Below are 43,798 nucleotides of genomic sequence, written 5' to 3'. Positions count from 1 at the left end.
ATGAGATTTCCCAGTATGTAAGACCCCTTGTAGACGACGAGGTAGATAGGTTCGAGGTGGAAGCGCGGCAACGTGTGGAGCTGACGAATACTAATCGGTCGAGGGCTTAACCTATACAATTTAACTCGCACTTTACGCAAGTTTCGTATCTAGTTTTCAGGGTGCAAGTCAGCCTGAGGAGTTTGATTGATGTTTCCTGGCAGAAACATCCTGTTTGGTGATGATGGCGGAGGGGATCCACGCGTTCCCATCTCGAACACGACCGTTAAGCCCTCCAGCGTCGATGGTACTTGAACCGAAGGGTTCTGGGAGAGTAGATCGTTGCCAAGCACTGTTCCCTGATAGCTCAGTTGGTAGAGCACTCGACTGTTAATCGAGTTGTCACAGGTTCGAGTCCTGTTCGGGGAGTCTTTGCTTCCATAGCTCAGTCGGTAGAGTGCATCCATGGTAAGGATGAGGTCACCGGTTCGATTCCGGTTGGAAGCTTCATGAATTAAGGCCCGTTGGTCAAGGGGTTAAGACACCTCCCTTTCACGGAGGTAACAGGGGTTCGAATCCCCTACGGGTCATAAGATTTCACTTTGCTAAGGAATTTGCGAAGTGGATTCCGATATCCCACGGAGGCTTAGCTCAGCTGGGAGAGCATCTGCCTTACAAGCAGAGGGTCGGCGGTTCGATCCCGTCAGCCTCCACCATGAACAACCTAATATGCCGTTGTAGCTCAATTGGTAGAGCAACTGACTTGTAATCAGTAGGTTGGGGGTTCAAGTCCTCTCGACGGCATGTGAGTATTGGGGATTAGCCAAGCGGTAAGGCAACGGACTTTGACTCCGTCATGCCTAGGTTCGAATCCTAGATCCCCAGTATTACACCCCACAAAGTGAAGATAAGCTCTGAAGCGAATTCCGATTACTTTGCGGGGACCCCATAATTATAGCTTGAGCCATTAGCTCAGTTGGTAGAGCACCTGACTTTTAATCAGGGTGTCGTAGGTTCGAGTCCTACATGGCTCACCATTTTAGTAACACCATGCGCGTATGGCGGAATTGGCAGACGCACTAGACTTAGGATCTAGCGGGCGACCGTGGGGGTTCAAGTCCCTCTACGCGCATCATGCGGAAGTGGCTCAGGGGTAGAGCATCGCCTTGCCAAGGCGAGGGTCGCGGGTTCGAATCCCGTCTTCCGCTCCATTAAGTGCCCATAGCTCAGCCGGATAGAGCGTTTGACTACGAATCAAAAGGTCGGGAGTTCGAATCTCTCTGGGCACGCCATTTCTTTACTAAGCTTCATACTATCGGGACGTAGCTCAGCTTGGTAGAGCACCTGCTTTGGGAGCAGGGGGTCGCATGTTCAAATCGTGTCGTCCCGATACGCGCGGGTGTAGTTCAATGGTAGAACTCCAGCCTTCCAAGCTGGTAGCGTGGGTTCGATTCCCATCACCCGCTTACAGTTTCAAAACAAACTTCTTATGCTGAGCATAGGGAGTTTGTTTTTTGTCATAACACAGTTTTTCCAAGGTGGAAATACGGGGCGGAAATAACCTGCAAATCTCCAGGAAGACGTTTGAGGCAAGATTGTTAGGGGATTAAAGCACAATTCAGAATCTTGAAAAGTCACGGCACTTTGGGTAGGGGCAGACAGAGCGGACCTTAATTGTTGGTGCAGCCACTCGTGAAGCGTGCTAGAGCTTGGTAACCCGAAAAGCCTGCGAAAGTGCAGGCTTTTTCTGCGTTTGTGGTCTATTTTTGGAAAAAGCCTGCAATTGCGCAGGAATTCCGACACAAATGGGTCTGAGCTCAAATATTCGCGAAAAAAACTGCACATTTGCAGGAATGTTTCGTTAACAAGCGTCTCAGCGACCTAAAAGCTGCACTTTTGCAGGTTTTTCCCCGCGCCTAAGCAAATGCGCTGCCTCCTGGCATGCCAGTGCTTCAAACGGTCTGGACGCTTTCGGTTTTTGTATCAGCTTTTAGCAAGTGGGCTGCGTGAGGCAGGGCACTCTCGATTGACTTGGCCGTTTGCACCTAGTATAGCGTCAGGTCTTGAATTGCGGATAATCGATCGATAGTTTTCAGAGTTTACTGCTAATCCGCCGATTTAAATCTGACTGCTTACTAGTCATACAAGCCCGCGGGGGCATATTCCGCGGGGCTTTTTACGAAACTATCCGGTTTCGAATCGCGTATACAACCGCTTGTGTGCGGTCTTCGACGCCGAATTTTTGCAGGATTCGATGGACGTGGGTTTTTACCGTGCTTTCGCTGATATGGAGTTTGGCCGCGATTTCTTCGTTTCGCAATCCGTAGGCCATCTGCTGGAGAACCTCCATTTCCCGATCGGTAATGGTCTCAGTAATGTGGATATCCGCTGCACCGCTCGCATAAGAGGGTATGGCGGTTTGTACGGCTTGAGCGATGGCCTTGGCAGCTATCCCCGTACGAAAGATAGCTTCTCCTCGGTAGGCGGATCGTATGGTATCGATCAGTTCGGCGGGATCAGCGTCTTTTAACAAATACCCAACCGCTCCCGAGCGGATACTGTCGAATACATATTTCTCAAAATCAAATGTCGTAAGAATGACGACTTTGCAGTCGGGCTCTAAAGCTGCGATTTCGCGTGTTGCGTCGATTCCGCTGTATTCCGGCATCTGCACGTCCATTAGCAGAACGTGAGGCTTCGTACAGCTTGCCAGGGATACGGCTTCGCGTCCGCTGCCGGCGTCGCCGACCACACACATGTCTTCCTGAGCGTTGATGATATAGCTAAGACCTTGCCTGATTAAAGGCTGGTCGTCAGCAATCGCTACCCGAATCGTGGTTGATTCCATGGTAACCTCCTAATTTGTCCGATAAGATCCTATCTGACTCCCAGATGTTTAGCTTTGTTGAACTTGAACACCACTATGCAGCGGAACGGTCACAATCAATTCCAACCCGTGCGTTTTCCTTGGACGTATCAGAAAACTGCCGCCCGCTCTCTCGCACCGCGCTTGAATTCCCGAAAGACCGAATCCCGGCGAAGGCGGGTCAGGTCTGTCATAGTTCCCGTTGTCGCTGACGGTCATCGCGATTTCACCATGGTTCTCGCCCAGATGAATATTAACATACGAGGCTTTGGCATGACGAATAACGTTGGTCAGAGCCTCCTGGAGAACACGATAAAGCAATTCGGCGATTTCAACTCTCCATTGGCTGACGGGTTCATTGACGGAGAAAGCGATCTGAATGCCGCTTTGATCATGGACTTGTTTAACCAAACTTTTCATTGCTACCAAACCAAGGTCCGCATCGTCGACGGCCATTTGGTGTACGACCGAACGCACTTCCTGCAGACAGCGGCGGGCTACTTCCAATACGGTGCGGACGGTGTTGTCGGCTTCGGCGGAATTCGATTTTAATACGTAAGGAAGAGCCTGCAGTTGAACGATTACAGAAGTTAAGCCGTGCCCGATGCTGTCGTGTATATCTACGGCAATTCGATTCCTTTCCTCCAGGACCGCATAACGCAGCACGTGTGTGGTGGCTTCTTCCAAGTCTTTATGCGCTTGTTGAAGCTCCAAGTGGGCGTCCGCTAATTGCGCATGGGCTTTTTTCAACTCTTCAAAATGGCGCGCGTTCATTTCTCTGGCGGCACGTTTCAATCGTACACCCCACAACAGTACATATAATCCCGCATGAATGACGGAGATGACAAGGATATCGTCAAAGCTCTTTTGTCGTACATAAAAGAAAATGAGGGCATCGGTTGCGATTATTCCCGCAATTATCGCAGCGGACACCGAACCGGGTAAGGATAACGCCGTATAGCCTACGAGATAGCTAATTAACGTGACGGCTGACTGATCGGCATCAAAATAGAGCCAATCGACAACAGTCAATATCCAGAGAGCAATGAGAGCGATGACCATACTGCGGTTCGCTCGCAGCCGTTTCGGCAGCCACACTAAAGTTACGTAAGAGAGGCACCAAACAATCCCCAGCACGATTGAAACGAGGGACGAGAGGTTGATGGTATGCACCAGCGTGTACAGGATAAGCAGGCTCAGCGCAATAGCACCCGGCCGGGAAAATACTTTTTGCTTACATATTTCGAGCAGAACGGAAGTCTTATCCATACAGGGGGTCCTTTCCGCAATTATCCGGGTTTACGCGGCAAGGCGGCCGGAGTATACATCGCTGTACAATCCGGTCGCCCGCTATTTATCGTCGGCCCAATATTTGCTTGTATTTCAAATAGATCACATACCGGCGGGCGCATATCGTGCCGAGCGGAATAAGGAGCAGTGCTGTGGTCAGCGAGATTAACGCATGCTCTTTGCCCCAGTAGCCGGCCAGCATTCTTAGCAGCATGATGCCCATAAAAACGGCGACTCCGGCGACTGATCCCTGAGAAGTAATTTTTCCGGATGCAGGGTTTACGCGTACTGTTTCCAGCTTGCCTCTCCAAAAGCCGACAACCAGACCGAAAATCAAGCAGATCAGATAAAGCAGCAGCCGTAGCGGCGTCAACTCGGACTGCGCGATATTCGGGACGGTTTGCCATATGAAAAGGGCCGGCACAATCCACATTGTTGCAGGGCGCACTTCCTTTTCCCTCATCGATAGAAGTATAATAATAACGAGGATGATCAAGTAACTTGTCATCGTATTCATGGTTCGCCTCAGCCTCTCTTTGATTGTTATAGCACAAGTATATCGGCTCAGGCCACATATGAAGTCCTCCGAGAGGTTGATTTTCGCTATGCCGCGTACTTCTAAAGATGGATACAGGGTTCAGGTCAAGGATGTGCCAAAAGCTTGTAAAATGGCGTTATATTCCATATTACCTCTATGCGCAACGGAGCATACTATACATAAATTACCACCGCCTAAATTGGGTCTTTTTTTATTTTGGCACTATATGAAGCTAAAGGATTGTGGTAAAATATTCTGTAATGGTTTTTTATAGATTAAAGCTTTAGAGCAACATAGCAGATAGATGAGGTGGAGAGTATGACAGAGAGCGGTATGACCTTACAGAAGCAGTCGACCAACAATTTGCTGCGCAGAGATGTACGCTTCTTGGGGCATATTTTGGGTGAAGTATTGGTGCATCAGGGCGGACACGAACTGCTTGATGTTGTGGAGAAAATCCGGGAGATGAGCAAATCGTTGAGGGCTCATTTTGTGCCGGAAATTTTTCAGGAGTTCAAGCACACGATCGGCTCGTTAGCCCCGGAAATTCGCCATCAGGTGATTCGGGCGTTCGCCATTTATTTTCAACTGGTTAACATTGCGGAGCAAAACCATCGTATTCGCCGTAAACGGGATTACGAGCGTTCATCGGGCGATTCGGTTCAACCGGGTTCGATCGAAAGCATTGTACAAGAATTGAAAAACAATCACGTTCCTTACGACGAGGTTCAGGAAATTTTACAATCGATTTCTCTGGAGCTCGTGATGACTGCCCACCCTACCGAGGCGATGCGCAGAGCCGTGCTGGATATCAATCTTCGCATCTCCGACGACATGATGAAATTGGACGACCCGATGCTTACTTACCGTGAGCGCGAGCAGCTCCGCGAGAAGCTTTTGGGCGAGGTTCTGAACCTTTGGCAGACCGACGAGCTTCGCGACCGGAAGCCTACGGTTATCGATGAAGTGCGCAATGGCCTTTATTTCTTTGATGAGACGCTGTTCGACGTGCTGCCTGAAGTTTACTACGAGCTGGAGCGCTGCCTGGGCAAATATTATCCGGAGCAGACCTGGCACGTGCCGTCTTTCCTGAAATTTGGTTCATGGATCGGCGGGGACCGCGACGGCAACCCGTCCGTAACTGCGGACGTGACCTGGGAGACGCTGGGGCTTCATCGCCAGCTGGCCCTGCAGAAGTACGCGGAAATGTTAAAAGAAACTTTGGAGCACATGAGCTTCAGCAAAAATATAGTGGGCGTCAGCGACGAGCTGATATCCTCCATCCAGGAGGACAAGGAAGCGCTCGGCGAGATTCAGGACGTGTGGCGCAATGAAAAAGAGCCGTACCGGATCAAAGTGACCTATATGCTTGAAAAAATCCAGCATGCCGGCATCGCGCACGTTCCGGCTTCTCATAAATACAATAATCCTGAAGAATTCATTCAGGACCTGAAGATTATTGACGCAAGCCTGAGAAATCATTTTGCCGTATACGTAGCGGACAAATACATCAAAAAAATCATCCGCCAGGTCGAGCTGTTCGGCTTCCATTTGGCTGCGCTCGATATCAGGCAGCACAGCAAAGAGCACGAATCGGCGATGAAGGAGATTTTGGCGAAAATGGGCATCGTTGCTGATTACTCCAAGCTTGACGAGGAAGCGAAAATTAAGCTGCTGAGCGATATTTTGAACGATCCTCGGCCGATCACTTCGAATTACCTTGACTATTCCGAAGGCACCGAAGAGTGTCTGAGCGTCTACAGGGCTGTTCAGCAGGCGCAAAAAGAGTTTGGCCGCAATTGCATTACCAGCTATTTGATCAGTATGACGCAAGGCGCCAGCGACCTTCTGGAAGTGCTTGTGTTTGCGAAAGAAGCCGGACTGTACCGGAAGGAAAGCGACGGTTCCGTCACTTGTACGCTGCAATCCGTGCCGTTGTTCGAGACGATCGACGATTTGCACGCCGCTCCGGACATTATGTCGACGCTTCTGGCGATTCCGGCGTATAAAGCGAGTCTGGACCCGGTTACCCAGCTTCATGAGATCATGCTCGGCTACTCGGACAGCAACAAAGACGGCGGTGTTATAACAGCGAACTGGGAGCTCCGCATGGCACTGCAGGACATTACGGAAGCGGCGAAAAAATTCGGCGTGAAGCTGAAGTTTTTCCATGGCCGCGGCGGCGCGCTCGGGCGCGGAGGCATGCCGCTGAACCGCAGTATTTTGGCGCAGCCGGTCGAAACGCTGGGCGGTGGCATCAAAATTACCGAGCAAGGCGAGGTATTGTCTTCGCGCTACTCCTTGCAGGGCATCGCTTACCGCAGTTTGGAGCAGGCGACGTTTGCGTTGATTACGGCATCCAAATTGTCGCGTTCGCCGCAAAGGCACCCTCTGGAAGACAAGTGGGAAACGATCATGAAAGGTATTTCCGAGCGTTCGCAAACGAAATATCAGGATCTTATTTTCCGCGATGAAGATTTCCTGACATTCTTTAAAGAATCGACACCGCTGCCGGAAATTGGCGAGCTGAACATCGGTTCCCGTCCGTCGAAGCGCAAAAATAGCGACCGTTTTGAAGATTTGCGGGCGATTCCTTGGGTATTCGCTTGGACGCAAAGCCGTTACTTGCTGCCGGCATGGTATGCGGCGGGAACAGGTCTGCAAAGCTTTTATCAAGGAAAAGCCGAGAATTTGAATACGCTCAAGGAAATGTACGAAGAATGGTCATTCTTCCGTTCCATGATCGATAATTTGCAAATGGCATTGGCAAAAGCGGATCTGCTTATCGCCAAAGAGTACGGCAGCATGGTGAAAAAATCGGAGATCGCCGAGCGCATTTTCGGGCTGATCAAGGCGGAATACGAGCTGACCTCCTCCCTCATTTTGCAAATTACCGGGCAGGATGAAATTTTGGACAACGTTCCGGTTATTCAGGAATCGATCCGTCTGAGAAATCCGTACGTAGACCCGCTGAGCTATATGCAGGTTGAGCTGCTGACCGAGCTTCGCGCGCTGCAGGAAGGCAATGAAGATGACTCCGAACTTCTCAGAGAAGTTCTGCTTACGATTAACGGAATTGCCGCAGGGCTTAGAAATACGGGCTGATCGCGCCACATCATATACAGCGTGAGGTTAAAGCAGGAAAGGGAGTCGGGAGCCTTGACAGAAAGGGCGTCTCGACTTTTCCTGTGCTTATCGCAAGCAGCCCGCGGATAAGGAGAATGCACAGCATGGGGCGATGGTTGGCTATAGTTCTGGTCATCATTGGAGCGTCCAGCTACGGACTGCTCTCCTCTTTTATCAAAATGGCGTACGAGCAAGGTTTTGGCGATTCGCAAATCACTCCCGCGCAGATGACGGTGGGAACGTTATTCGTATGGATTCTGGTGCTTTTTCATAAGCCGTCGTGGATGAATCCTTTTAAAGGCCCATGGGTAAAACTAAGCTTGATTGGAATATTCGGCCTGGCGTTAACGACTATTTGTTACAATATCGCGATTTCCGAACTCAACGCTTCTTTGTCGATCATTCTTCTGTTTCAGTTTACCTGGATAACCATAACCATGGATTGCCTGGTGAAGCGCAGATTTCCCAGAAAAGCAGAAGCGCTTGCAATCGTCTTAATCATCCTTGGCACTTTGCTCTCGGTCAATATTTTTGAAACGGATCTGCGGCAGTTTAGCGCGAAAGGGCTCGTTTTCGGACTGTTGTCGGCCTTAACGTACAGCGTATTCCTCTTTTTTACGGGCCAAGTCAAAAGTTCCCTTCCGCCGCTGATGAAATCCGCCGTGATGCTGACAGCAGCTATTCCAGTCATGTATATCATTTATCCGCCTACCGTATTTGCCGCAGCGAACGGAGGGAGCCTCATTCTTTGGGGGCTGCTGCTTGGTTTCCTGGGGCAAGTGGTGCCGACTATAGCTTTCAATATCGGAATTCCCCGTATCGGGAGCGCTCTCGCGGCTATGCTTGGGTCCATCGAGCTGCCTGTTGCCGTAATTGCCGCATTTTTGATTATTGGAGAGCACGTGTCGGGAATTCAATGGGTAGGTATGGTTCTTATCTTGGTTGGAATAGTCGTTTCTGAAAACAAATCCTGATTGCAGCGTTTTATTTCTTACGGGAAACGAATTGTGATGAAGCCGGAGGATGCCTAAAGTGAATTTTGTAGAAGCACGATTGGCCAAGATGGCCAGGAACGGAGATCGGGGGGCTTTTGCCGAGCTTGTAGACCTGTACAAAGACAAGATCTTTCACCTGGCTTACCGGATGCTGAACAACAAGCACGAAGCCGAGGATGCGGTGCAGGAAACGTTTCTGCGGGTATACACGAATTTGCATAAATACGATGAGAATCAAAAGTTTTCGACGTGGATTTTTCGGATTGGTACCAATCTTTGCATAGATAAGCTTCGGCGAAGGAAAAATACGTATTCCCTGGATGCGGAAATGCCTGAAGGGGAGGGCGCCGATTATTACTCGCTGCTTCCCGGTCATGAAGAAACGCCTGAAAAGCAGGTCATCGTTTCCGAGACGAAGGAGCAGGTCCGCAAAGCGATCGAAACGCTGCCGGAGAAATATAAATCGGTGGTGATCCTGAGGTATCTTCACGATATGTCGCTTCAGGAAATCGGAGATGTCCTGGACATGCCGGTTACGACGGTCAAAACCCGAGTGCACCGCGGCCGGGAATATTTGCGTAAAAAATTGGAACAGGATGAACAATTTTCCGCACGGAACGTGCTCAGATGGTGAAACAAATTCGGAGCTCAAACGTATGGTATACCACATTACGCAAACGCAAAGAAAGGGGTGGCTGATGATGAATTGCAAGGAAGCCCTCCCGCTCATGCATGAATATCTGGATGGTGATTTACAGGGATCGGAGGCACTGGAGCTAAAAGAGCATTTGATCTCTTGCACGGCTTGCCATGCGTTATTCAAAGAGCTGGAGAGGACGGACGCGATTGTCAAATCGCTGCCGGCACTGCATGCGCCGGATCACTTGACCGCACTGATTATGAACGGACTTCCGCCTGCGAAAAAAAGCAATCCTTGGGTGAAATGGATTCGCCGGCACCCGGCTGCGTCCGTTGCCGTCGTTTTTGTTACCGTGATGTTCGGAAGCTTCATGTCGATGTGGAACGAAGACCAGCAAATGATGGTAAAAGGCAACGATCTGGAGGACGTTGTGATTCAGGGGGATACGGTGATCGTGCCCCAAGGCCATACCGTCAAAGGAAATCTTGTCGTACAGCGCGGGAAACTGCAGGTTGAAGGCGATGTCGCCGGCAATTTGACCGTGATTGACGGTACGCTGAATTTGGCTTCGACCGCACATATCGCTGGCCAGGTGACGACCGTAGATCAGGCTGTGAGCTGGGTCTGGTATAAGCTCGGAGAATTTGTAGACATGTTTTCCAAATGAAATAGAAGCGTCTTCTTTTCCGGCCGCGACCGGGATTGGAGGCGTTTTTTTCCATTTTCTGAACCTTTTCCGGATTTTGAACGTCAGGAAAGGAGAGGTCGATAGATCAATGGTTCATATTATGTTATGATCTATTTATAGAGAGAAAAAGTGCGCAGTTGTTGGGGGAATCATGGATGGATTTACTCACGGGCATCTCGATTAAGGATATTATCGATATCCTGATCGTCAGCTATGTGATTTATAAGCTCATACTGCTCGTTCGCGGGACAAGGGCCATACAGTTGATGAAGGGCATTCTGGTCATTGTTTTCACTTGGGCCATCAGCATCTGGTTCAAGCTAAGCACGCTGCAGTGGATGGTCAATCAAGCTTTTACGTTCGGGGTACTGGGCGTTATTATTATATTTCAGCCGGAGCTTCGCCGCGCCCTGGAGCAGCTTGGCCGGGGCAAGCTGTTCAGCCGCTCTTCGTCCGAAGAGGACGATGACGTCAACAAGCGAATCGGTGAAGTGATTCGGGCCGCCCAATATTTGGCCAAACGCAAGATCGGCGCCCTGATCGTATTCGAAAAGGAGACCGGACTCACGGACTACGTCGAATCCGGCATTGCCATAGAAAGCAAAATCAGCGCGGAGCTGCTGATTAATATATTTATACCGAACACGCCGCTTCACGACGGAGCAGTCATTTTGCGCCAGAATCAGCTGATGGCCGCGGGCTGTTATTTGCCGCTGTCCGAGAACCCTTTTATCAGCAAGGAGCTGGGAACGCGGCATCGGGCGGCGATCGGCATGAGCGAGGTTTCGGATGCCATGTGCATCGTCGTTTCGGAGGAAACCGGGCAAATTTCATTGACGATGAACGGCCATATCGTGAGGGATATTAAAGAGGAATCGCTCATCAGCAAATTGTTTGAGGAATTGAAGCCGAAGACGAAGGCAAAAGAGAAAAACCCTTTCTTGAAATGGAGGGGACGTTCGAATGGATAAGTGGCTGCGGAATACGAATGTGGTGCGCGTAGTCGCCCTCTTGATCGGGATTTTGCTATGGATCGTTGTACATACGGAAGAAACGAATGTTTCGGGTACGTCGCTTCTCAGAGATCGGGAGGAAACGATTAATAACGTCGCCATTACGACCAGATACGACGAAAGTCATTTTTATATTTCAAAAATGGATCCGGCCAACGTGCAGGTTGTGCTGCGCGGCAAAGATGCCGCCGTGAAGAAAGTGACGACAAGCAACAATTACAAGATCGAGCTTGATCTTACGCAGGTTGGCGACGGCGATCACAATCTTGCGCTCAAGCCGATAGGATTTCCTTCGGACGTCGATGTGGAAGTCATTCCGAAGACCGTAAACGTCGTCATAGAAGAGAAGCAAATGAAGGAAGTTCCTGTCGTCATCAATGTCAAAGGCACGCCGGCTTCGGGGCTCAAAGCGGGGCAGCCGATTGTGAAGCCCAACAAAGTCTACATTACCGCGCCGACGAGCAAGCTGGAGCAGATCGAGAATGTCCGCGGCGACGTTTCCGTGGATAAGGCCCAATCTGCGGTTACGAAGCAGGTCAGGTTGCAGGCTTTTGACAAGGAGGGCAAGGAAGCTGCGGTTGACATGAATCCGCCGGTCGTCGATGTGGAGATACCGATTACGAGCCCGTTCCAGACGGTTCCTCTGCAGTTGAAGGCAAGCGGAGAGCCTGCCAAAGGCTTCGCCATCGCCTCGATCACGCAGACGCCGGATAAGGTAACCATTTATGGCTCGCAGGACGTCGTCGACCACCTTGAGTTCTACCAGGGACCGCAATTCAGTGTGCAGGATATGAATGAGACCAAAGAATATTCACTTGATATCCCGCTCAGGAATAAAGTAACTCAGGTAGACCCGGCTAAAGTAACGGTGCATGTAGAGATTGTACCGTCGGTTACGAAACCGATATCGAACATACCGTTGACCATCATCGGCCAAAACGAGAATTACAATACGAAGGTGGTCGTACCGGAACCAGGGCAAATCGAATTGACGGTGGAAGGGGCTCCCGCCATTATCGATCTGATCAAGACCCAGGATATTCAGGCGATTGTCGATGTCAGCAATTTGCCGCCTGGAAAGCATGAGCTGAACGTATCGCTCAACCTTCCGACCTTTGTGAAGAAGGGTGCTCCGCAAGATATTAAGGCGACTGTCGAAATTAGTGAAAAAACGCCGCCTAAAACAACAACAAATCCATAATGCTCGCAGATGAAGAGGGGAAAACATTTCATGGGGAAATATTTTGGTACAGACGGTGTCCGCGGTGTAGCTAACCAGGAATTGACGCCGGAATTAGCTTATAAAATCGGCCGCTGCGGCGGCTATGTGCTGACGCGTCAAGCTCAGCATCCGAAGGTGGTCATCGGCAGAGACACCCGTATTTCGGGTCCGATGCTGGAAGCCGCGCTCGTCGCAGGGCTGCTTTCCATCGGCGTTCAAGTCATACGAATCGGCATTGTAAGCACCCCTGCGGTCGCTTATTTGACCAAGAAGCTGGGCGCGGATGCGGGCGTCATGATCTCCGCTTCGCATAATCCGGTTGAGGATAACGGAATCAAGTTTTTTGGCGGTGACGGCTTTAAGCTGTTGGATGAAACCGAGCAGGAGATCGAACAATTGATCGATGCCGGAACAGATGAGCTGCCAAGACCGGTAGGCGGAGAAATCGGAACGGTTACGGACGATATGGAAGCGAAATTTGCTTACCTGGAGTTTTTGAAATCGACGGTTTCCAGCACGTTCAAAGGGTTCAAAGTTGTATTGGATTGCGCGAACGGTTCTGCTTTTGAATTGGCTCCCAAAGTGTTCCGCGACCTCGGAGCGGAAGTTGTGACCATCGGCGCGGCTCCGAACGGCAAGAACATCAACGATCATTGCGGGTCCACGCACCCTGAGCAGTTGAAAGAGGAAGTTGTAAAACACGGCGCCGCCATCGGTTTGGCTTTCGACGGCGATGCGGATCGCCTGATCGCGATCGATGAAACGGGCGCCGAAGTGGACGGCGACTATATTCTCAGCATTTGCGGCGATGCGTTGAACCGCGCCGGCAAGCTGAACAACAGCACGATCGTTACGACGGTCATGGCGAACATCGGCTTTTTTAAAGGCGTTGAGAAGCTCGGTCTGACGGCGAAGCAGACTGCGGTCGGCGACAGATACGTGATGGAAGAGATGCGCAAAGGCGGGTACAATCTCGGCGGCGAGCAGTCCGGCCATGTAATTTTCCTTGATTATATTTCGACCGGTGACGGCATTCTTACTGCGCTTCAATTGATGGATACGATCGTGCAGTCGGGGCAAAAGCTTAGCGAATTGAAAACGATTATGCGCAAATATCCGCAAATTCTGGTTAACGTCCGGGTAGCGGATAAAAGCAAGCTGAAAAACAACGCGATCATCGATCAGGCGATCCGTAAAGTGGAAGACGAGCTGGGCGACAACGGCCGCGTGCTCGTTCGCCCATCCGGGACAGAGTCGTTGATCCGCGTTATGGCCGAAGGGCCCGATAAAGCGCAGGTCGAAGCTTACGTCAACGATATCGCCAAAGTCATTCAAGAGCAGTTAGTGTAGGTCCTGAGGAAGCTCCCCTTTTCGGAGCAGTTGCCGGGAAGGGGATTTTCATCATTTTTTCAAAACAGGTCTGCTTGTTTGTAAAAATCTGTTGCATTGAGACATGAAAATGAATAAGATGTAATTATGTTTTCTGAAAGTTTTTCATTACCTTTTACTCAAGAAGGAAAGGCAGGGCAGAGGTTGGCATAAAGATTTACAAGCGCCAGAACTCGGGAGCGGGACGGAAACAGGTTATATAACTGCGCAAACGAGTTGACGAGGTGAAGGTGTTCGAAACATTCGGCGGGGACCTTCCGGTATTGTTGAGTACCGTAAAGTTGGAAGGCAAAAACGCTTGGGCGACCAGGCTGACAAGATTCCAACATCACCATAAAAGTTGAATTGAACTTATTCGATGATTGTATAGATTTTTTTGGTATGGGCAAAAAACGTCGTTCTTTGAAAAAAAGTCCTTGATGAAGGGCTTATTAAACTATGGAGGTTTAACACACTATGTGCGGAATTGTTGGATATATCGGAAAGCGTAACTCTCAGGAAATTTTGTTGGAAGGTCTCAAGAAGCTTGAGTACCGCGGCTATGATTCGGCAGGAGTGGCTGTTTATACGACAAGCGGTCTTCAGATTCAGAAAGCAAAGGGGCGCATTGCGAACCTCGAGTCGAAACTGGAGGAAGCTCCTTTGAACGGAAGCGTAGGAATCGGGCATACGCGTTGGGCAACGCACGGCAAGCCGTCCGACATTAATTCTCACCCGCATACGGACAATTCTTTGAAATTTTCCGTTGTGCACAACGGCATTATTGAGAACTACCTCAGCTTGAAGGAAGAGTTGATCGCCAAAGGCCATGTGTTCGTTTCGGAAACCGATACGGAGGTTATTTCCCATTTGATCGCCGATTTGTACGAAGGCGACATCCTCAAAGCGGTGCAAAAGGCGGTCAAACGGATAACCGGCGCTTTTGCACTGGGCGTTCTTACTGAGTATGAACCGGATCGGCTGGTAGCTGTTCGACAAGCCAGTCCTTTGATCATTGGAATTGGCGAAGGAGAAAACTTTATCGGTTCGGATATCCCGGCTATTTTGGAATATACGCGCAATGTGTTTATTTTGAATGATGGCGAAATGGCGCTTTTAACGCGTGATGGTGTCGAATTAATGACGTTGGAGGGGAATTTTATTTCCCGAGAAATGTTTCATGTCGATTGGGACATTATTACTGCGGAAAAAGCCGGATTTGATCACTTCATGCTGAAAGAAATCCACGAGCAGCCTAAAGCGTACCGTGACACTATGGGAAGCCGGATTGCATCGGATAACTCGCAAGTCGCTTTGAAGGAATTGACGATAACCGCTGAAGAAATTCGCAATATTAGCCGCGTTCATATTGTTGCCTGCGGAACGGCGTATCATGCAGGGATGGTCGGCAAATACGTGATCGAGAAGCTGGCGCGCATTCCGGTTGAAACGGATGTCGCTTCAGAGTATCGTTACCGCTCTCCGATCATTACGAAAGATACGCTAGTGATCGTTGTCAGCCAATCCGGCGAAACGGCGGATACGCTTGCCGCCCTTCGTGAAGCCAAACGCTGCGGAGCACACGTGCTTGCCATCACCAACGTTGTAGGCAGCTCAGTTGCCCGCGAAGCGGACGACGTTATCGTGACTTGGGCGGGGCCCGAGATTGCGGTAGCATCCACGAAGGCGTATACGTCGCAGTTGATCGCATTTTATTTGTTCGGCATGCATCTGGCTCAAACTTTGGGCACCCAAACGGCTGATGAAATCAAACAATTGATCGCGGCCATGAAGGAACTGCCTGAGCAAGTGGAAGCCATTTTGGGGCAATCCGAGGCGCTGAAAGCCGTTGCCGAAGATATGGCGAAGCACGATAATCTTTTCTTCATCGGAAGAGGATTGGATTATGCCGTTGCCCAGGAAGGTTCATTGAAATTGAAGGAAATTTCTTACATTCACTCGGAAGCTTACGCTGCAGGCGAACTTAAACACGGCACGCTGGCGCTGATCGAAGAAGGCGTTCCGGTAATCGCGCTTGCCACCCAGCACGAGCTGCTTGAGAAAACCGTGAGCAACATTAAAGAGGTCAAAGCTCGCGGAGCGAACGTGCTAGGCATCGCCGTGGAAGGCGAGGAAGAACTGCAAAAATCAGTCGACAGCACGTTCGTGATTCCTAAGACTTTGGATTTGCTCGCACCGGCCCTGGCAGTTGTGCCGCTGCAATTGCTGTCATACTACGCATCGCTCTCCCGCGGCAACGATGTTGACAAACCACGCAACTTGGCGAAAAGCGTGACGGTGGAGTAAGAGGCTTGTGTGGTTTTGGTGAAATGGAGTTCGGTATTAAAGTTGTGTCCTGAAATGTATTAAAGTTGTGTACTCAATAAAAAGTTGTGTACCTTTGGTATTAAAGTTGTGTGCTGAGCTATAAAGTTGTGTTCTACTCGGCATTAAGTTGTGTACTGAGTAAATAAAGAGCTTGCTGAAATAACAGCACTATACTCAACTAGAAAAGTCCCGATGGATTAAAATCGGGACTTTTCTGTATTTAGGGGGCATATGATGATTTCAACGATTGGGGAACGTATTCGTACAGTCAGAAAAACAAACAAACTCAGTCAAGTTGAGTTTGCTAATATAGTTGGTGTATCTCAAGGTACATTAAGTGAGTTGGAGCAAGATAAGTATAAACCTTCACTTGATACAATTATAGCTATGAAAGAATGTTTTAAAATAGATACTGACTGGCTAATTTTCGGTGATGATAATAAGGAGTTTAAGAGTATTTTTAATCTATCGATTGAATCCCAAGAACTAAATCTATTATCAAACTTTCGTGAACTTAACGAAAGGGATAAAGATGAAATAATTCAGTTTATCAAATTGAAAATAACTCGTTATTAATGTATCGAAATGTTATATTAAAAATTCTAATAACCTGAGTGAACCTACAGAAAACTAGGGCATTCAGGTTATTTCTTTGTGGGGAACTTTCGTTCGCTGTCGGACAGTTGCATGTTTCATCAAGTATACTGAAAATATGTTTAAATAATGTTGCTTGAGACCTGCATTGATTCGTATCATTCTTAGTATGGTTTCAAGACGTCAATGTATAAACGCGAAAACCATGAGTTGCAGCAGAAGGGGATTTCTATTGTGCCAAATGAAGAAATAGATACCATATCAGAGATGTTGTATGAACAGTTGGAAAAAGCCTTACTTGCGGTCACTAGAACCGACCGAGAATTCACTATGATTGCCTATCGTTTTGGGATTTTTGATAAGAAGTGGCGCACGTTACAAGAGACAGGTGATATTTTTAATCTTTCAAGGGAGCGAGTCCGTCAAATAGAGGAGAAAGTCGTACGACGAATGAAAGCTTCTGGAAATCAGCAATTGCGCTTAAAGAACAAAGACCACCCTTGTATGACCATACTTAGTTTTTTTAGAGCATGGGTGAAGCCAGGAGATTCCTCCGATGAATGTAACATAGCAACAATAGTCATACGTCTCTCTGATATACCAGCTTACAGAATAACTCATCTAATTACACAACTTTGCTATTCAAAAGATCAAGCAGAGGAAAAACGGAAATCGTCGTTGCGATTAATCAAAGCTATTCGGAGTAACTTTAAGGATATGCAAAGATATGATAAACAGCAACAACGAATATTCAATCGTCTCTTTGCAAATGTAGCTTGGCCTACTCACACGAAGATAATTAATGATGATGAGTGGTTACGCATACACCCTAAACGGCAAGTAAACCATGAGGGTGAAGGGGATTCCGGAAGCTTTTACAGCGAAAAGAACAAGTTTGAATTAGAGTACGAATCTCAATTAGAATATCGATTCTGTATGTATCTGGAGCAATTAGACGTTGTAGCAAAGTATGTGCAGCAACCTTTAGAAATTCCGTACACAGTGACAGATAAGGATCATATATATTACCCCGATTTTTTTGTCTTGCTTCAAGACGGTCGCTGCGTAGTGGTTGAGATTAAAAGCCATAATCATATGGGGTTTTATCGTAATATCATGAAATGGATAGCCCTGCAGGAGTTTTGTTTGAAGTACGGGTTTGGTTACCTGATCATCGAGAGTTCCCTGAGTCTCAATGATTACATTTTTGCGGAGATCGACAAATTTAAAATCGAGAATTTTCTACAGTACGTAAGCGATAAACAACTATCCTGGAGTGAATATCGGAAAATAAGGGAAGCACTTTCGTTAGACTGGAAAGAAGCAACAAGCATCATACTGCAACACGATCTTAAGCTGACCATTCCACCCTTTCGCTTAACGAAATCTCCGAACTCCTTTGCAGGTTTTATCGAGAGGCATAAGCAAATGACAAAGTACACCAAATTAAAAAAAGCGGTCGTGGAAACTGATGATTCTGAAAATATGAGCAGATCAGCTCATGAGACAAAGACTGTACCTGAGATCACAAAACATAAACAGGACAACTCATTCAGAAGCGATGATGCCCAACTAGCGAACAGCTATAATAGATGGGACTCCTTTGAAGATAATCAACTCATTCAAGAATTCAATATGGGTATGAAAGTCGAACAGATTGCCGAAATTCATAAGAGAAAAATAGGAGGGATTCAATCTCGCTTAAAGAAATTAGGATTAATTACAGAATAAAAATGTTTAATAGAAACAGCGACAGCCTAACGGAGGGCAGAGATATTGAATTTAGATGAGCTGAAAGCGAAAATGATTGAAACAATTCGATTGGCAGGAGTCACGATTGAAAATAGCCAACTTGAACTCGTTGATAGAGGGATACCGCATAAGCCTGCCGGACTTCCGACAGGGAAAATGGGTATATACACATTTATTTACCAGGGGCAGTTTCTCAAAGTAGGCAAAGCTGGGCCTAGTAGTGATGCGAGATTTAGAAGCCAGCACTACAAGCCAATGGGTTCACAGAGTAATTTGGCGAAGTCCATATTAAACGATTGCGATTTTTCTCATTTACATATTTCAATTGACACGGTTGGTGAATGGATAAAACAAAACACAAGAAGAGTAGATATAATCATGGCTGCTTCATTGGGGATATTTATGTTGAATTTCATTGAAGCGTTTTTACATCTAAAGTTTCAACCCAAGTATGAAGGCTTCGATAATCAACGAAAAACTAGTGGAAACTAATGGAAGGAAAAAGATGGATTTTGTCGAATTATTAACCTCATATACTCTATTACGGAAGTGAGGGGGATATGATGATCGATAAAGTCATCCGTATCTTTAACATAATTAATGCCATTCAAGCAAATCCTGGGATATCCGCGGCTGACCTTGCTCTTAAATGCGATGTTAATATCCGAACGATTTATAGGGACATTGATATTCTTACCCTTATCGCACCCGTCACCAATGAAGGTAGGGGGACGGGATACCGGTTTATGGGTAAGTTTTTCTTGTATCCACTCAATTTTACTGAGCAGGAAGCACTAGTTTTTTCATTGTTACCATCCGTGATAGATCTCGATAAGCTGCCGCCGGGTTTCGAGACAGCATATGATAAAGTCATGTCAACGCATCACAAAGAAAAATCTCAACAAAACAATATTATTGGAGATATCACAAGTATTATTCAAATGGGAACACCAGCATACCGAAAGGAAAGCCCGAATTTCCTGCAACCAATCATACAAGCAATTTTAGAGCAAAAGACGATTGACGCGGTCTATCATACTCAATATCGTAATGAAACTACTGAACGTAAAATCGACCCATACTATCTAGTTCCACGAGATCGGCGATTTTATTTAATCGGTTACTGTCATCTGAAACAGGAAATACGAACGTTCCGGATAAGTCGATTTCTGAATGTTGATCTTACAAGCCATTCATTCGATAAAGGAGATTTCAACATAAAGAAGCATTTGAAAAACACTTGGTCGATTGAACAAGGCGATAAGAATATTACCTTCAAAGTGCGATTTAATGCAGAGGTTGCCCGATATATTAAAGAAGAAGAGTTATTTGTCCATCCGCGAATGAAAGATCAGAAGGATGGTAGTTTGATTTTTGAAGTGACTGTGAATAACGAGAAAGAGTTTATTCGATGGATATTGCAGTATGGCCCCGCGGCAGAAATTTTAGAGCCTAAGTCGGTACGTGAAGCCTTAAAGAGTCAGATGGTCGAGTGGCTAGCAATGTATTCTAAATAACAGGTGTCCGTTGAAAATAAAGTACTAGACTACTAGCTGTTATAAAGGTGACAAAGTTATGTTCAATAAACTGCGTTAAATAAAATATGGCAATAAGAGGGAGGGTGCGATGAACGAACAGCAATTTTTGAAAACAATGATAGAAACAGTAAAATATGATGAGTATAAAAATAAGGATGAATTACTCGGAATTTTGAGAAACTCCATAGTCACATTTCATAAAACAAACAGTTTCACGCGTAAAACGTGGCAGCGCTGGGAGTACGTAGACTTAAGGGTGCCTGTGCCAATGTTAAAAGTAGCAAGACAGTTAAAGAGTGAATTAGAAGGATTGGCATCAATAGTATATATAGAAACAGATGAATATGATTTTGAGGGGTTAAATATAAAGCCAAAACCTGTAGATCTTGATAATGAAGAAGATATCGAACATGATGTTTTCTTTGATGAAATAAAAGAGATAATAATTCAAGGTATTCGAAATGCTAAATATACGGTATGGATTGCTGTGGCATGGTTTACTGATAATGAGATATTTCAAGAGTTATTATTAAGAAAAAAAGCAGGTGTAAATGTACGAATCATTACTTCAGATGAGGAATCAAATAAACACTTAATGGGACAATTAGAAGGTAATTTTGAGGTTTTAAAGGTTCCATTAAAAGGAAAGTATTTATCAAATAGACTTCATGATAAATTTTGTATAATTGACTTTGAATTTGTAATGCATGGTTCATATAATTGGAGTAAAAATGCTAGAAATAATGATGAAACTTTAGCTACTGCACTTGACCGAGATTTTGTAAGAAAATTTGCAGATGAATTTATGAGGTTATATGTAGAAAACTAAAATTTATCATATGTTACACTACGGGGAACGTCAGCTCAATAATACAGCGTAGTCTTAATACTTTATTTTTCACTAAAAATAGGAGAGATGCTCGTGAAAATTACGGGGGATATGATCGAGGCATGTTATCTTTACGCTAAAAAGGTTTATCACAATCAAATTGACAAGACAACAGCTACCAATCAATTATATAGCCAGATGGGAATGCATCAAGGAAGCGCGAGCGACTATATTGGAGCTTTTTGTTCGATGATGAATGGTGAAAGATATACTCGGACCATTAACACCAGCGCCACAAAATATTATTTACAGAACATAGGTGAAGATTATGGTTCAAGTCAACTTGAAATTGCACTAAGAGCAGTGAGTTTACATACTGAATACTATGGGAAATTAGGCAATGGAAGGTTAAAAAGTATAGAAAAACTCGTAGAGGGTTACAAATACACTTCATAAAATTTCATCCGAGGGCATGAGATCATTTTGTTGATTTCATGCTTTTTTATTATTACAAAACACAAACGAACAAACATTCGAGACAACCACTTGTCGTTTTAGATGTGCATAATGAAATCATAAAAAAACACGAGGAGGAGCTAGAAAATGAAGATCATCTTAACCAAGCATGCTTTCGAACGTTATTGCGAGAGAGTGCGTCCTCAAGATCTAGAATACTATGGGCTCCAAGAACTCCTTCGCAAGGAAGCTGATAATAAGATATGTTTTCTGGAATGGCAGGGCCGACCTGCAATTTATATTCATCAAGCGTACTGGCGGTATGAATATATTGCGCTCAAACAAGAAGTTACCCTTATTACATGTCTAGGCATTCTTGAAATGATTGACTTAAGCAAATGGTCGAGAAAAAATTCTTCAATCAATAATCGGTACATAAGGAAATTTGCAAATTAATCAAGAGCACAACCACATACAAAGCTGGCTAAGAAGGAACCGGGAGTGTTTTCCCGAAATATACAAGAGAGGGAAGGAGTGGGCCTAATGAACCATAACTGGCTTTCGGATTTGTATGAAATCTGTAATAACGATCCTTTTCGGAAGAAAATTCTCTTAGCCAACCGTTTTAATCAAGCTGAACAATGGCTGTCTACAATAACAAGAGATTACGGCCCATTGCTTGGAGTAGAAACGGAAACTGTAAGATCACTTGTTGTTAAACGGACAAGATTGGAGCTGAAGAGAAAGGGAATCCGACTGTTGAATAGCAGCCAGACGTTTTGGATCGTGCAAAATCTTATGATTGATCTGGCTAATCGGCTCGATAATTACATACCAAGCGAAATGGTGACACCAGGTATTGTACATAGCTTTCATAACGCATTAGAAGAACTCCGGTTTGCGGACATCCGCGCATCGGAGCTTTCCGTTTCTCTTTTTGATAACCTTAATAAAGGGCTTTATATAATTGAACTGCTCACTTTGTATGAACAGTGGTTGGAGCAGAACTGTTACACTGATTTCACTGGACTGCTTGGATTCTTATCGGATAACGTTGATGAAACCCATAACGAGCTCTTCATCATACGGGATGTTGAGCGGCTCTATCCGGTGGAGTTAAAAATGTTGAGTCGAATTGCCGGAAGTGGGCTTGTCAACTTGAAGCAGCGAGCCTTTTTCCCAGCATCCCTCGAAAACTCAAATAATCTTAATGTTCATTTTTACCGAGCAACGGGAATATTTGCAGAGGTTCGGGAAACTTTCCGTCGAGTCTGCCGACAGAAAATTCCTTTCGATCAAACGGAGATCATTGTTTCTAATTATGAAGCCTATAGTACAGCTATTTATACGTTAAGCCAAGCACTAGGCATTCCCTGCACATTTTCAAAAGGGTTGCCTGTCTCCTGTACGAAGGCTGGGAAGGCTGCGATGGTGTATCTCGAATGGTTGGAATCCAACTATGACGTTGAATGTTTGCTGAAGGCTCTCCGACATGGTTATATATCATTTCGTCACTTTGGCGATTCCGTGACAACGGCTGAACTTATTCGTACTTTGGAGCAAAGTGGGATTGGTTGGGGAAGGCATCGTTTTTCAATGCTTGAAGCTGCAGCTACTACTGAGGAAACGGGAAATCATGTCGAAGCGATTCGACAATTAGAACGGGTATTTAAAGGATTGTTCCAAACATTTCCGGATTCAAGTCAGGATACGTGGACACCGTTTACCGTTATACGCGCATTGCTTGATTTTCTCGAAAAGTGCACTATTCCATCCGGTGAGGCAGACATGATGGTTATCGCTGAAATCAATGATCAAGTGAATCAGCTGGAATCAATCTCTCCTCGGGCGTTTACCAACGAAAGTGCCGTGCGTTATGTTAACGACTTGATTGCGGATATTCGAATCCTTTGTGAGGGCCCGGTACATGGGAAGCTGTTTATTTCATCGCTTCAGGATGGTGGTGAATCTGGCAGGGTTCAGACATACATATTGGGAATGAGCAATGAAGCGTGGTCCGTACAAACACGGCAAGATCCCGTCTTGTTGGATGAGGAACGTCGCTGTTTGGGTGGTATGCCGATATCCACTCATCTGGCTGAGCATGCTGTTATTGAACGCGCCGCGCGACTGGGGATGCTGACAGGAACAGTTACGCTAAGCTTCACAAGTTATGATCCGGCAGAACAGAAGGAAACGATTCCAGCTTTCGAGCTTTTGCAGGCCGCAAGGATCGTAACAGGCAGTCCCCATATGGATTTGACAGGACTTGAGTATTTTCTTGGAAAACCGACAGGCTATATGGCGAACAACTCGGAAGGAGAGCATCTTTTAGATGGGACAGATCGCTGGCTTGATCGGTTAACTGTTGGGGAAATAGTGAAGAATGGGCTTCATGCATTGCAACAAGCTTTTCATTTTGCGGCTGATTTGGATCGAGCAGAAGCGAGAATTGGAGCGGCGCTCTTGTCCGAATATGAGGGGATGCTGCAGACGGATGTCTTCGCAGTCCGATATCTGAACAACCCGGAGATGTACCTTAGTGTAACACAGCTCGAAAGATACGGGGAATGTCCAAAGAGGTTTTTCTTCTCCTCGGTGCTGAAGGTCCAGGAGAAAGATACTGCCATATTCGACAGGACCCGCTGGTTGGATGCCGCAGGTAGGGGAAGTTTGCTTCACCGCATCTTTTACCTTTACCTCAAAGAGATTTCCCAAGAATCAGCAATAAGCGATACCCTTATACATAACAAACAAAAACTCTTGGGAATTACTGAGCAGACAATAAACGAGTATGAAGCAATGGTGCCGCCGCCAAGCCCTCATATCTTTTCAAAGGAATGCGAGTCTATCCGACGTGATGTTGTAATCTTCTATCAAATGGAGCAGAAGCGTAAAGGGCGACCATGTTTTTTTGAACTCGAACTGACGATCGACGGAGAACCGATGGATGTCATGTTAGACAATGGTATTGTGATAAGAATGAAGGGGTTCGTGGACAGAGTGGATGTAATCGGGCCACACATGTACAAGATTTATGATTATAAGACAGGTAGTCCGGCGAAGTATGACGAGGATGAGTATTTTTCGCAAGGCACTCAGCTCCAACATGCGCTCTATGCCGTTGCGGCTGAACAGTGGCTGCAGCGTATGGGAATCGACACCGAGGCGCGAGTGGTAGAGTCATCTTATTATTTTCCAACAGAGCGAGGGAAAGGGGAAGAGGTGACTCGAATTCAAAACCGGAGAGCTGAGCTATCTGAGTTGGTCAGGCATCTACTTGCTTCAATGGAGTCTGGATCGTTTCCGGCGACAAAAGAACCTAAGCGGTGTACATACTGTGAGTACCGAGTGGTGTGTGGAAACGAATCGGAGCGAACGAAGGAAAAATGGGATTTAGCTGAAAACACCGTGCTTCTTCAACATTTGAAGGAGGTTGAGCGCTTTGCATGACGATCGGACGGCAAGAGAGAGTATTGCAAGAATCCTCGACCAGACATTTTTGGTGGAAGCGGGAGCTGGATCAGGAAAGACGACATCGCTCGTCGGCAGAATGATCGCTTTACTCGAATCGGGTAGAGTGACTGTAGAACAAATTGCAGCAATTACATTCACGCGGAAAGCAGCGGACGAGCTGAAAAGTAGGTTTCGACTAGAGTTGGAACTAAGGATTCGTAACGCGGCGGAACCTCAAAGCAGTTTGCTACGGCAGGCACTTAAAGAGATTGATCGGAGTTTTATGGGCACGATCCATTCCTTTTGCGGCAGATTGCTTAGGGAAAGGCCGATTGAAGCTAAGCTTGATCCCACATTCCGTGAACTTGAAGAGGAAGAAGCGGCAAGGCTGCGTGATCAATGCTGGGACGAATACCTAATAAACTTGATTGACAACGGGCAGGAAGAGACAATAGCTGGGCTGGGAAAGCTTCAAGTAAATGTTGAGGATCTGCGACAAGTCTATCATAGAGTATGCGACTACACGGATGTTCAGATTGATACGGTTCCCTCCCCTCGACCAGATTTTGATTTGATCCGATTATCGCTGCCGCCAATGATGGATGAAGCGAGCAACTTTATTCCAACGGTTAAACCGGAACGTGGTTGGGATGCGTTGCAGTCGCTCATCCGTGACGGAAGACGGATGGTTGCCATGCACGGGTTGCATGATGATATGCGTGTGCTTCAGCTTGCCCAGTTATTCGAACGGAACATCGATGCAACACTAAATAGGTGGACGGATAGCGCGAAGGCTAAAGAGTTCAAGGTCATGTTCCAAGAATGGCAAAGTCGCGTTCTGGTTCCATTTCTTCGTGCTTGGCGTGAACATCTTTATCCGCAGCTAGTGGATTTCGTTCGGCCAGCCGTTGAGTACGGTGTACGTAGGCGCAGGGCGCTTGGACTGCTAGACTTTCAGGATTTACTGATGAAAGCGACTGCACTGCTCAGGGAGCATGCTGAAGTGCGGCGATTTTTTGCCGGAAGGTATGCCCGCTTGTTCGTAGATGAGTTCCAGGATACGGATCCTATTCAGGCAGAGCTCATGTTTCTGCTTACAGGGGATGATTCGAATGAATCGGATTGGAGGCGGATCACTCCGAAACTAGGATCGCTGTTCGTCGTAGGAGACCCCAAGCAGTCCATTTATCGATTCCGCCGCGCGGATATTTCCACTTATAACTGGGTTAAGAACAAGATCAGGTCATGTGGGGAAGTACTTCAGTTAAGTGCTAATTTTCGCTCGGTTCATGCTATCGGTCAGTTTGTGAATGATGAATTTATTGAGAGATTTCCGAATGCTGAAACGGAACATCAGGCAGCATTTGTAACGATGGAGACCAGAACGGGTAATTCGAGTGTTAGTGTATTGAACGGTGTCTATACGATCACCCATACGAAAATGTCAGGAGGCAAGGTTGCTATTGTGGAAGCAGACGCGGACCGGGTTGCTCGCTCCATTGCTTGGGCCTGCAGCGGACAGCTGAAAATTCAGGAGAAGCAGTCAGGATATGATGGTGGTATTATCTTGAGGGATGCAACTCCAGGTGATTTTCTTGTGCTCTTGAAACGTAGGGAATTTTTGCATCTCTATGCTGAAAAGCTTGAACAATACGGAGTTCCATCAATTACTTCCGGGAGCTCAGCGATGTATGAGGAAATAGGCGCTCTTTCTTTACTTACAAACTGCCTGAATGACCAAGGCGATCGGATTTCCCTACTTGCTGTACTGAAGGGAATGTTATTTGCCATCAGCGACAACGCGCTGTTTCATTACAAAATGCAAGGATTTCCGATCTCATATACATACTTACCGAATCGGGAGGGGGTATCCGAACAGTCATTGCCTGTATACATGGCGTTGGAGAAGATTGCGGAATATGCGCACATCATTCGGCAGTTTCCGGCACTGTCAGCACTCATTCATATCGTAGAGGATCTCGGGCTGATTCCGTTTGCGGCAGTTAGGTCAACTGGTCGGGCACGCGCTGGAACACTGATAAAGCTCCTGCATGTGCTGCAAAAGGATAGCATGGCCGTAACATGTTGGCCTGAGCTATGTTCTTATTTGCTCAAGATGGTGGAAGAAGCGAGGCTTGAGTGCGGGGATTTATTCGCAGGTCAGCAGAATGCCGTCCGTATTATGAACCTCCATAAAGCAAAAGGACTTGAAGCGCCTGTGGTATTCTTGGCCTGTCCGTGTGGAGAATCTGATCACGACGCTTCCGAACACATAGATCGTTCTGGCATTCCAGCACGTGGTTACTTTAGTATCATACGACGAAAGGGATATCAGGAAGAAGTTATAGCACATCCCTCTGGCTGGATAGAGCTCGCCGAGAGAGAACGATTGTATATGAAGGCTGAGAAAGAACGATTGCTATATGTTGCCGCTACTCGCGCGAAGCAACTCATGATCATCAGTCGATATCCGGATCGCCCCGCGATTGACCCATGGAGTAGCTTTGAAAGCGGTCTTCATGAAGGGATGGAGTTGTTCGATGCTACTATTGCGCCGGTGATCCCCTCGCTCTACGATGTCGTGCATGATCAAAAAGTGGATGAAGCTGAAATTCGAGAATGGCGCAGCAAGTTGGCTGAGCCGACATACCGGACAGCTTCAGTGACGGAACTAGCGAAATCGGGAACTACGCAACCACCTAGGCCTCTAAAGGGCAGGGGGATGGCGTTCGGCAGCACAGTACATCGATGCATTGAATTACTAGGATCTAGTGCAACACCTGGACAGTCGGAACTCCAAATCCAATTCATCGCTGAAGAAGAGGGCATGGAAGAGTCGCTTATTCCGGATGTAAAGGCAATGCTGGAAGATGTTATGAATCATCCGCTTTGGAAACGGGCATTGAGAGCAAAGCGCAAAATTCATGAGTTACCCTTACGAACCATTCGTACTGACATAACAATAGAAGGAGCCACAGCAAAAACACTCTTCCTGAAAGGCGTTATTGATTTTCTATTTGAAGAAGAGGATGGCTGGGTCGTCATCGACTTTAAGACCGATGTCTATGAAGATGGACAGCAGCAGGCATTTGTTGATTTCTACCGGCCGCAGGTTGCGGCTTATAAGGAAGAATTAGACCGAGCATTCGGTTTGAAGGTTAAAGAGGTGGGGTTGTATTTTTTGCATGGGAATGAGTACGTGAAGCTATAGAGTATACGTTGTCAACAGGTGTCAGTAAGTAGCTAAATTATAAGTGTTGATTTAACGTAAGAAAAAATCGCAACTTCTTATACATAACTACTAAGAACTTATAAAATGTGATATCCTGTTACATGTAGAATCTTACATGCTTAATAGGGGTGTTTATTTATGGACGTATGTTACAACAAACTGTTTAAGCTGTTAATCGATAAAGGAATGAAGAGGACAGAACTACGGAAAATGACTGGTATCAGTCCTAACACCTTGACTAAGCTATCAAACAATGAATTCGTTTCGATGGAAGTTCTTGTGAAAATCTGCCGCGTATTATCCTGCGATATTGGTGACATCGTAGAGATTGCTAAAAGTCTAGAAAATGGAACGACCATACTTGTGGCATCGGGCGAAGAGCTGCTATGAAAAAGGGAGAATACAGCGCAGGAATGGTTAAGCTTTCCTTTTGGTTTTCTGAGTTTCGCAAGGTCATTAGCTTAATCAATAAAGGAAATACGCTGAACGAAATCAAGGCTTTAAGTTTAGAGGAAAATATTTTTGCGGCTCCAACGCAGGAAAGAGCCATTCAGATATTTAATACTGTGTCCAGACGTGTGAAAAGCTTAGATCAATCATTTTACCCGCTGATTGAACAAAGTGATGTATCCACGCAGAAGATCATTGCGCTTATTGCAATTATGAAGACAGACAGCCTGTTCTTTGATTTTATCTATGAAGTTTATCGGGAAAAGCTGATTATCGGAAGCGATGAACTGGCTGATAGCGATGTCCGAATTTTCTTTAAAGATAAACAGCTTCAGAGTGAGAAAGTCGCGAAATGGACTGATTACACGCTAAAAAGATTGGGCACGTGTTATAAGACACTACTAATGGAAGCTGGTTTAACGGATCGCTCATCCGAAAGTAGAAAGATATTGAAGCCAATACTAGATAAGATGCTAGAACAATGTCTGAAGGACAATGGCATGGAATTAATGATTCATGCCCTGACAGGGGTGAGATAGGAATGGCTAGCTTGGAAGAAAGATTAGACATTGCAGAGCGTATGATCCGAATGCCAAGTTTTCGTCAGAATAAAGGTCTTGGTAATGAGGTTGGTTACTATGTATTCGATTACCCAGCTGAGAAAGAACTAATAGTCAGGGAACGAATCGAGTACATGAAGGCTAAAAATTCAAAATCAACGGATGGTTTTGAACTGGCGGTTTTTGATCTTTACGATATTGTGATTGATATTCTGGAGCAGGAAGGCTTTATGGAACAGTGCTTTATGTTCGAAAAGAAAAAGGGGCTTGAACGTATCATAAAGTCAGTAGGAAATCTTCTCCAGATAAATGATGATGCTAGTCTGATAGTTCACTGTATTCAAGAGCGGACTCCTAAGGATGCCGTTGTATTTTTGACTGGGATTGGGAAATGCTACCCGCTGCTTCGGTCACATAAGGTATTAAATAACTTGCATCAAGCGATTGACCGTGTGCCGGTGGTCATGTTTTTTCCAGGTAAGTATGACGGGCAGGAGCTGATCCTGTTTTCGGAAATCAAAGACGATAACTATTACAGAGCATTCAAGCTCGTTGATTAAGGAGCTCGTACAATGAATATCAAAGAAATGTTCGCGAGAGAGATTGACCGGGATATTAAAGGGGTCATAAAAGTTGGCCAGGGTGATGAAGAAAATATTAAGCAGGAACTCGAAGAATATGTTGTGACGAGAGAGTTGCAAAAGCACTTTGCGGATTTTTTTTCTAGTTATAAGAAAGGGATTAACGGTCATACCGACAAAATGGGCGTGTGGATTTCCGGCTTCTTTGGGAGTGGTAAATCCCACTTTCTAAAAATTCTTTCTTACTTGCTTGGCAATAAAGAAGTTCATGGTAAGAAAGCACTTGACTATTTCATTGAGGATAACAAAATCATCGACCCAATGGTACTGGCAGACATGAAGTTGACCGCAACTGTGCCAACCGATGTCGTCTTATTCAATATCGATTCCAAGAGTGAAATGACCGGAAAGCAGTCCAAAGATGCCATTGTCTCTGTATTTCTGAAGGTATTTAATGAGATGCAAGGGTTTTGTGGCTCGATTCCATTCCTTGCCGATCTGGAAAGACGGCTTGTAGAAGAAGATCGTTTTGAAGAGTTTAAAAACCTATTTCATGGGAATTTCGGCAAGTCATGGGAAACATCCCGGCACAAATTTGATTTTATTCAAGACAGCATAGTAGAAGTGTTGGATGAAATGGGCTTTATGAGCGAGGCTGCTGCTCGTAACTGGTGTGAGAAAGCGACAGAACCGTACACGATTAGCATTGAGACTTTTGCCCGTTTGGTGAAAGAATATCTCGACCGCAAGGGAAATAATCATCATATTGTATTCTTGGTGGATGAAATTGGCCAATACATAGGTGACGACTCTAAGCTGATGCTTAATCTGCAAACGGTAACCGAAGACTTAGGAACTGCTTGTCAAGGTAAGGTTTGGATTGTCGTAACCAGCCAACAGGATATTGATTCCATAACCAAGACAAAGGGTAACGACTTTTCCAAAATTCAAGGACGATTTGATACCCGCCTGTCCCTTTCGTCAGCTAATGTCGATGAGGTCATTAAGAAGAGGATCCTGGAAAAAAATACAACTGCTGAGCAGATGTTAAGATTACTATATGAGCAGAAAACCACTATTATCAAGAACCTGATTGTGTTTAATGATGGTATAGAAAAGAAACTATACGCTGACGACCGAGATTTTGCTGCCGTTTATCCGTTTGTGCCTTATCAGTTTAATTTGCTAGGAAGTGTCCTGACCTCCATCAGAACTCACGGTGCTTCTGGAAAGCATTTGTCTGAGGGCGAGCGTTCCATGATTTCACTGTTTAAAGAGTCGGCGGTAAAACTGATGAATTGCCCCGAGGGCACTTTGATTCCATTTAATGTGTTCTACGATGCATTGCATCAATTCCTGGATCACAGTCATAAGGGAGTTATCAGCCGCGCAATCGATAACAGTTATATTAACCCGGATAAGCATGAAGACTGTTTTGCTGTTAATGTTCTTAAAACGCTGTTCATGATTAAGTACGTCAAAGAAATTACAGCTAACATTGAGAATATCACTAGTTTGATGATTGCGGATATTGATACGGATAGAATGGAATTAAAAAAGCAAGTAGAAGAAGCACTGAAAATTCTGGCACGTCAAATGCTCATTCAGAAGCATGGCGATATTTATGTATTTCTGACAGACGAAGAACAAGAAATAAACCGTGAAATCGAAAGCCAGAATGTAGAGATGTCCGAAGTCGTCAGCAAGGTTTCGGAGCTTATTTACGAAGATATCTTTAGTGATAAAAAATACCGTTACCCAGCGTTTAATGGCAGATACAGCTTTGCTTTCAATCAGTTCGTAGATGATCGACCATATAAAGCGAACCAGAGCAATGATATTGGAATAAGAGTACTCACTCCTAATGCTGACTACAGTACTGATGAAATAACAATGCGTATGATTTCAGGACAGGGGAAGGAAATCCTTGTTGTGCTGCCGAATGACTCCGCCTTCTTGGATGAAATCAGAAGTGCACTAAAAATAGAGAAGTTTTTACGTCTTAACACGTCCAGTGCACTGGCTAAGTTCGATCAGATCAAAGAAGGCAAGCGAGTAGAGATGCGTGAAAGAAATGGAAACGCGAAACTATTTTTGATTGAATCATTGAAGAATGCTGAGATCTATGTGAATGGTGATAAAGCGCAGATTGGTTCAAAAGATGTAGTCGCTCGAATTAATGATGCTCTTGGACGCCTTGTATCAACTGTGTATCACAAACTTCCGTATATTGACGCTCCCATGGGTGAAGCGAATATCAGGTCTATGTTCAAGAGTGCAAACCAGCTTACCCTTACATTGGAGGGCGGTACCGAACCGAATATCAACGCCTTAAACGATATGCTCAGTTTTATTTCGAGCAATTCCTCCATGCACACTAAGACCTCCATCAAGAGTTTGTTGGATCGCTTTATGAAGGCTCCATATGGCTTTGTGGAAGATGATGTGGAATGGCTTGTTGCCAAACTATTCAAGAACGGTGATATTTCTTTCACCGTAAATGGAACCAGCGTGACCTTACTTAATAAATCAGATGAAGAAATCATCAACTATATTACCAAGAGAGAATTTGTAGAAAAGTTGTTGACTGAGCGTCGTGAGAAGGCTACTGACAACCAGAAAAAGGCTGTTCGTGAAGTCATGAAGGAATTATTCGGCACCTCCAGCGTTAATGAAGATGATGATGCGATGATGCGCAGCTTCCAGAATTACAGTAGGAATATTCTGAATGAGCTAGAGAAATTTGAAATCATGTACCAGGCAAAGTCGTTTCCTGGACAGAGGATTATAGCGTCCGGTAAAAATTTGCTTCGTGCAATTATTCAAATTCAGTCCCCAATTGAATTCTTCAAGAAGCTTCACACAGATCGGGACGATTATTTTGATTTTGCTGATGATTATGAACCCGTTAAGTCTTTCTTTACCGGAGAGCAGAAGACAGTATTTGAAAAAGCTCTGAAACTGATAAGTATATACGAGGATAGTAAGACCTTTATAGTCGATGAAAAGGTCGAACAGGTTGTAAATGATATTAAGGGGATCTTGAAAAAAGAAACTCCATACGGCGAGATTCCAAAATTGCCTGAACTGTTAGATCGATTTACAGAGCTCTATTCGAAGTTACTGCAGGATATGGAAGCGCCAGTGATCGCGGCAATAGAAGATGCAAGAAAACGTGTATTTGATGAATTAGACTCCAAGGGTTATAAGGACCAGTTTACCAATCGATTCCATCAGCTTTTCCTTGAAATTATGGAGAAGGCGAGAACAAGCAACAATGTGGCGACTTTACAGAATATCAGAGTGGAAGCCGATGCGCTGAAAGTTCGGCTACTTAATGAACTAGCAAAGAAAGATGAACAGATTGCACTAGATAGAGTAAAAGAACAGGAAGCCAAGACGGATTATGGCAAAAGAAATGGAGAGCATATAGAGCCGAAACCTCAGCCGAAGATTAAGAAAAGGAAGAACATCAGTATCAAGAGTGTCAGTCTATCTGCGTCCTGGCAAATTGAAACCCCGCAGGATGTTGACAAGTATATTGCCACACTACGAGAACGAATTCTGAAAGAATTGGCAGATGATACAATCATCAATATTGAGTTCTAAGAGGAGACACTGCAGATGAATAAAGCAGCTATTAAAAACTTTGCAATATGGGCAAGAAACAAACTCATTGCAGAGATCACATACAAAGCTGGATTGCTGGGGATTACGGAGAAAGGGATTAAGAGTCCCCAGCCGCAATCAACAAATGACGTTCAATTCTTCGATATCGGTACAAAAGAACCTTACTCTATCACTGGTGTGGAAATCGAACAGCGTATAAATCTGGTTGAAATCATACAGAGAAAAGAAAAACAGTCAGATTATAAGACCGCATATAAAAGCGTTATTGATGAGGTTGCCTATACTTGGTTTAACCGACTCATTGCTGTACGCTTCATGGAAGTGAACGACTACTTGCCTTCCAGAATCAGGGTATTATCTTCAGAGAGCAGTTCCAAGATCGAACCTGACTTGGTGACCTCCCCCTTTGAAGCTGACTTGGAGTTTGCTCCTTATGAAACTGAGCGGATTATACAATTGAAAAATGATAATAAGCTGGATGAGCTTTTCCGAATGCTTTTTATCAAGCAGTGTAATGCCTTGAACTCCATTCTGCCGGAATTGTTTGAAAAAACCAACGACTATTCCGAACTGCTGATGAACGTCTCCTTTACTGATAAAGATGGTGTTGTCTATCGTCTAGTACACGATATCCCGGAAGACGATTTCAATGTTGAAAAAGAAGGTCAGGTTGAGATCATAGGCTGGCTTTATCAGTATTATAATTATGAAAGAAAAGATGAGGTTATTAATATTTACAAAGGAGTCGTGAAAAAAGAGGATATTCCCGCGGCTACCCAACTATTTACTACTGACTGGGTTGTACGCTATATGATTGATAACTCTTTGGGGAAATTCTGGGTGGAGCGGAATCCAGATAGTTCCTTGAAAAATAAACTTGAATACTTACTAAATGATGCAATGATAAATATTGAAGAAAAGGTTTCTCCTGAAGATTTGAAAATATTTGATCCATGTATGGGAAGCGGGCATATTTTGGTCTATGCCTTTGAAGTGTTAATGGCAATTTATGAGGAATGCGGTTATTCTCAAAGAGATGCTGCAGAAAAAATAATTGAGAAAAATTTATACGGCCTCGATATAGATAATCGTGCATATCAACTGGCGTATTTTGCAGTAATGATGAAAGCTAGGCAATATAATCGACGAATACTTACCGGCAGTTCTACTTGCAATGTCTATTCGATTCAGGAGAGTAACGAGATTAATAGTTCCCAGCTCGAATATTTTGGCTTTGGGATGGGGGAGATGGAACGCAATAATGCCTTGAACCAGATAAAATATTTATTGGGCAGTATGCATGACGCTAGAAACTATGGTTCTATAATTCATCTTGATAACTATGACTGGGAATTGTTGCACCAATATATTGATAGTGTAGATGTTAATGGTCAAATGACGTTGGAAACAATGGGAATGGATGAAACTCAAAAGCAATTACGTCAATTAGTAGAAATTGCAGTCTTAATATCTCAAAAATACGACGTAGTTGCAACTAATCCGCCATATTTGAATAAAATGGATGCTAAATTAAAAAACTATGTATACAAGAATTATAAAGACTATTCAGGAGATTTGTTCTCTGTTTTTATATACCGGAACTTAGGTTATTGTAAAGAACAGGGCTATGCAGCATTTATGTCTCCGTTTGTCTGGATGTTTATTAAAACTTACGAAAAGCTGCGAGAGTTTATCATCAATCAAAAATCGATATCAAGTTTGATTCAACTGGAATATTCAGCATTTGATGAGGCTACAGTGCCGATTTGCACTTTTGTATTAAAAAATGCTACAGGTAATCAGGCGGGAACTTATATCAAGCTCTCTGAATTCAAAGGTGGTATGGATGTACAAAGAAAAAAAGTACTCGAATCAATTAAAGATGAAAATTGCGTATACAAATATCTTGTGGATGCAAAAAACTTTTCTCATATTCCTGGAATGCCAATTGCTTATTGGGTAAGCGAACGTGGAGTAAAAAATTATGATAAATCAAAATTGTTGTCAGAAGTTGCTGAGACTAAGCAAGGATTTAAGACAGGTAACAATGATAAGTTTTTACGTTTGTGGTTTGAAGTTTCATATCTGATGCTATATTTACCTGGTTCTAATCGTGAAGCTAAAAAGTGGTTTCCATGCAATAAGGGTGGTGCCTTTAGAAAATGGTATGGAAATCTCGATTATGTAGTAAATTGGGAAGATGATGGATTTGAAATTCGTAATTATAAAGATGGGGAAGGAAACTTATTATCGCGTCCGCAAAATTTACAGTATAATTTTAGAGAAGCCTTAACTTGGTCATCAATTTCATCGGGTCCGATTTCTTTGCGTTATAGTAGTCCACATATGATGTTTGAATCAAAGGGCTCGGGGTGCTTTGTTCGAAATCCTGATAATATATTTGAGCTACAAGGTTTTCTTAACTCAAAAGTAGGAATGTATTACATCAGTGCTTTGGCTCCTACTTTAGATTATTCAGAAGGATCTTTATTAAAACTTCCCTATATTCTTTTTGATAATGAGAATATTAATACAATAGTGAAAAAATGTATTGAAATTTCAAATTTAGATTGGGATTTATTTGAAACAAGTTGGAATTTTATATGCCACCCTTTTCTCGGTTTCTTCTCAATTAACGAAAATGGTATATTGTATAGTCAATATCGTTCTACAGAAAGTCATACATTGAATAATGGTTTTAATACAAGAAGAGCCAGTATTGAAGATGTTTTCACGAACTGGTCTTCCTTCACTGAAACACAGTTTGATCAACTCAAATTTATGGAAGAAGAACTCAACCGTATCTTCATTGATATGTATGGCTTGCAGAGTGAATTGACACCGGAAGTTGAGGTTAAAGATATCACAATCCGCAAAGCCGATCTTGGTCGTGACGTCCGTTCATTCATCTCCTATGCCGTCGGTTGTATGTTTGGTCGCTATAGTCTGGACGTTGACGGTCTCGCCTATGCAGGTGGCGAATGGGACGCGAGCAGATACAGCACCTACATCCCGGATATGGATAATGTTATTCCAATTACAGATGAACAATACTTTGAAGATGATATTGTTGGCTTGTTCTGTGCATTCCTGAAAAAATCATTTGGGGCTGACACACTGGAAGAAAATTTAGCCTTCATCGCCAAAGCACTTGGCAACAAAAGCAATACTTCGAGAGAAGTGATCCGGAATTACTTCTTGAAGGAATTCTTCAAGGATCACTGCAAGATTTATCAAAAGCGTCCGATCTATTGGCTCTTTGATAGCGGTAAAGAAGACGGCTTTAAAGCCTTGATCTACATGCACCGATTTAATGAGGATACAATCGGTAACTTGCGAATTGATTATCTACACCGGATGCAGCGTGTCTATGAAAGTGAGATTGCCCGGATGCAGGAAACAATAGACAATAGTAATAATGCAAGAGAAGTGGCCGCGGCAACCAAACGGAAAGAAAAGCTGACTAAACAGTTGAAAGAAACAAAGGAGTACGACGAAAAGATCGCCCACTTGGCTCTTGCACGTATCTCTATTGATCTGGACGACGGCGTGAAAGTCAATTATGATAATGTACAGACTGGTATAGATGGCAAGAAGCTTGATGTTCTGGCGAAGATTTGATGAATCATGAAAGGGGCTGGTCGGATGGCTGAACTGAATTTAAAACAGATTGCCGACAAGCTGAATACTGAGTTCGTCGGTGATACCCGCAAGCTGGTATTCTGGTACGACGATAAGGCAGAATTTGCTGAGGATATTCATACACTGGAATTGTCTAATGCCAAGGTATATCATTTGGAGCCGGACAATCAGTTCTATACAAAATACTTTCTGGAACGGTTGGATCGAACGACCAATTATTTGATTTATGCACCGTTCCCTAAACCGTCTGTTCGAGAAAATCACCTGGCAGATACTATCAGATATTCCAAAGAATTCTTTGCAGACCGTGCTTCTCTGCTTACAGTTGACCTTGGAATTGATGAGAAATATAAGCCGATCATTCAGAAATACATCAAGTTCTTTGGGGCAAAAGATAGAATACAGCGATTTTATGATCTCGAAATTGAGAATTTCACCAGAGATACGATCGAAATAGCACTAATGAGCGCACTCTGCAAGACACGAACAGCTTCCTTTGAGGAAGTTGTTCGTGTCGTTTTGACAGATAGCGACTTGATGGATAATAAGTTTCTTGGGGAATTTCAGAAATATGATCTTCTTCCCGCTTTCTGGAGGCTTTGCGAAGAACAATTTGGCTACGTTGATGTGAAGCCAACGCTTGAAAAGCTTGTCGTTACCATGTTTGTGACCTACACGGAGCGATATATGGATGCTGAGCTTCCTAAGTCGTGGAAGAGCTTTGCTTCCTATAAATCCGGTAATATTATTGCGTTCTTGGACAATTTGATGAATAGCCTGCTTTATCGAGGCAGATATAATGAACTTTCTGAGTATGTGGCTACGGGATTGAATGCAGCTAACGCGTTGGAAGCGATTGTTCCAGAAGATTTGTTGCGATGTGATACATTTGAGTTTATTGACAGAAGAATTATCAATTGGATAATCGAACGGCTAATGGTTGAGGATACTGGTGCAAAGCTAAACGGCTTGACCATACCGATGGTATGTCGTGAGCGAGGAAAAATGCATTTTGGTGAAGCATCTAAAGAGCAATATCAACTTTTGGAACATGCCTATTACATAGTTCTTGAAGCCAATTATAACTGTCCCGATGATTTATTAGGGATTGTTAATCAATATCGTGAATCTGACTATCTGATTGATACCCACTATCGGTGTTTCTATACCTGTTTTGACAAACTCAAGGACAACACTTCTTTTGAACAACTGCGTGATCTGATCGAGAACATCTATACAAATGAATACATGGAAAAGATCATTCCAAAATGGAATGCAGCTATTATTAATGACGAATTGATGACGGTACTGCCGTTGCAGCGGAATTTCTATTCCCGATATATTCGCAAAAGCAAGGAGCGCGTAGTCGTCATTATATCTGATGCAATGCGCTATGAGACATGTTGTAGTCTCTGGGCGAGATTACAGGATGATGAAAAATGTTCAGCCAAGTTGGAAACCATGCTGAGTGTGTTACCGTCCTATACAAGACTTGGTATGGCTGCGCTTCTACCGCATAAAGCTTTGGAAATGACGGAAGATTACCGGATATTGGTTGATGGTTCTACATGTGACGATCTGAAGCAGCGTGAGGGTGTGCTGAAAAGCTATAATCCTAACAGTCGCTGCATTCAATATGATGACATTAAGACGATGAAACGGGATGCGATTCGCCAGTTATTTGTCGGAATGGATGTTATCTATATTTATCACAATCAAATCGATGCCCGCGGCGACAAGCCCAATACAGAAAACGAAGTCTTTGTTGCCTGTGAAGAAGCGGTGAATGAAATTCATGATCTCATTAAGCAATTAACGGATCATGTGAGTGCTACGCATTATATTGTTACTGCAGACCACGGGTTTATCTACAAGCGGGATAAGCTGCAGGAAAGCGATAAGATTGTGAATGGCTCTGAGAAAGGTTCGTTTGTTAATCGTCGATTTATAGTCTCCGACAAGAAAATTCAGGGAGATGGTATTGGTTCTATACCCTTAAGTAGAATACTTGGCAATAATGATACTAAGGTAGTATCATTCCCAATGAGTTCCAATATTTTCAAGGTAGCAGGCGGTGGCCAGAACTATGTCCATGGTGGTTCGTCCCCTCAAGAAATGATTGTTGCTGTGCTGGATATTAAGACTGAAAAAGGCCATAAAGAAACTCGAACAGTTGAGATAACGCTGGTTAGTATGGTTCAAAAAATCTCGAACCTGATTACCACTCTGGACTTCATACAGAACGAGCCGGTCAGCGATGTCGTGAAGGGAACTAGTTATAAGATATTCTTCGTTTCCGATGACAATGAAAAGATCTCAAATGAGAACATTTATTTTGCTGATAAAAAAGATGTAGAGCCGCAAAAGCGAATTTTCCGTCTACGGTTTAACTTTAAAAATAAAAAATACGATAAATCGAAACGGTACTATCTCGTAGCATACGACGAAAAAAATGATCTAGAGGTTCTTCGTCATGATGTAATTATGGATATAGCCTTTGCCAATGATTTTGGATTTAACGTGTAGGACGGTGATAGCATGAGTGACGATGTTCAGCAGGGGACGGGATACCAATCAGAAATGATAGAAAAATTGAAAACTTACTTCTCAGGTAAAATCGTTAGAAAAGACCTCACGAAGAGAATCAAAGAAGGAGCCAACGTACCTGTCTATGTACTGGAATATTTACTTGGTATGTACTGCTCCTCCATGGATGAAGAAGAAATCGAAGCGGGAGTAGCTAATGTAAAGCAAATTTTGGCTGAAAATTACGTGCGCCCAGATGAAGCGCAGAAAATCATCTCCAAGCTCCGTGAGCGTGGTAGTTATACGGTTATTGATAAAATATCGGTCAAATTAAATTATAAGAATGATATTTATGAATCGGAATTTTCCAACCTCGGGATCAAAGGAGTTCCTATCGCGGAAACGTATGTTTCGGACTATGAACGATTACTCTGCGGGGGAATCTGGTGTATTGTCCAGATGGAATATTTTTATGATGAGGCAGATAAAAACCGCTGTCCTTTCATTATCCGCAAGCTGACACCCATACAGATGCCAAGCTTGGATATAGAAGAGGTCAAGGCGGCAAGAGTCAATTTCACCGATGACGAATGGATCGATCTTCTTTTGAGAAGCACGGGAATGGAACCTTCTCAATTTAATAAGCGGGTCAAGTGGCTGCATTTAGCCAGATTGATTCCACTTATCGAAAATAACTACAACCTATGCGAACTTGGACCGAGAGGAACGGGGAAATCCCACATTTACAAAGAAATTAGCCCCAATAGTATTCTTGTCTCCGGTGGTCAGACTACAGTAGCCAATTTATTCTACAACATGGGTAGTAAAACAGTGGGGCTCGTTGGCTTATGGGATTGTGTAGCTTTCGATGAAGTGGCCGGTATCAAGTTTAAAGATCAAGACGGCGTTCAAATCATGAAGGATTATATGGCTTCTGGTTCATTTGCAAGAGGCAAGGAAGAGAAGAATGCCTATGCTTCCATGACATTCGTTGGTAACATTAATCAGAGTGTCGACGTTGTATTAAAAACGTCACATTTATTTGATCCGTTCCCTGATGCTATGGCCAATGACTCTGCATTCCTTGATCGTATGCATTGCTATATTCCTGGTTGGGAAATACCGAAATATCGGCCTGAATATTTTACGAATGATTATGGCTTTATTACCGACTACTTTGCTGAAATCATGCGTGAACTCCGTAAAATTTCCTACGGGGATGCATTTGAGAAATACTTCAAGTTAGGCAACAATCTGAATCAAAGGGATGTAATAGCTGTAAGAAGAACGGTATCGGGATTAACTAAATTGATTCATCCTGATGGTCAATTTACTAAAGAGAACGTGGAAGAAATATTACGTTTTGCCTTGGAAATGCGCCGGAGAGTAAAAGAACAATTGAAAAAGATCGGCGGCATGGAATTCTACGATGTGAATTTTTCGTATATTGACCAGGAAACCTTCAACGAAGAATTTGTGTCTGTTCCGGAGCAAGGCGGTGGCAAGCTGATCCCAGAGGGAATGGGTAAGCCTGGACACATTTACACAGTCTCGCATGGGAAGTCCGGTATGATTGGCGTTTATAAAATAGAGATGCAAATGAGTACTGGAACCGGAAAATTCGAAAGAACTGGCCTTGGTTCGGACCGTGAAGCGAAAGAAGCTGTCGATACGGCATATCGATACTTGAAAGCAAATGGAAAGAACATTAGTGGTTCAATTACTACAACCACTAAGGACTATCTCATGCATATTCAGGATATGAACGGTATTGGGATGACCAAGAGTTTGACTCTGCCGGCAGTGGTGGCTATCTGTTCTGTGGCTTTAAATAAGCCAGCTCTGAGCACTTCTGTCATATTGGGAGACTTAAGTATCGGTGGTACAATAATGAAAGTCGAAGAGCTCGCTAATACCTTGCAAGTTTGCTTGGATAGTGGGGCGAAGAAGGTCTTAATACCGATTACATCAGCTGTTGATCTTGGAACAGTCCCTTCTGAACTGATTGGCTGTTTTAATATTATCTTCTACCAAAGTGCAGAGGATGCTGTTTTCAAGGCCCTTGGAGTTGAGTAGTAGATAGCTTGGTATTAAAAGTTGGAATACGTAATTTCACATGCCGCGGCGGAAAAGATGTACACCTGTGAACTAATTGCAGCATATTTACTAAGCTTTCGAATGTAAGTTCATTTTGAGATATTACGGTCGTTCTATATGGGCCGGGGCATATGCAGAGACTTATATTGGGATCAATCATTCTTACTAGGCTTCAGTATGGTGGTAGCCCTCGGCAACAAGAAAGCCAAGAGAGACGACGAGTGGGGATACCAATAGTTTATGGCTCTTCGTCGCTTATTTGCCATTGATCGCATTGTATTTGGTCAGCCGAGGCAGGACGATCTGATTCAATCACTTATTTAGAACGATTCGATGGTGATATGGTAAAGCTACACATTGTTGAGCTGACTTGAGTCCAAATGCAATTCCAAGCTGTCAAAGAGTTCTCTTTAATTGGAGAGCTTTTTGGTGTTTCTTTTTATATTAAATAATTCGGTGTTGGGGCATTAAGATCCTAGTGAACTATGAAAAAACGACAAAATCCGTGGGTATTAATTTCTCGAATACTGTGATTTTTTGTAAGAGGTTAGAGGATTTTGGTTCTTGTTATCGAAAATAGTTTAGATGTGAGATTCAAATACTTACCATGTTCTTGCAGATGGAGTTGATTTTTTGAACCGATGGTTAGCAATGATTTTCCCAGAGGCTGTTTTGTTAAATAAATTAATACCCAGATTGCCTCAGAGTAACAATAAAGAGAAAAAGATGGAACTGCGCAAACAAAGAAATATAGCTACTCAGTATGGTCAACCTGCCCATCAAGAAGCCTTAATACATAACCCAGTAAATAAACCTGACTTGAAATCATCTGAGACAGCTAAAAAACCAGATATACCAACTGTATCGAAGATAGCGACTCCTGTACAAGAACAACAAATTAAGAAACAAACCAATGTGGAGTTTGATTTGGAGAAAGAGTTAGAGTCCATAATTGGACTTGAAGAAGTGAAGTCAAAGTTAAGAGAACTGAATGCTTTAGTACGTATCCAAGCAGAAAGAATGAAATTTGGACTGCAAGTTGAAAGTCAAAGCATGCACATGATTTTTATTGGAAACCCAGGGACGGGAAAGACAACAGTTGCACGATTAATCGGAGATATTATGCGGGATGCTCAAATATTACCGATCGGCCATATTGTTGAGACTGATCGCTCGGGACTTGTCGGACAATATATTGGACAAACAGCAATTAAGACCACTGAAATGATTGAGCAAGCGTATGGCGGCATTTTATTTATTGATGAGGCTTATTCTTTAATTCCTGAAGACCAAGGTAGGGACTTCGGCAAAGAAGCTGTAGATACGCTTGTAAAGGCAATGGAAGATCATCGAGACAAATTTGTTGTCATACTTGCCGGTTATCCTGGAGATATGCAGCGGTTCTTGGAAAGTAATCCTGGATTAAACTCTCGTTTCCCTCATCAAATACCTTTCCCAGACTACAGCGTAGAAGAATTGATCCGAATATTACATCAAATTGCAGCCGGTAAAGGGTATGTGATTACATCCGAAGCTGAAAAATATCTGTATAATGAATTAACGAGAGTGCAGCGGGAAATTGGAAAACTGGGTAACGGACGTTTTGTTCGCAACAAAATTGAAGATGCTATTCGAAAGCAAGCAGTAAGAATAAGCAACAGTAAAGTGAAAATTAATAAGGAAACCCTTCTGAAATTGATGGAGGAGGATTTTCGGAATGCGTAGAATAATTGCGTGGTTATTGGTACCTTTTATATTTTTCGGAACGATTATTCAAGGATACGGTAATGCATATTTAGCGATCAAATTCATTATTGGTTCGCTTTTTAATAACGTTGGTGAAGATTATTATAGAAGCAGTATGTCCATGTGGATAAACTTTTGGGTCCTTTTATTAACTGGTTTGATATTTGTTAAGCTACTTGAAAAACGCTGGCCAATTGTTTTGGGACTGTATACAGCCCTTACGTTTGTTGCGATTGACGTAGTCGCACAGTCAATAACTAATATATCCGGAACATCATCAAAATTACTTACGATTGCAGGAATGATAGCTGGGATTTTATTATTTCGAGCCATTGGTGGATTGTGGTTGCTAAAATTTACAGATGAAGAAGATAACGCTCGTTATTACTCCAGATATTGAATGGTGAAGACTATATCTCCAAAAGAATGAAATAAAATCGTTAGAGGACTGAATTTGTTAAAATATGAAATATCATTTTGAGATTACCCAAATGAAACCGGATGTTATATCCATAAAAAATCTCAATTAGCTTCATCGCTATAGTTCATGGCTAATGTCTGTGTAATAGAAAAATAGTCAATACTGTCCAGTAAGACGATTAATAGGGCGGGATGACTAATGTGGACCTCAATGAGCAGCAGTGACAATATGATTT

The 43,798-nt window shown here is 44.1% G+C and carries 29 protein-coding genes, 12 tRNA genes and 2 rRNA genes; 40 read left to right on the top strand and 3 right to left on the bottom strand.

Annotated features, from left to right (window positions below):
- From AC3G2T_RS36230 to AC3G2T_RS36165, 14 genes are all read left to right on the top strand, one after another.
- Positions 1-114: ribosomal RNA gene (locus AC3G2T_RS36230) — 23S ribosomal RNA — on the top strand; the annotation flags it as partial.
- Positions 115-213: 99 nt separating this feature from the next.
- A 5S ribosomal RNA gene (gene rrf, locus AC3G2T_RS36225) occupies positions 214-330 on the top strand.
- Positions 331-335: 5 nt separating this feature from the next.
- Positions 336-408 (top strand) — tRNA-Asn (locus AC3G2T_RS36220).
- A gap of 5 nt (positions 409-413) precedes the next feature.
- Positions 414-486 (top strand) — tRNA-Thr (locus AC3G2T_RS36215).
- An 11-nt stretch (positions 487-497) separates the two neighbouring features.
- Positions 498-569 (top strand) — tRNA-Glu (locus AC3G2T_RS36210).
- A gap of 50 nt (positions 570-619) precedes the next feature.
- A tRNA-Val gene (locus AC3G2T_RS36205) sits at positions 620-695 on the top strand.
- 15 nt (positions 696-710) lie between these two features.
- A tRNA-Thr gene (locus AC3G2T_RS36200) sits at positions 711-783 on the top strand.
- Positions 784-792: 9 nt separating this feature from the next.
- Positions 793-864 (top strand) — tRNA-Gln (locus AC3G2T_RS36195).
- Between the two features lie 76 nt (positions 865-940).
- Positions 941-1,016, top strand: a tRNA-Lys gene (locus tag AC3G2T_RS36190).
- 15 nt (positions 1,017-1,031) lie between these two features.
- Positions 1,032-1,111, top strand: a tRNA-Leu gene (locus tag AC3G2T_RS36185).
- A gap of 4 nt (positions 1,112-1,115) precedes the next feature.
- Positions 1,116-1,190 (top strand) — tRNA-Gly (locus tag AC3G2T_RS36180).
- A 4-nt stretch (positions 1,191-1,194) separates the two neighbouring features.
- Positions 1,195-1,271 (top strand) — tRNA-Arg (locus AC3G2T_RS36175).
- Between the two features lie 24 nt (positions 1,272-1,295).
- A tRNA-Pro gene (locus AC3G2T_RS36170) sits at positions 1,296-1,369 on the top strand.
- Positions 1,370-1,374: 5 nt separating this feature from the next.
- Positions 1,375-1,445 (top strand) — tRNA-Gly (locus tag AC3G2T_RS36165).
- 710 nt (positions 1,446-2,155) lie between these two features.
- Here AC3G2T_RS36165 and AC3G2T_RS36160 read toward each other — a convergent pair.
- From AC3G2T_RS36160 to AC3G2T_RS36150, 3 genes are all read right to left on the bottom strand, one after another.
- Positions 2,156-2,827: a response regulator gene (locus tag AC3G2T_RS36160; RefSeq protein ID WP_488438484.1), complete on the bottom strand. Its 672-nt coding sequence runs from the start codon at positions 2,825-2,827 to the stop codon at positions 2,156-2,158.
- A gap of 48 nt (positions 2,828-2,875) precedes the next feature.
- The gene (locus AC3G2T_RS36155; RefSeq protein WP_488438483.1) at positions 2,876-4,114 is read right to left on the bottom strand and encodes a sensor histidine kinase; all 1,239 of its coding nucleotides are present in this window, start codon (positions 4,112-4,114) and stop codon (positions 2,876-2,878) included.
- 85 nt (positions 4,115-4,199) lie between these two features.
- Complete coding sequence (locus tag AC3G2T_RS36150) at positions 4,200-4,652, bottom strand: CcdC protein domain-containing protein (protein ID WP_488438482.1); 453 nt, start codon at positions 4,650-4,652, stop codon at positions 4,200-4,202.
- Positions 4,653-4,991: 339 nt separating this feature from the next.
- Here AC3G2T_RS36150 and ppc point away from each other — a divergent pair, with 339 nt between their 5' ends.
- From ppc to AC3G2T_RS36020, 26 genes are all read left to right on the top strand, one after another.
- Positions 4,992-7,778, top strand: a complete 2,787-nt coding sequence (ppc, locus tag AC3G2T_RS36145) for a phosphoenolpyruvate carboxylase (protein WP_488438481.1) — start codon at positions 4,992-4,994, stop codon at positions 7,776-7,778.
- 125 nt (positions 7,779-7,903) lie between these two features.
- Complete coding sequence (locus AC3G2T_RS36140) at positions 7,904-8,773, top strand: EamA family transporter (RefSeq protein WP_474684860.1); 870 nt, start codon at positions 7,904-7,906, stop codon at positions 8,771-8,773.
- A 58-nt stretch (positions 8,774-8,831) separates the two neighbouring features.
- Complete coding sequence (sigW, locus tag AC3G2T_RS36135; protein ID WP_488438480.1) at positions 8,832-9,428, top strand: RNA polymerase sigma factor SigW; 597 nt, start codon at positions 8,832-8,834, stop codon at positions 9,426-9,428.
- Positions 9,429-9,492: 64 nt separating this feature from the next.
- A complete protein-coding gene (locus tag AC3G2T_RS36130) occupies positions 9,493-10,101 on the top strand; it encodes a zf-HC2 domain-containing protein (protein ID WP_488438479.1) in 609 nt (202 codons plus the stop codon).
- Between the two features lie 176 nt (positions 10,102-10,277).
- A complete protein-coding gene (cdaA, locus tag AC3G2T_RS36125) occupies positions 10,278-11,093 on the top strand; it encodes a diadenylate cyclase CdaA (RefSeq protein WP_474684857.1) in 816 nt (271 codons plus the stop codon).
- The gene (locus AC3G2T_RS36120) at positions 11,086-12,336 is read left to right on the top strand and encodes a CdaR family protein (RefSeq protein WP_474684856.1); all 1,251 of its coding nucleotides are present in this window, start codon (positions 11,086-11,088) and stop codon (positions 12,334-12,336) included. Before cdaA ends, AC3G2T_RS36120 begins: the two co-directional genes overlap by 8 nt.
- 30 nt (positions 12,337-12,366) lie before the next feature.
- Positions 12,367-13,707, top strand: coding sequence for a phosphoglucosamine mutase (gene glmM / locus AC3G2T_RS36115; protein WP_474684855.1), 1,341 nt, complete (start codon positions 12,367-12,369; stop codon positions 13,705-13,707).
- Positions 13,708-14,202: 495 nt separating this feature from the next.
- Positions 14,203-16,032 carry a glutamine--fructose-6-phosphate transaminase (isomerizing) gene (gene glmS / locus AC3G2T_RS36110; RefSeq protein WP_488438478.1) on the top strand — a complete coding sequence of 610 codons (1,830 nt, stop codon included), beginning with the start codon at positions 14,203-14,205 and terminating at the stop codon, positions 16,030-16,032.
- A 252-nt stretch (positions 16,033-16,284) separates the two neighbouring features.
- Positions 16,285-16,629: a helix-turn-helix domain-containing protein gene (locus AC3G2T_RS36105; protein ID WP_488438477.1), complete on the top strand. Its 345-nt coding sequence runs from the start codon at positions 16,285-16,287 to the stop codon at positions 16,627-16,629.
- Positions 16,630-16,881: 252 nt separating this feature from the next.
- On the top strand, positions 16,882-18,378 hold the full coding sequence (locus AC3G2T_RS36100) for a Tn7 transposase TnsA N-terminal domain-containing protein (RefSeq protein ID WP_488438476.1): 1,497 nt from the start codon (positions 16,882-16,884) through the stop codon (positions 18,376-18,378).
- A gap of 45 nt (positions 18,379-18,423) precedes the next feature.
- Complete coding sequence (locus AC3G2T_RS36095; protein WP_488438475.1) at positions 18,424-18,891, top strand: hypothetical protein; 468 nt, start codon at positions 18,424-18,426, stop codon at positions 18,889-18,891.
- 71 nt (positions 18,892-18,962) lie between these two features.
- Positions 18,963-19,916 (top strand): helix-turn-helix transcriptional regulator, encoded by a 954-nt coding sequence (locus AC3G2T_RS36090; protein WP_488438485.1) that lies wholly within the window; start codon positions 18,963-18,965, stop codon positions 19,914-19,916.
- Between the two features lie 109 nt (positions 19,917-20,025).
- Entirely contained in the window at positions 20,026-20,766 is a 741-nt protein-coding gene (locus AC3G2T_RS36085) for a phospholipase D-like domain-containing protein (protein WP_488438474.1), read from the top strand.
- Positions 20,767-20,859: 93 nt separating this feature from the next.
- Positions 20,860-21,222 carry a hypothetical protein gene (locus tag AC3G2T_RS36080; RefSeq protein WP_488438473.1) on the top strand — a complete coding sequence of 121 codons (363 nt, stop codon included), beginning with the start codon at positions 20,860-20,862 and terminating at the stop codon, positions 21,220-21,222.
- A 147-nt stretch (positions 21,223-21,369) separates the two neighbouring features.
- The gene (locus AC3G2T_RS36075; RefSeq protein WP_488438472.1) at positions 21,370-21,678 is read left to right on the top strand and encodes a hypothetical protein; all 309 of its coding nucleotides are present in this window, start codon (positions 21,370-21,372) and stop codon (positions 21,676-21,678) included.
- An 87-nt stretch (positions 21,679-21,765) separates the two neighbouring features.
- Positions 21,766-24,675 (top strand): PD-(D/E)XK nuclease family protein, encoded by a 2,910-nt coding sequence (locus tag AC3G2T_RS36070; RefSeq protein WP_488438471.1) that lies wholly within the window; start codon positions 21,766-21,768, stop codon positions 24,673-24,675.
- A complete protein-coding gene (locus AC3G2T_RS36065) occupies positions 24,668-27,889 on the top strand; it encodes a UvrD-helicase domain-containing protein (RefSeq protein WP_488438470.1) in 3,222 nt (1,073 codons plus the stop codon). The genes AC3G2T_RS36070 and AC3G2T_RS36065 overlap by 8 nt, the downstream gene beginning before the upstream one ends.
- 159 nt (positions 27,890-28,048) lie before the next feature.
- On the top strand, positions 28,049-28,300 hold the full coding sequence (locus AC3G2T_RS36060) for a helix-turn-helix domain-containing protein (protein WP_488438469.1): 252 nt from the start codon (positions 28,049-28,051) through the stop codon (positions 28,298-28,300).
- Positions 28,297-28,899 (top strand): DUF1819 family protein, encoded by a 603-nt coding sequence (locus tag AC3G2T_RS36055; RefSeq protein WP_488438468.1) that lies wholly within the window; start codon positions 28,297-28,299, stop codon positions 28,897-28,899. The genes AC3G2T_RS36060 and AC3G2T_RS36055 overlap by 4 nt, the downstream gene beginning before the upstream one ends.
- A 2-nt stretch (positions 28,900-28,901) precedes the next feature.
- Complete coding sequence (locus AC3G2T_RS36050; protein WP_488438467.1) at positions 28,902-29,480, top strand: DUF1788 domain-containing protein; 579 nt, start codon at positions 28,902-28,904, stop codon at positions 29,478-29,480.
- Between the two features lie 12 nt (positions 29,481-29,492).
- Positions 29,493-33,110 (top strand): BREX system P-loop protein BrxC, encoded by a 3,618-nt coding sequence (gene brxC, locus AC3G2T_RS36045; RefSeq protein ID WP_488438466.1) that lies wholly within the window; start codon positions 29,493-29,495, stop codon positions 33,108-33,110.
- A gap of 15 nt (positions 33,111-33,125) precedes the next feature.
- Positions 33,126-36,752 (top strand): BREX-1 system adenine-specific DNA-methyltransferase PglX, encoded by a 3,627-nt coding sequence (pglX, locus tag AC3G2T_RS36040; RefSeq protein ID WP_488438465.1) that lies wholly within the window; start codon positions 33,126-33,128, stop codon positions 36,750-36,752.
- A 24-nt stretch (positions 36,753-36,776) separates the two neighbouring features.
- Positions 36,777-39,299 (top strand): BREX-1 system phosphatase PglZ type A, encoded by a 2,523-nt coding sequence (gene pglZ, locus AC3G2T_RS36035; protein WP_488438464.1) that lies wholly within the window; start codon positions 36,777-36,779, stop codon positions 39,297-39,299.
- Between the two features lie 12 nt (positions 39,300-39,311).
- Positions 39,312-41,375, top strand: a complete 2,064-nt coding sequence (brxL, locus tag AC3G2T_RS36030; RefSeq protein WP_488438463.1) for a protease Lon-related BREX system protein BrxL — start codon at positions 39,312-39,314, stop codon at positions 41,373-41,375.
- A 654-nt stretch (positions 41,376-42,029) separates the two neighbouring features.
- Complete coding sequence (locus AC3G2T_RS36025; RefSeq protein WP_488438462.1) at positions 42,030-43,121, top strand: AAA family ATPase; 1,092 nt, start codon at positions 42,030-42,032, stop codon at positions 43,119-43,121.
- Positions 43,114-43,542, top strand: a complete 429-nt coding sequence (locus AC3G2T_RS36020; protein WP_488438461.1) for a hypothetical protein — start codon at positions 43,114-43,116, stop codon at positions 43,540-43,542. Before AC3G2T_RS36025 ends, AC3G2T_RS36020 begins: the two co-directional genes overlap by 8 nt.
- The last annotated feature ends 256 nt before the right edge of the window (positions 43,543-43,798 follow it).

The sequence above is a fragment of the Paenibacillus sp. sgz302191 genome, assembly GCF_057749925.1.
The sequence above is the reverse complement of the archived record's forward strand: the minus strand, read 5'-3'. Positions and strand labels throughout refer to the sequence as shown.

Coding starts and splice junctions, on each gene's coding strand:
- AC3G2T_RS36055 (WP_488438468.1), top strand. CDS start 28,297: ATGAAAAAGGGAGAATACAGCGCAGGAATGGTTAAGCTTTCCTTTTGG.
- ppc (WP_488438481.1), top strand. CDS start 4,992: ATGACAGAGAGCGGTATGACCTTACAGAAGCAGTCGACCAACAATTTG.
- AC3G2T_RS36150 (WP_488438482.1), bottom strand. CDS start 4,652: ATGAATACGATGACAAGTTACTTGATCATCCTCGTTATTATTATACTT.
- AC3G2T_RS36020 (WP_488438461.1), top strand. CDS start 43,114: ATGCGTAGAATAATTGCGTGGTTATTGGTACCTTTTATATTTTTCGGA.
- AC3G2T_RS36160 (WP_488438484.1), bottom strand. CDS start 2,827: ATGGAATCAACCACGATTCGGGTAGCGATTGCTGACGACCAGCCTTTA.
- AC3G2T_RS36085 (WP_488438474.1), top strand. CDS start 20,026: ATGAACGAACAGCAATTTTTGAAAACAATGATAGAAACAGTAAAATAT.
- AC3G2T_RS36060 (WP_488438469.1), top strand. CDS start 28,049: ATGGACGTATGTTACAACAAACTGTTTAAGCTGTTAATCGATAAAGGA.
- glmM (WP_474684855.1), top strand. CDS start 12,367: ATGGGGAAATATTTTGGTACAGACGGTGTCCGCGGTGTAGCTAACCAG.
- cdaA (WP_474684857.1), top strand. CDS start 10,278: ATGGATTTACTCACGGGCATCTCGATTAAGGATATTATCGATATCCTG.
- brxC (WP_488438466.1), top strand. CDS start 29,493: ATGAATATCAAAGAAATGTTCGCGAGAGAGATTGACCGGGATATTAAA.
- AC3G2T_RS36140 (WP_474684860.1), top strand. CDS start 7,904: ATGGGGCGATGGTTGGCTATAGTTCTGGTCATCATTGGAGCGTCCAGC.
- AC3G2T_RS36050 (WP_488438467.1), top strand. CDS start 28,902: ATGGCTAGCTTGGAAGAAAGATTAGACATTGCAGAGCGTATGATCCGA.
- AC3G2T_RS36075 (WP_488438472.1), top strand. CDS start 21,370: ATGAAGATCATCTTAACCAAGCATGCTTTCGAACGTTATTGCGAGAGA.
- AC3G2T_RS36070 (WP_488438471.1), top strand. CDS start 21,766: ATGAACCATAACTGGCTTTCGGATTTGTATGAAATCTGTAATAACGAT.
- pglZ (WP_488438464.1), top strand. CDS start 36,777: ATGGCTGAACTGAATTTAAAACAGATTGCCGACAAGCTGAATACTGAG.
- brxL (WP_488438463.1), top strand. CDS start 39,312: ATGAGTGACGATGTTCAGCAGGGGACGGGATACCAATCAGAAATGATA.
- AC3G2T_RS36130 (WP_488438479.1), top strand. CDS start 9,493: ATGATGAATTGCAAGGAAGCCCTCCCGCTCATGCATGAATATCTGGAT.
- AC3G2T_RS36120 (WP_474684856.1), top strand. CDS start 11,086: ATGGATAAGTGGCTGCGGAATACGAATGTGGTGCGCGTAGTCGCCCTC.
- AC3G2T_RS36105 (WP_488438477.1), top strand. CDS start 16,285: ATGATGATTTCAACGATTGGGGAACGTATTCGTACAGTCAGAAAAACA.
- AC3G2T_RS36090 (WP_488438485.1), top strand. CDS start 18,963: ATGATCGATAAAGTCATCCGTATCTTTAACATAATTAATGCCATTCAA.
- glmS (WP_488438478.1), top strand. CDS start 14,203: ATGTGCGGAATTGTTGGATATATCGGAAAGCGTAACTCTCAGGAAATT.
- AC3G2T_RS36155 (WP_488438483.1), bottom strand. CDS start 4,114: ATGGATAAGACTTCCGTTCTGCTCGAAATATGTAAGCAAAAAGTATTT.
- pglX (WP_488438465.1), top strand. CDS start 33,126: ATGAATAAAGCAGCTATTAAAAACTTTGCAATATGGGCAAGAAACAAA.